The sequence below is a fragment of the Spirosoma knui genome (genome assembly GCF_054780635.1).
In genome coordinates this window covers 1-57,671 of record NZ_BAAGVY010000002.1, presented here as the reverse complement: position 1 = coordinate 57,671, position 57,671 = coordinate 1, and the positions used below count along the sequence as shown (strand labels likewise).

50 protein-coding genes and 1 pseudogene (1 of these 51 running past the window's edge) are annotated in these 57,671 nt (G+C 49.5%); 18 read left to right on the top strand and 33 right to left on the bottom strand.

Going from position 1 to position 57,671, the window contains the following annotated elements:
- The 5 genes in view from ACYVIY_RS04990 to ACYVIY_RS04970 are tightly spaced (at most 53 nt apart) and all read right to left on the bottom strand, a layout consistent with a single transcriptional unit that may run on beyond the window.
- Positions 1-137, bottom strand: partial view of a DUF3696 domain-containing protein gene (locus tag ACYVIY_RS04990; RefSeq protein ID WP_460975194.1) — the start only. It extends 1,450 nt beyond the left edge of the window; the window shows 137 of its 1,587 coding nt (coding positions 1-137); the start codon lies at positions 135-137; the stop codon falls past the left edge of the window.
- Between the two features lie 4 nt (positions 138-141).
- Positions 142-483: a DUF5615 family PIN-like protein gene (locus ACYVIY_RS04985; protein ID WP_460975193.1), complete on the bottom strand. Its 342-nt coding sequence runs from the start codon at positions 481-483 to the stop codon at positions 142-144.
- 4 nt (positions 484-487) lie between these two features.
- Complete coding sequence (locus tag ACYVIY_RS04980) at positions 488-733, bottom strand: DUF433 domain-containing protein (protein WP_460975192.1); 246 nt, start codon at positions 731-733, stop codon at positions 488-490.
- Positions 734-778: 45 nt separating this feature from the next.
- The gene (locus ACYVIY_RS04975) at positions 779-1,021 is read right to left on the bottom strand and encodes a hypothetical protein (protein WP_460975191.1); all 243 of its coding nucleotides are present in this window, start codon (positions 1,019-1,021) and stop codon (positions 779-781) included.
- 53 nt (positions 1,022-1,074) lie between these two features.
- The gene (locus ACYVIY_RS04970; protein WP_460975190.1) at positions 1,075-2,451 is read right to left on the bottom strand and encodes an ATP-dependent DNA helicase; all 1,377 of its coding nucleotides are present in this window, start codon (positions 2,449-2,451) and stop codon (positions 1,075-1,077) included.
- A 91-nt stretch (positions 2,452-2,542) separates the two neighbouring features.
- Between ACYVIY_RS04970 and ACYVIY_RS04965 the strand changes: the two genes are divergently transcribed.
- Positions 2,543-3,517 carry a helix-turn-helix transcriptional regulator gene (locus ACYVIY_RS04965; protein ID WP_460975189.1) on the top strand — a complete coding sequence of 325 codons (975 nt, stop codon included), beginning with the start codon at positions 2,543-2,545 and terminating at the stop codon, positions 3,515-3,517.
- 68 nt (positions 3,518-3,585) lie between these two features.
- Here the strand turns inward: ACYVIY_RS04965 and ACYVIY_RS04960 are convergent, their stop codons facing one another.
- From ACYVIY_RS04960 to ACYVIY_RS04920, 9 genes are all read right to left on the bottom strand, one after another.
- Positions 3,586-4,599, bottom strand: coding sequence for a GRP family sugar transporter (locus ACYVIY_RS04960; RefSeq protein ID WP_460975188.1), 1,014 nt, complete (start codon positions 4,597-4,599; stop codon positions 3,586-3,588).
- A 166-nt stretch (positions 4,600-4,765) separates the two neighbouring features.
- The gene (locus ACYVIY_RS04955) at positions 4,766-5,167 is read right to left on the bottom strand and encodes a hypothetical protein (RefSeq protein WP_460975187.1); all 402 of its coding nucleotides are present in this window, start codon (positions 5,165-5,167) and stop codon (positions 4,766-4,768) included.
- A 204-nt stretch (positions 5,168-5,371) separates the two neighbouring features.
- The gene (gene ypfJ, locus ACYVIY_RS04950) at positions 5,372-6,229 is read right to left on the bottom strand and encodes a KPN_02809 family neutral zinc metallopeptidase (protein ID WP_460975186.1); all 858 of its coding nucleotides are present in this window, start codon (positions 6,227-6,229) and stop codon (positions 5,372-5,374) included.
- Between the two features lie 147 nt (positions 6,230-6,376).
- The gene (locus ACYVIY_RS04945; protein ID WP_460975185.1) at positions 6,377-7,456 is read right to left on the bottom strand and encodes an NHL repeat-containing protein; all 1,080 of its coding nucleotides are present in this window, start codon (positions 7,454-7,456) and stop codon (positions 6,377-6,379) included.
- Between the two features lie 83 nt (positions 7,457-7,539).
- On the bottom strand, positions 7,540-8,259 hold the full coding sequence (locus ACYVIY_RS04940; protein ID WP_460975184.1) for a Bax inhibitor-1/YccA family protein: 720 nt from the start codon (positions 8,257-8,259) through the stop codon (positions 7,540-7,542).
- 165 nt (positions 8,260-8,424) lie between these two features.
- A complete protein-coding gene (locus ACYVIY_RS04935) occupies positions 8,425-9,285 on the bottom strand; it encodes an SDR family NAD(P)-dependent oxidoreductase (protein ID WP_460975183.1) in 861 nt (286 codons plus the stop codon).
- 158 nt (positions 9,286-9,443) lie between these two features.
- Entirely contained in the window at positions 9,444-10,436 is a 993-nt protein-coding gene (locus ACYVIY_RS04930; RefSeq protein WP_460975182.1) for an aldo/keto reductase, read from the bottom strand.
- Between the two features lie 105 nt (positions 10,437-10,541).
- Positions 10,542-11,612 (bottom strand): NADPH dehydrogenase NamA, encoded by a 1,071-nt coding sequence (gene namA, locus ACYVIY_RS04925; protein ID WP_460975181.1) that lies wholly within the window; start codon positions 11,610-11,612, stop codon positions 10,542-10,544.
- Between the two features lie 364 nt (positions 11,613-11,976).
- Positions 11,977-13,941, bottom strand: coding sequence for a sialate O-acetylesterase (locus tag ACYVIY_RS04920; RefSeq protein ID WP_460975180.1), 1,965 nt, complete (start codon positions 13,939-13,941; stop codon positions 11,977-11,979).
- A 1,010-nt stretch (positions 13,942-14,951) separates the two neighbouring features.
- On the opposite strand from ACYVIY_RS04920, the gene ACYVIY_RS04915 reads away from it, so the two are divergent.
- The 3 genes from ACYVIY_RS04915 (at position 14,952) to ACYVIY_RS04905 (ending at position 20,056) form a co-directional block, all read left to right on the top strand.
- Positions 14,952-18,077, top strand: a complete 3,126-nt coding sequence (locus ACYVIY_RS04915) for a SusC/RagA family TonB-linked outer membrane protein (RefSeq protein WP_460975179.1) — start codon at positions 14,952-14,954, stop codon at positions 18,075-18,077.
- 33 nt (positions 18,078-18,110) lie between these two features.
- Complete coding sequence (locus ACYVIY_RS04910; protein ID WP_460975178.1) at positions 18,111-19,649, top strand: RagB/SusD family nutrient uptake outer membrane protein; 1,539 nt, start codon at positions 18,111-18,113, stop codon at positions 19,647-19,649.
- 152 nt (positions 19,650-19,801) lie between these two features.
- A complete protein-coding gene (locus ACYVIY_RS04905; protein WP_460975177.1) occupies positions 19,802-20,056 on the top strand; it encodes a DUF6582 domain-containing protein in 255 nt (84 codons plus the stop codon).
- 90 nt (positions 20,057-20,146) lie between these two features.
- On the opposite strand, the gene ACYVIY_RS04900 is transcribed toward ACYVIY_RS04905, so the two are convergent.
- Positions 20,147-21,193 carry an SDR family NAD(P)-dependent oxidoreductase gene (locus ACYVIY_RS04900; RefSeq protein WP_460975176.1) on the bottom strand — a complete coding sequence of 349 codons (1,047 nt, stop codon included), beginning with the start codon at positions 21,191-21,193 and terminating at the stop codon, positions 20,147-20,149.
- A gap of 444 nt (positions 21,194-21,637) precedes the next feature.
- Here ACYVIY_RS04900 and ACYVIY_RS04895 point away from each other — a divergent pair, with 444 nt between their 5' ends.
- The 3 genes from ACYVIY_RS04895 to ACYVIY_RS04885 all read left to right on the top strand — a co-directional run bounded on the left by ACYVIY_RS04895 (position 21,638) and on the right by ACYVIY_RS04885 (position 24,536).
- The gene (locus ACYVIY_RS04895) at positions 21,638-22,714 is read left to right on the top strand and encodes a winged helix DNA-binding domain-containing protein (protein ID WP_460975175.1); all 1,077 of its coding nucleotides are present in this window, start codon (positions 21,638-21,640) and stop codon (positions 22,712-22,714) included.
- Between the two features lie 99 nt (positions 22,715-22,813).
- A complete protein-coding gene (locus ACYVIY_RS04890; protein ID WP_460975174.1) occupies positions 22,814-23,848 on the top strand; it encodes an aldo/keto reductase in 1,035 nt (344 codons plus the stop codon).
- A 130-nt stretch (positions 23,849-23,978) separates the two neighbouring features.
- Positions 23,979-24,536, top strand: coding sequence for a putative glycolipid-binding domain-containing protein (locus ACYVIY_RS04885; RefSeq protein ID WP_460975173.1), 558 nt, complete (start codon positions 23,979-23,981; stop codon positions 24,534-24,536).
- A 42-nt stretch (positions 24,537-24,578) separates the two neighbouring features.
- Here the strand turns inward: ACYVIY_RS04885 and ACYVIY_RS04880 are convergent, their stop codons facing one another.
- The gene (locus ACYVIY_RS04880) at positions 24,579-25,739 is read right to left on the bottom strand and encodes an FG-GAP repeat domain-containing protein (RefSeq protein ID WP_460975912.1); all 1,161 of its coding nucleotides are present in this window, start codon (positions 25,737-25,739) and stop codon (positions 24,579-24,581) included.
- Positions 25,740-25,865: 126 nt separating this feature from the next.
- On the bottom strand, positions 25,866-28,736 hold the full coding sequence (locus ACYVIY_RS04875) for a PVC-type heme-binding CxxCH protein (RefSeq protein WP_460975172.1): 2,871 nt from the start codon (positions 28,734-28,736) through the stop codon (positions 25,866-25,868).
- A gap of 505 nt (positions 28,737-29,241) precedes the next feature.
- Between ACYVIY_RS04875 and ACYVIY_RS04870 the strand changes: the two genes are divergently transcribed.
- The gene (locus ACYVIY_RS04870) at positions 29,242-29,724 is read left to right on the top strand and encodes a group II truncated hemoglobin (protein WP_460975171.1); all 483 of its coding nucleotides are present in this window, start codon (positions 29,242-29,244) and stop codon (positions 29,722-29,724) included.
- Positions 29,725-30,051: 327 nt separating this feature from the next.
- Here the strand turns inward: ACYVIY_RS04870 and ACYVIY_RS04865 are convergent, their stop codons facing one another.
- The 7 genes from ACYVIY_RS04865 to ACYVIY_RS04835 all read right to left on the bottom strand — a co-directional run bounded on the left by ACYVIY_RS04865 (position 30,052) and on the right by ACYVIY_RS04835 (position 41,613).
- Complete coding sequence (locus tag ACYVIY_RS04865; protein ID WP_460975170.1) at positions 30,052-30,939, bottom strand: NmrA family NAD(P)-binding protein; 888 nt, start codon at positions 30,937-30,939, stop codon at positions 30,052-30,054.
- A 90-nt stretch (positions 30,940-31,029) separates the two neighbouring features.
- Positions 31,030-31,914, bottom strand: a complete 885-nt coding sequence (locus tag ACYVIY_RS04860) for a helix-turn-helix transcriptional regulator (RefSeq protein WP_460975169.1) — start codon at positions 31,912-31,914, stop codon at positions 31,030-31,032.
- A gap of 619 nt (positions 31,915-32,533) precedes the next feature.
- Entirely contained in the window at positions 32,534-34,186 is a 1,653-nt protein-coding gene (locus ACYVIY_RS04855) for an autotransporter outer membrane beta-barrel domain-containing protein (protein ID WP_460975168.1), read from the bottom strand.
- A gap of 128 nt (positions 34,187-34,314) precedes the next feature.
- Complete coding sequence (locus tag ACYVIY_RS04850) at positions 34,315-35,898, bottom strand: hypothetical protein (protein ID WP_460975167.1); 1,584 nt, start codon at positions 35,896-35,898, stop codon at positions 34,315-34,317.
- A 993-nt stretch (positions 35,899-36,891) separates the two neighbouring features.
- Entirely contained in the window at positions 36,892-37,779 is an 888-nt protein-coding gene (locus tag ACYVIY_RS04845) for a hypothetical protein (RefSeq protein ID WP_460975166.1), read from the bottom strand.
- Positions 37,780-37,997: 218 nt separating this feature from the next.
- Positions 37,998-39,317, bottom strand: coding sequence for a DUF4249 domain-containing protein (locus ACYVIY_RS04840; protein ID WP_460975165.1), 1,320 nt, complete (start codon positions 39,315-39,317; stop codon positions 37,998-38,000).
- 139 nt (positions 39,318-39,456) lie between these two features.
- On the bottom strand, positions 39,457-41,613 hold the full coding sequence (locus tag ACYVIY_RS04835) for a hypothetical protein (RefSeq protein WP_460975164.1): 2,157 nt from the start codon (positions 41,611-41,613) through the stop codon (positions 39,457-39,459).
- 121 nt (positions 41,614-41,734) lie between these two features.
- Here ACYVIY_RS04835 and ACYVIY_RS04830 point away from each other — a divergent pair, with 121 nt between their 5' ends.
- A complete protein-coding gene (locus tag ACYVIY_RS04830) occupies positions 41,735-42,976 on the top strand; it encodes an acyltransferase family protein (RefSeq protein WP_460975163.1) in 1,242 nt (413 codons plus the stop codon).
- Between the two features lie 87 nt (positions 42,977-43,063).
- Here the strand turns inward: ACYVIY_RS04830 and ACYVIY_RS04825 are convergent, their stop codons facing one another.
- Positions 43,064-43,867 (bottom strand): S1 family peptidase, encoded by an 804-nt coding sequence (locus ACYVIY_RS04825; RefSeq protein WP_460975162.1) that lies wholly within the window; start codon positions 43,865-43,867, stop codon positions 43,064-43,066.
- Positions 43,868-44,133: 266 nt separating this feature from the next.
- Here ACYVIY_RS04825 and ACYVIY_RS04820 point away from each other — a divergent pair, with 266 nt between their 5' ends.
- Positions 44,134-44,871: a class I SAM-dependent methyltransferase gene (locus ACYVIY_RS04820; protein WP_460975161.1), complete on the top strand. Its 738-nt coding sequence runs from the start codon at positions 44,134-44,136 to the stop codon at positions 44,869-44,871.
- Between the two features lie 123 nt (positions 44,872-44,994).
- Here the strand turns inward: ACYVIY_RS04820 and ACYVIY_RS04815 are convergent, their stop codons facing one another.
- Complete coding sequence (locus tag ACYVIY_RS04815; protein ID WP_460975160.1) at positions 44,995-45,552, bottom strand: dihydrofolate reductase family protein; 558 nt, start codon at positions 45,550-45,552, stop codon at positions 44,995-44,997.
- Between the two features lie 261 nt (positions 45,553-45,813).
- Here ACYVIY_RS04815 and ACYVIY_RS04810 point away from each other — a divergent pair, with 261 nt between their 5' ends.
- From ACYVIY_RS04810 to ACYVIY_RS04800, 3 genes are read left to right on the top strand one after another with little or no spacing between them, the layout of a single operon-like run.
- Positions 45,814-46,362, top strand: a complete 549-nt coding sequence (locus ACYVIY_RS04810) for a cupin domain-containing protein (protein WP_460975159.1) — start codon at positions 45,814-45,816, stop codon at positions 46,360-46,362.
- Between the two features lie 57 nt (positions 46,363-46,419).
- Positions 46,420-46,641 (top strand): hypothetical protein, encoded by a 222-nt coding sequence (locus tag ACYVIY_RS04805; protein ID WP_460975158.1) that lies wholly within the window; start codon positions 46,420-46,422, stop codon positions 46,639-46,641.
- Positions 46,625-47,158, top strand: a complete 534-nt coding sequence (locus tag ACYVIY_RS04800) for a helix-turn-helix domain-containing protein (protein WP_460975157.1) — start codon at positions 46,625-46,627, stop codon at positions 47,156-47,158. The genes ACYVIY_RS04805 and ACYVIY_RS04800 overlap by 17 nt, the downstream gene beginning before the upstream one ends.
- Here ACYVIY_RS04800 and ACYVIY_RS04795 read toward each other — a convergent pair.
- Together ACYVIY_RS04795 and ACYVIY_RS04790 are read right to left on the bottom strand one after the other, a co-directional pair.
- Entirely contained in the window at positions 47,155-47,712 is a 558-nt protein-coding gene (locus ACYVIY_RS04795; RefSeq protein ID WP_460975156.1) for a cupin domain-containing protein, read from the bottom strand. The genes ACYVIY_RS04800 and ACYVIY_RS04795 overlap by 4 nt on opposite strands.
- Positions 47,713-48,427: 715 nt before the next feature.
- A complete protein-coding gene (locus ACYVIY_RS04790; RefSeq protein ID WP_460975155.1) occupies positions 48,428-48,859 on the bottom strand; it encodes a response regulator in 432 nt (143 codons plus the stop codon).
- A 581-nt stretch (positions 48,860-49,440) separates the two neighbouring features.
- On the opposite strand from ACYVIY_RS04790, the pseudogene ACYVIY_RS04785 reads away from it, so the two are divergent.
- The 5 genes and pseudogenes from ACYVIY_RS04785 to ACYVIY_RS04765 all read left to right on the top strand — a co-directional run.
- Positions 49,441-49,590: pseudogene (locus tag ACYVIY_RS04785) on the top strand (transposase); the annotation flags it as partial.
- A gap of 153 nt (positions 49,591-49,743) precedes the next feature.
- Entirely contained in the window at positions 49,744-50,169 is a 426-nt protein-coding gene (locus tag ACYVIY_RS04780; RefSeq protein ID WP_460975911.1) for a hypothetical protein, read from the top strand.
- A 4-nt stretch (positions 50,170-50,173) separates the two neighbouring features.
- Entirely contained in the window at positions 50,174-50,797 is a 624-nt protein-coding gene (locus ACYVIY_RS04775) for an NHL repeat-containing protein (RefSeq protein WP_460975910.1), read from the top strand.
- Between the two features lie 970 nt (positions 50,798-51,767).
- On the top strand, positions 51,768-52,490 hold the full coding sequence (locus ACYVIY_RS04770) for an HNH endonuclease (protein WP_460975154.1): 723 nt from the start codon (positions 51,768-51,770) through the stop codon (positions 52,488-52,490).
- 254 nt (positions 52,491-52,744) lie between these two features.
- Positions 52,745-53,530, top strand: coding sequence for a hypothetical protein (locus ACYVIY_RS04765; protein ID WP_460975153.1), 786 nt, complete (start codon positions 52,745-52,747; stop codon positions 53,528-53,530).
- A 193-nt stretch (positions 53,531-53,723) separates the two neighbouring features.
- On the opposite strand, the gene ACYVIY_RS04760 is transcribed toward ACYVIY_RS04765, so the two are convergent.
- The 5 genes from ACYVIY_RS04760 to ACYVIY_RS04740 form a co-directional block, all read right to left on the bottom strand.
- Positions 53,724-54,107 carry a hypothetical protein gene (locus ACYVIY_RS04760; RefSeq protein ID WP_460975152.1) on the bottom strand — a complete coding sequence of 128 codons (384 nt, stop codon included), beginning with the start codon at positions 54,105-54,107 and terminating at the stop codon, positions 53,724-53,726.
- A 158-nt stretch (positions 54,108-54,265) separates the two neighbouring features.
- Entirely contained in the window at positions 54,266-54,934 is a 669-nt protein-coding gene (locus ACYVIY_RS04755) for a hypothetical protein (protein ID WP_460975151.1), read from the bottom strand.
- A gap of 329 nt (positions 54,935-55,263) precedes the next feature.
- Positions 55,264-56,058, bottom strand: coding sequence for a phage/plasmid replication domain-containing protein (locus ACYVIY_RS04750; RefSeq protein ID WP_460975150.1), 795 nt, complete (start codon positions 56,056-56,058; stop codon positions 55,264-55,266).
- A gap of 3 nt (positions 56,059-56,061) precedes the next feature.
- On the bottom strand, positions 56,062-56,598 hold the full coding sequence (locus tag ACYVIY_RS04745) for a hypothetical protein (RefSeq protein ID WP_460975149.1): 537 nt from the start codon (positions 56,596-56,598) through the stop codon (positions 56,062-56,064).
- Positions 56,595-56,939 (bottom strand): helix-turn-helix domain-containing protein, encoded by a 345-nt coding sequence (locus tag ACYVIY_RS04740; RefSeq protein WP_460975148.1) that lies wholly within the window; start codon positions 56,937-56,939, stop codon positions 56,595-56,597. The genes ACYVIY_RS04745 and ACYVIY_RS04740 overlap by 4 nt, the downstream gene beginning before the upstream one ends.
- Between the last annotated feature and the right edge of the window lie 732 nt (positions 56,940-57,671).

Sequence of the window (57,671 nt, the reverse complement as noted above, 5' to 3'; positions counted from 1 at the left end):
AATAACAACGCCTTAATAAGCGAGCTTTTCCCTGAGCTATTTGGGCCAACCAATATTGTAATTGGTGCAAAGTCAAACCAGGTGTACTCTTTAAAGACACGAAAATTTTCGAGGCCGAAGCCTTTGAGGTATGCCATAAAATTAATTGACAGCTTCTATTCTGTCTTTGAAAACGGTTACTAGTTTGTTATCGTGGCTTAATGCTGTCACATCATTCCAGATGCGGCCGATTGCCATATGAAAGTCTCGCATTGATACGTTACCTATACGCAAATGAATCACTCGAGGGGGAGGTGTACTTAATAGTATTCGATCCGAGAAGTCTGCATCTTTAGTAATGATCGTCATACCACGTTCTTTAGCGTAGTCCCATATCTCGTAATCTTCCGAGTCGTTCTGTATATCAATTTGATGGATATACTCCTCTGAGTTCCAAAGAGAGAAGTAATACGGCAAGTTGACGTCGATCAGATAATTAGGCATTCCGTCAGGCAGCAGCTTTAATTTCCTGGATTATGTAACGCTTATCCATTAATTCAATAGCGAATTTTAGACAAGCATCAATGTCCTCCGGCTCTAATACCGGATACTGATGTAAAATCTCCTCGCGAGGTGTTCCAGCAAACAAAAACTCCAGCACAGTTTGTACTGTAATCCGCATACCCCGGATAATTGGCCGTCCGTTGCAGATACCAGGATTTATAGCTATCCGATCAGCAATGTAGGTTGTCATATATAATATTAGTAATTTGTAGAAAAAGTATAGCTACTGCCTTCATTACTCGTCCCAGAACGGGAGTTTACGTTCCCGTGTTTCTTTCACATGCGCAAGCATCTCTTCAACGTCAAGCGTTTGGCTCCCTCCCCGCATAATGCGTTCCCGCGCTTTAGCTCTCTCCTCTTCATCAGCCATATTGACCGATGGCCCCGTAGGTTTAAAAATAATCAACTCTAAATCCGCTAAATCCTGCAACAGCTTCGTTGCTTTCGGATGGAGTATTTCGACAGAGTACGTTTCCATAAGTAAGCTTCATTATCGACGGTACGCAATATAAACAAAATCCCGGCCTGCGTTTACAGCCACATCACGACGTTCTCTCCGCCCTGCTCCCAGCTTAGCACAGACTCCCGCGCCCGCGTGACGGCGGTGTACGCATAACGGTAATCGTTCTGCCGAAACCACGGATGCAGCACCACATGGTTCCACTCGCCACCCTGCGCTTTGTGGCAAGTCAAGGCATAACCGTAACGCAGTCGCATCGCTCCCACGTACGGATCGTTGTGCGCCCGTTCGCTTTGGCGATACGTTGGATTCTTGGCCATGCGCTCGGCTTTGAGCATTCGCAGCATGTCGCCATCAATCTGGCCCTTTTCGCTCGATATTGTATCCAGCAACACCTGCGTCTGTATGATTAAAGATTGTTCCTCACTGTCCGTAAAAGCCAGTTCCGCCTGCATGAACGTAAGTCCAGCCTTGCTTTTTGTCGATGGATTAACCGCAACCACACGACCGGTTTCACCTTTTACGAGTAACCGGTGCCCGTCGGTCCAGTTTTCGTGAACCACAACTAAATCTCCTGCTGCCAATGGCTGGCCCGCGAATCCAAACTGTTTGCGAACGGCATTATTTATGTAGTTCACATCACGGTTGCTGTACGCAATCATTATTACGTTGTCAGGACGATTTGAATTATATAACTGCTCATACCGACGTAAGGCATCGCTAAACCATTTCAGCCGTGGTACGTTGAGCCGGTTTAAAGGTAGTCCCGCATCGCTACGTAGGCGCAGATCGGTTGCCAGCGCCAGAATGGGTGAATCTCCCGACTGACGTTTGACCTCCGTTAACTCGGCCGTACGGATGTCCATGCAGTATTTCCTTCTCAGGTAGTCGACATTGAGCGCCGGAGAGAACGACTCGTTTACTGGCTCCAACTGGTAACGGTCCCCAATAAAAATCACTTTACTACGTCGGTTCCCCTTCTTTACGTGGTCGAGCAGATCAAACAGCAACGAGTTGTTGGCCACAAACTGCCCACTGGCATCGCGCTGATCGCTAATCATCGACGCTTCGTCAATGATATACACACTGTACGGCTCGTCGGCACTGGGACGACGAATCAGCATCACCCGGTCATCGGCCAACGTTTCGGGTGTATACAGAATATGGTGGATGGTATGCGCTAACGCATTTGCTTTCTGACTTATCACTTTAGCCGCCCGGCCCGTTGGCGCTGCCAGAAAATACCGGATGGCACTAGCTTCGAGATGATCGACCAGCGCTTTAACTAATGACGTTTTTCCCGTACCGGCGGCTCCCTGTAAGACAAAGATGTCGTCGGAACAGTCAGCAGCTACGAACTCCTCCAACTCGTATAAGGCATTGGCTTGTTCACGGGTTGCCGTAAACGGCAAGTGGTTGAAAATCGTAGTAGTATCAGTCGACGTCATCTGGTTGGCGTTGGTTCTGCTACAAAACAAGCCCCATCAATTACCAATTTATTGTAGTTGATGACTACTTTCACGAAAAACAGTTTGGAACATGGCAAAAACTGACGGAGCTATCAGCCAACTTCGGCTGCAACGGGTGTTACAACTACATCGGCTCTTTCGCACCGGGAAGAGTTATGACCTGGCAATGCTCACCCAGGCCTGCCAGGAGATTCACGAAGGCGTAACGGAACGAACCATTGCGACTGACATTGCTTTTCTGCGTGATGAACTCAACGCGCCCTTACCCGAACGGGCCAACCGCTGGCATGGGTTCAAGTACGAAGAAAGTTATTCGATTTTTGAGGGGCTGGACGACAGCTTTGCCGGCACGCTGGACGAAGTGCTAGCCCTTGTACGTCAGTTATCCAGGAAACCAGAATTTGCCGGATTAGAAGATTTATTACTCCGGCTTGAGCAGCGGTCGGCTCAACTCAGCACGAACCAGACTGACGTACTTCAGTTCGACGAGCCCGATTTGAAAGGGCGTCAACATCTTTTGCCGCTGTATCGAAGAATTTTATCGAATGCGATCGTCATGCTAACCTACGAACCCTTTGACCAAGAACCGTCAACCTTTGCGGTTCGGCCGGTTTTGTTACGTCAGTTCAATAGCCGGTGGTTCCTATTCGGTTGGCGCGAAGATACAGACGCCCTGCAAACCTATGCCCTCGACCGAATCAACGCCGTAACGGCTACCGCCCTGTCGGTTGCAGCACGACCGTTTAACGCCCGAACCTACTTCGAGAACCGAATCGGTGTTACTAAAGGAAGCGCCCCTGTACAGGTGCTGTTACGCTTTAGTCAGACGAGACGAAACTACGTATTAACTAAAAAGCTGCATGTATCACAACAAACAGAGGAACAACCCGACGGTTGCCTGCTCGTTCAGTTAACGGTGGAATTAAATCGAGAGTTGGAAGCCAAAATTCTTGAGTTCGGACCAGACGCAGAGGTTTTAGAGCCATCGGTATTGCGCGAACGGATCCAGGCTTGTTTAGCGCAGGCTTTGACTCAGTATAGTTAAGCCAGACAGAATAGTTTCTATGCTATGACAGCTCGCTGCCAGCTTATAGCTGCGTGGTGATGGAGTAATCATTCCGACCGGGCTAGTACGATTAGGACGAGTCCGACCGCGTAAGTGATGCCCATGAGCCAGAGATAGCGGTTTGCCTTGGGGGGCGCGTCTTTGAATTCATGCCAGACGAACAGGCCCCAAAGCACGGAAACGATGGTTGCGCCCTGGCTCAGCCCAAACGATACCGCATCGCCCGCCTGCTTCGAGCCGATCAGCAACATAATCAGTCCCAGCCCCCAGATGCACCCACCCCCTAAACCGGCCAGGTGTTCGCGACGTCCGGTTTGCTGATAATTCGGTTGACCATCCTCGTCGGGTAAGGCAAATCGACGGACGAGCCACTCAATCAACGGGTTGCTGATGGCTAACCCAATCGCGAATAAAAGTTGCCCGCTATAGGGCGTCAGTAAATCCGCTTCGGGTTTGGTTAAGTCTTTGGCGATTGCGTCGGAGATGATCCGAAAAAAGAAACCCGCGGCTAATCCACCCGCCAGCGCGATCCAGATACCCCGGTTGTTACCGCCCTGCGATTCTGACTGATTACCCTGGCTTTGTTTTTCCTTATACGCCAGGGCACTGAAGACCATCGCGACGATAATGGCCCCGCCCCCTACTGCCAGCAGTGCTACGCTGCCTTTAGGCTCCGCCAGATAGTTTACGACTAATCCAATGGCTAAGGACAGTCCCGTACCAACTGGCATGGCGACCGAAATACCCGCGATGCTCATCCCCACCGTCAGCAGCATATTCCCCAGGTTGAACACGGCCCCGGCTGCCAGTGCCATTAGGATGTTACGTAGCGCAGCCTGCTGCAGATCGGCGATTACCGGTCGCCCCTCTTCACCAAAACTACCTAACGTAAACGCAACCAGGATGGAAGTTGCCAGAATCCCGTAGACATAGTCGCGGTAGAAAACGTACAGCGGTGCTGACTTTGTTACGTATTTCTGGGCATTTGCCCACGACCCCCAAAAGAGCATGGTGAGCAGACAAAGGAAAACAGCGGCTGTGGGATTGCTGATAGTGACCATAAACCAGGAGTCATTCGCTCGTTACGCAAAGCATTGCATATTGGTAACTACTCGGCACAAGCTAAATCGTTCGCGAATTATTCACGACCGGCCCTACTCCTGATTCTATGTAACAAAACAGGTCTGGCTACGTAGCAGACCAGACCTGTTCAAGTGTCTAAAGCGGTTATTTTGCTTTTTCTTCCTTCGACTTCAACGTACCGCGGGCAATGGGCTCGGGTTTCGATTTGGGGTCGGTGAAACGGAGTAAGGTTGCGGTCGGTAACGACACTTTAGGCGACTTGACAATGACAAGCTGGTACGATCGGGTGCCAATAATGAGGTTATAATACATCATATTGTTGCCCGACTCCTGCGGCAGTCCCCAGTTGGCGACCGGCTCCTTAGCCAGTAAGGTTTTGTCTTCATCCGATAAGGCGGCATAGGCCGTATCGGGTTCAAAATCCTTCCCCGTAACACTTTCGACGATTGAAACAATGGCGGGTGGAGTCGCGGCAGCGGGTTTGGTTTGCGCAAGGGTAGCTCCTCTCATTAGTAGTATCGATAAAACGATGAGTCCTGTTTTCATATCTTTATACGCGGCATAACTGCCTGTTCTTCAAGTTGAGTAAACGTTGCGAAGCATGGCTTATAAACCGCTGCTTGCTGTAATCGTAGTCTATAAACTCAAATACCGCTGCAATTGCTTTTTTAACGGACTGGCAATTGATCCATTTTCCATAAAAAAGGCCCAATAACGCTTCGTCATTGGGCCTTCTAGGGTTGAACTATATTACTGCAAACTAGCGTCTTCGCGGCTGTTGAACGTATCGCCCTGGTTGATATCACCCGTTTTTAAGCCTTTTTTGAACCAGTAGACCCGCTGCGCCGACGAACCGTGCGTAAAGGCATCGGGCACGACGCGCCCCTGCGTCTGTTCCTGAATTTTATCGTCACCGATGGCATTAGCGGCCGTAAGTCCTTCCTCAATATCGCCGGGCTCGAACTCAAACCTTTTCCCCTGTACGTGGTTAGCCCAAACGCCAGCGAGATAATCGGCCTGCAATTCCAGCCGCACGGACACTTTGTTATAGTCGCGCTTGCTGATTCCCTGCTGACGGAACTGGTCGACTTTATCCATAATGCCCAGTTGATTCTGAACATGGTGCCCAATCTCATGCGCAATCACGTACGCCATCGCAAAATCACCGGGTGCCTGAAACCGACGAGCCAGCTCATCGTAGAACGACAGATCGATGTACACTTTCTGGTCGGCCGGGCAGTAAAAGGGGCCCATCGCTTCCTGCGCGGTACCACAACCCGAAGTTGTAGCCCCCCGGAACATAACCAGAACCGGTTTGCGGTACTGCAGGCCCTGCTGGGCGAATAACTCCGTCCAGACATCCTCTGTGCTCGTAAGCACCCGTCTTGTGAACCGGGCGGCTTCGTCATCAGCCTGCGGGCTGGTTGGTGCCTGGGTTACCTGAGAGCCAGTTTGTCGGTTGGTTATATCGGTTGGATCACCCCCGAGCAGCATATAAATCAGAGCCACGACGATGGTGCCAATACCACCACCAACGACTAATCCTCCGCCACTGCTCCCGCGACGGTCGTCAACATTATCGCTTTCGCGTCCTCCTAGCCAACGCATAGTATCGTGTAGTTAAATAGTTGATCACCCTTAACTACTGTTTCATCCGGCAAAGTGTTTTGAGTGCTCCTCTGTATGCCAGATAACTTATTCATTTACAGCATCTGGTACGCAGAATAGCTTACTAAATCGGTACCATGAAGAGCGCTATTGAACAGGCGTAATCTTACGAATTCGATTGTAATCTGCTACGTATACCGTACCCTGGTTATCAACCGCAATGCCCTCAATATGCTGAAACTGGGCCTCTTTACCCTTGCCATCTTTATACGTTTCGCCCGAGCCCCCGGCCAGAAACGTTACCATACCGTCGGGACTGATTTTGATGACCTGATCATAAACCATTTCCCTGCCAGCATTCACTACGTACAGATTATTCTGCGAATCAATCGTTAGCAAATGAATTGGGCCTAAATAGACAGAAGACAGTTTACCTTCGGTCGATCTGCTGCCCACTGGCCCTCCTTTCAGGTACGTTACGGAGCCATCCGAAGCCACTTTGGTAATTCCGCCATCCAGCAGAGCGCTTATGCCAGACGGAAAAAGCAGATTTCCCTGGGTATCCATGGCCAGAAGATTACCAGTCTGTTGACTCCCTCTGGTATCAATATTGGTTACCCAGTCGGGGGTATGAACGCCTTGTGGCGATATTTTTCGGATATGATCATACTCCAGCAGGTAGTAATTGCCCGCTTTGTCCTGCACTACGCCCCCGTTGCCATAATTCATCCTGTCGAAGGATTGTGGTGGATTTACGTAGCTATAATTTACAACACCGTTGGTCGCTGAGAACGTGCGGAATAGGACGTTTGCTTTGTCATAATAGCGCCCTCCTGATTCCGAGATGACCAAATCGCCATTCGGTGCCAGCGACAGATAATGCGGTCGATGCAAGGCAGCTTTGAGCGGGTCTTTGTTCTCCTTCCACTCATCGCCGGAGCCCCCTCCAGCCACAGTCGTTACGGTACCATCCGGGGTTATTTTTCGAATTCGATGATTGCCCTGGTCGGCTACATACACGTTACCCTGTTGGTCGCAGACAAGGCTCGCCGGGCTATAGAACTGGGCTGCCGTGCCTTTGCCATCCCGATATCCTTCTATGTCGCTTCCGGCAACTGTCGATACTATGTATTCAGGAGCCGGTTTGGCGTCCGGCGAAGGGTCTGATTTTGAATTACACGAAATGGCCAGCGCGGCCAATGCTAAATAAGTAAAGAAAATACGCATTCAATAAAACGAGAAAAAAAGAGAGGTAAAGCGCCCAAAGTACTCGGTAGTTGAGTACTTTGGGCTGATTAATTCATTGACAATTACCGGCGACGACCAAACAGACGTAACAGATAAAGGAACATATTGATGAAATCCAAATATAGCGTTAAGGCACCCATAATCGCTTCTTTCCGATCCTCGTCGGTACCGGCGTTGCCAATGATGTTCATCTGCTTGATTTTCTGCGTATCGTAGGCCGTTAACCCCACAAAAATCAGCACACCGGCATAGGTGGCGATCCAGTAGAGCGTTTCGTTCTGCCAGAACAGGTTGACGACCGTGGCAATGATGAGCCCAATCAGGGCCATCAGCAGGAAACCGCCCCACGAGGTCAGGTCACGATTCGTGAAGTAGCCATACGCACTCATGGCCCCGAACGTACCGGCTGTCACAAAAAAGGTAGAGGCAATGGAGCCGCCAGTATACAGTATAAAAATAGAGGCCAGCGTGAGGCCATTCATCACCGCATAGCCTATAAACATAGCCGTTGCAGCCTTTGCCGATACGCGCTGCACAGCCGCCGACAAATACATAACCAGCCCGACTTCGCCAATCAACAAGCCGTAGAATACCAGTCGATTGCCAAAGATCAGTTCCAGAACGGCGGGCGTACTCGCCACCCAGATGGAAATGGTAGCCGTAACCAGCAGCGCGACGGTCATCCAGCCGTATACCTGGGTCATAAAAGCGGCCTGCTCACGCCTGACCTGCTCAGCGGTTAAAAAAGGAGGTTGGTGCTGGGAATAGGATTGTGATTCCATGCGAGGATAACGAGTTGTTTGCCGAAAGAACGGTAAACCCCGGCAGACAAGCAATAGAGACGGTTTCGTATCTCCCCGAAACATCGGTATTGTGATTCGTTACTACGCAATCGGCCAGCCAGTACGTACTGGCTGGCCGATTGGCTTGGGTGACTGAAGCGTTTTTTACCGGATTGCGGTATGGCCATCTTTGGCGTGCTGCAATTCCAGTTCGCCAGTCGGTTCCTTTTTCAGATTATCGGCGGCCTTTTCGCCCATTGGTCCTTTGGCGATAGTTGTGCCGCCGTCGACGTAATAAATCGCACCCGTTACGTACGAAGCCTCATCAGACGCGACGAACAGGTATACATTGGCAACCTCTTCGGGTGTTCCGCGACGTCCCATCAACGTACCGGCCGTCGTAGATTTTTCCATTTCGGGATCCATCGGGCCGGTGCTGCTGTGCGTCCAGGCGGTATCGACCGGTCCGGGCGCAACGATATTACTCCGTACGCCAAAATGAGCCTGCTCACTGGCCAGCCCTTTCGCAAACGCGTGATTAAAGCCTTTGGTGCCTCCGTACGGAGTGGCCTGGGGTTCGCCCATGTGCCCGGCTTCCGACCCGGCCGTAACAATGTTGCCCTTCGTTTTTTGCAGTTCCGGAAGAGCCGCCTTTGTCATCTGGAAAGTCGTTTTGATATTGTTTTTGACCAAGTAATCGAACGCTTCTTCCGAGAAATCCTGCAAGTAGTTTGTTTCCGGGAAAACACCCGCATTATTGATCAGAATATGGAGTTTCCCATACATGCGCACGGCTAATTCCACACAAGCCTTCGCATTAGCTTCTACAGACAGATCCCCTTTAAAGGGAACCGCTATGCCGCCTTGTTGCTCAATCTCGGCGACGACAGCATCAACAGGGTCTTCGGGGAATCCGGCAACAACAACCCGGGCACCTTCCTGCGCAAATTTCTTACAGATGGCCTCGCCAATACCGGAGCCGCCCCCGGTTACAATGGCGACTTTTTTATCAAGTCTATTTTCCACTATTCTAGTATTTTGGTTGAGTAATGCCTTTTTCTGATAACCAGGAAATCGCGGTTCAGTTTGCTAAACACGGCCGTTACATATGCTTTCTTATAAAAAAACGTGGCGTCAGAGCAAGAATCCAACGCCACGTTACCAGCTCTTGCTCTATTCGGAACTTATACCAGTTCTAGTTGGTCGAGTTGCTGATTAATAAACTCAATTTCGTCGGCCGACAATTGGATATCAATCGCTTTGGCGTTCTGAATGGCCTGCTCAGCGTTACGAGCGCCCACCAACGCCACTGTGATACCCGGCCGCTCGAGGGTCCAACGGATGACTAACTGGCCCAAACTGGCGTTTTTGCTATCGGCCAATGGCTTGATCTTTTGCAGAAACTGGTCGGTCTGCTCAATGTTCTCAGGCTTGAAGAACCTATAACCCGCCCGGTGGTCTCCTTCGGCAAACTGATGGCCCGGTTTAATCTTACCCGTCAGCAGCCCACGCTCCATCGGGCTATAGGCCAGAATCGCCTTGTTGTTTTTCAGGCAATACGGTACCAATTCCTCTTCAATTCCTCGGTTGATCATGCTGAACGGCACCTGATTCGAGGCTAGTTTTAGCACGCTTTCGGCTTGCTTCATCTGCGCTACGTTGTAGTTGCTGACGCCGGCCTCACGTACTTTTCCCTGTTCAATCAGCCGCAAAACGGCTTCCATACTCTCTTCGATGGGCGTTGTTTTGTCGGGCCAGTGCATCTGGTACAGGTCAATATAATCCGTCCTGAGCCGCTTCAGGCTGTCTTCGCATTCTTTAATGATGCTTTCTTTGCCCGAGTATTTATAGACATCGATGGGGTTCCCGTTGTTGTCCTGACTTTTGAAGCCGAAATCGCCTTTGGCCAGATCCCAGCGCATCCCGTACTTGGTCAGGATTTGCACTTTGTCGCGCGGCAATCCTTTGATGGCTTCACCCACGATTTCCTCGCTGGCTCCCTGCCCATAAATAGCGGCCGTATCAATAGAGGTTACGCCCAGATCATACGAAGCCCGGATGGCTTCAATAGCGCCGTTACGTTCGGTTCCGCCCCACATCCACCCACCAGCAGCCCACGCGCCGAAGGTGATTACTGATATCGATAAGTCTGATTCTCCCAGTTTTCTGTATTCCATATAGCTGTTTTAAAATGGCTTTTACTACGTATCAACCCGGTTTGTGTTCATGGTGCTGTGAACGCACCTGTCTGCGGCTCAAATCGGAGAGGTCCGCTGCTTTATTCATCGGGGTTTCGCCCGTTCGTATTGCACCGGCCAGCGCACGTCTTCGCTCAGTTTGTGAGCGGCATGCAGCGGGAAATACGGATCACGCAAAAACTCACGGGCTAACAAGATCAGATCGGCCTGCCCGCTGGCCAGAATGGCTTCTGCCTGTTCAACGGACGTAATTAATCCAACAGCCGCGGTTGCCATGCCCGTTTCCCGTTTGATCCGTTCGGCAAATTCAACCTGATAACCGGGCGTAGACGGTATGTTGGCCTTCGGTACGTTACCACCCGTCGAGCAGTCGATTACGTCAACACCCCGGTCTTTGAGTACCGTCGCTAGGGCAACGGAGTCGTCAGCCGTCCAGCCGCCTTCGGTCCAGTCCGTGGCCGAAATACGAACGAACAGCGGAAACTCGGTTGGCCATACGTTGCGCACTCGCTTTACTACGTCCAGCAGCAACCGGATTCGGTTTTCGAACGAGCCACCATAGGCGTCGGTACGTTGGTTACTCAGGGGCGACAGGAACTCGTGCAGCAGGTACCCATGTGCCGCATGAATTTCGGCAATTTTGAAACCAGCCTCAATGGCCCTTTTGGCAGCTTTTTCAAAATCGGAACAGACCTTTTCGAGCCCTTCTTCGTCCAACGCCGTTGGCAATGGCTCCGTTTCAAGGAAAGGAACCGCACTTGGCGCAACGGTCTGCCAACCCCGCTCTTCGTCTGGCGCAATCGCGCTGCCTCCCTCCCATGGCCGCCGGTGGCTGGCTTTCCGACCCGCATGGGCTAGCTGAATACCCGCTACGGAACCGTTCGCGTCGATAAAACTCGTAATCCGCTTTAAACCGGCGATATGTTCGTCTTTCCAGATGCCCAGGTCGTCGGGCGTGATCCGTCCTTCCGCGGATACGGCGGTGGCTTCCGTAAAAATCAGACCGGCCCCACCCACCGCGCGGCTACCCAAGTGAACCAGGTGCCAGTCGTTGGTAAACCCATCCTCGCTGGAGTACTGGCACATAGGTGATACAACAATCCGATTTTTAAGCTGAACAGTCCGGATAGTAATTGGAGACAAAAGATTTGACATCGTATACAGGTTTACCGCTTATTGCAGCAGGAACTAATCATCCCCACTGTTATTCGTCTAACTATCTACACCCGAAATTGATTTAAGGCGGATTGGTCCGGCAGAAACTTAGAGTCCGGGCCCGGCCTGTCGTCGCACGTAGGCCACATTACGTAGACTGGTTCATGACAACTGCTGGCATTGCTGACGCAGGTGCGACTCGAGGTAACCTCAACGGTTAATTTTCAAATCAACCAAATGAAAAAGCCGCCCGGTGAAGTTTAGGTATAGCAACCTATTTCTTCAACCGGGCGGCTTTCACGTGTTATTCGATCAACTCAAATCATTTGGCAGGCATGTAGATTCTGTAGATTTAGGAATACGTTTATTTATCGGTTCTGAATGGCGAGGCTGGGAGTCCTTCTTTATTGTACAAATTCGGGTTTACCGGATTATCAGCCCAGGCGTAACGGACGTATTGCGGGTTCGTCACTTCGTCGCTCCACACGATCACTTTACCGTTTTCGATTTTAGCTTTTGCCCAGACGAATTTTTTATCACTGCCCGCAATAGCAAACTCACCGGGGTCTTCCCCATCATAGGTGATCAGCCCACCGCCCGTGTTCGCGAAGCTGATGACAATTTTATTACCGTCAACGGTCGATGACTGATAGAGCGGACCCGAATAAACCAGGTCTTCTTTGTAGGCAGTTCTCAGGGCGGCCAGCGCCAGACGTTCTCCCACGTCTTTTTTGTTGTCAGGGTGAATATCGTTCCACTCGCCCAGATCAATCGCCACGGCCATCGCCGTATTCGGGATTGACAAAGCTTTTAGCTGCGCTTCTCTCAGGATGGCCCAGTTACTCTCGGAGGGCTGGTAGTTGTAATCCATAAATCCCGGCAGTTGTACGTACAGAAACGGCAGCGTACCCTGTTTCCAGATACGTCGCCAGTCGTTGATCAAAGCTGGTAGCAACTGTTCATATTCCTCAGGCCGTCCGGCGTTGCTCTCGCCCTGGTACCAGCAAAATCCTTTAATGGCATAATTAATTTCGGGAGCAACCATGGCATTGTACAATGCCGTTGGCTGATTCTGGGCCGCAATTCCGCCCCCAAAGCCTCCACCCGCTATAGGTCGGAAGGCAGTGCCTACTTTATAAGACCAGCTTCCTTTCAGATCAACCGTATCGGCACCCGCGAACAGACAATACGGTTTATCGGGCACAAAGCCTCCCTTCCCCCCCATATTGGTGACACGTACGACAAATATGTTCTTTCCCGGTTTCAATACGTCGGCGGGCACGCTATATCGACGCTGGGGATACTGATAGGTCGTTTTACCGACTGATTTACCATTGATGTATAGTTCGTCGGCATCGACAATTCGGCCTAGAAAAACCTTAGCGGGTTTACCCACCATTGAAGCCGGCACTTCAATTTCGCGTCTGTACCACACTATGCCGTTCAAATCTTTGACGCCCTGATCTTCCCAATAGCCGGGAATATTGATCGAGCGCCAGCCTTTGGGTGTATACGCTACATCATACCATTTTGTAGTACCCGCCAGCCCTAAATCGACCGGGGGCGCAGGCCGGGGCGCGGTGGCAGCCCGTCGGGCCAGGCCGTTGATATACGTAGTGTCTTTGTTTTTTTCGATAGTGGATTTTAGCGTAGCAAAGTCGTTTAACCCTTCTTCGCTTATCCAGGCTTCGATTGGTGTGCCCCCCACGCTGGCATTGATGATCCCAACCGGTACGTTGTATTTTTCGTGAATCTTCTTGGCGAAGAAGTAAGCCACCGCCGAAAAAGGCCGAACGTCTTCGCCTACAGCGGCCTTCCACTGCGCCGTTGGCAGATCGCTTTGCGGAGTCTGGAGGTTTGTAAGCGTCGGTACCCAAAACTGCCGGATCTGCGGATCATTGGCGGCCGCAATCTCTTTTGCATACGTAACGTCGTGGATGTTCAGTTGGTGAACCATGTTGCTCTGTCCACTGCAAAACCAGACGTCACCAATCAGAATATTGGTTAGTTTAATTTGGGAACTACCGGCAATGTCCATCGTGAACGGGCCACCCGCTGGCATTGGCGGCAACTCGACCTGCCACTTCCCAGCGGCATCGGTTACGGTTTTGAAATTCTTGTTCTTAAAACGTAACGTAATCCGTTCGCCCGGCTTTGCCCAGCCCCATATTCTCAACTTGGCATCGCGTTGTAACACCATACCATTACTGATCAATTTGGGCAAACGCAGTTGAGCCTGCGCCAGATAGCCTGCCAGTGATAAAAAACAGATCAGGAGTATTTTCGGAAAAGAATAGAAACGTAGCTGTCGGTAATACAATGAAATCATACGGGTAAAATCTGAATAAATCACGGTTTGAGCGGTAGTCGTGCTAGCACGACCTTCTTGTGTTTTGCCTTTGCAATCGGTTACACACGTAATGCAAAAACGCATAAAAATCTACTGATAACCTATATCAAAGACTCGTATGATGAATATCAATTATAAACCCTGGACATTAAAATCGGCAGCTCACAATTGCCAAGGGTTCAACATGTATGATTCACTTCCTGCATGCTGAAAAGCTGACACCAGGCTCCATAACACGTCAGCAAAACCTTTATCACTTGGCTTAACAACTTCTACAGCCTAGAAAGGCTTACCTTAACCTTGATTGTATGCAACCGATTGCTCAAATTTTTAGACTGCGTTACTGACAATAAAGCTTAATACATTCTATTTTGTGCAGTGGATATAAGTCGTCATCGACCAGGGTTTCTACCGAGCCAGCTAGCTCCCAAAACGCCTTGCACTAGTATTTGACGCCTAATACAGCGCCCTTTCACTTCCCCCCTTTCGCCTAAAACTACTCACATCTCTAAGCTCTGCTGAAGAACGTAGTAGTTTTTACTGACTGAGCGTATGTATAGAATTTGAAAATTCCTTTGTATACAAAAACGATATTTTAAAAAATCTTATTATTGTGCAATCGATTGCTATAATCTTCATAGTTTCTATATTTGCACGTAGATCATACAAAATAGCACTCATCATCGTCGACAAGTTCGTATTATTTCATTATCAAGCCATTATTCGACTGTAGATTAAAGTGTCAGTTTGACACATACTAGGTTAACCAATTGGTTCCTCGCTTATAAGAATAACAGAGTTTTCTTTTTCTAAATGCTTTATAATAACCTGTAAACCTGCTCTTTTCACTCCTTAACCCTTATTCTAAACCTATGCTCAGTTGATCCTCTAACCCATCCATGCTGATCCAGCCTCAGCGGGTCGTGAATCTCCGTTAAATCTGCTTTAAGCAGACTCCGCACGTTAAAAAACCAATAACCTTTCTACTTATGTCGAATTCATTACAACTTAGCCGCTTCCTGCATCAATTTCTGCGACCTCGTCTCTACCAGGTCTTATTCCTGCTTGCGCTCACTACGGTCGTGCGGGCACACGCCCTCGATCAAACCGTTTCGGGTACGGTGCTCGACGAACAAGGCAGCCCACTCGTAGGGGTCAATATTCAGATTAAAGGAACAACGCGCGGAACGGCCAGCGATGCGCGCGGAGCTTACCGGATCGACGTTCCAAACGGAAATACCGTGCTCGTATTCAGCTACATCGGGTATAAGAAACAAGAGATTACCGTCAGTAATCAGTCGGTAATTAATGTTTCGCTGGAAAGCGACGCCGGTGCGCTCGAAGAAGTAGTCGTTGTAGGCTACGGTACGCAAAAACGCTCTTCGTTGACGGGCGCCGTTTCAACTGTAACACCCAAAGAACTCACCGCGCTTCCGGTACCGAACGTATCATCGGCCCTGCAAGGTCGGGTACCCGGCGTATCAGTTGTGAACAACGGGGGTCCTGGCAGTTCGCCGATCGTACAGATTCGCGGGATTGGTTCGATCAACTACGCATCAGGTCCACTTTACGTCATTGACGGTGTGCCAACGGGCGACCTTAACAGCTTCAACACCAACGATATTGAGTCGCTTGAAGTCCTGAAAGACGCGAGTTCAGCCGCGATTTACGGTTCGAGAGCCTCGAACGGGGTTATCCTGATTACGACCAAAAAAGGAAGCCGGGACAGCAAGGTTCGGATTTCGATCGATTCGTACGTGGGGGTTCAAAATACGACCAACAAAATCGACGTTCTTAACCGCGATCAGTACGTACAATACGCAACGGCGCTGACATCCAACGCGGGTATTGCCTTACCTGCCCGGTTGAGCAACCTGAACCAGCCTATCTACGCTGGCGCTACGCAGACGTTCGCGCAGACCGAAACCAACTGGCAGAATGAGCTGTTCCGCACAGCACCGATCATGCAGCATCAACTTTCGCTATCGGGTGGTAATTCGGCATCGCGCTTTTTCGCATCCGGCAGTTACTTCAAACAGGACGGTATTATGCGCGGTACTGATTTTGAGCGGGGCTCGTTACGGTTGAACTCCGATCACCAGGTTGCCAAGTTCCTGTCGATTGGCCAGACGCTGACCGCAGCCTACAGCAACCAGCGCGGTGAAACCACGGGCGACCGGTCTCAGTTGATGCACGCCATCCGAATGATGCCCTACTGGCCCGCTACGGACCCTACCAAAGTAGGCGGTTTCAGCGCCCCAACGGCTGCTGATGGTTCTGACCCGGAAAACCCGCTTCGTGCTCCCGCCTTAGACGTCACCCGAACGAAGTTTTTGAAGGCGTTCGCTACTTTCTACGCGGATGTGCGGCTGACAAGCTATCTGAAATATCGGTTCAACTACGGTGTCGATTTAGGTTTTGCCAACGGCAGTACGTTTAACCCAATTTATAACGACGGCTACGTACAGCGTACCTCGGCTACGGTGCAGCAGACGCGCAACACCAACATCGCACAGACGGTAACGAACCAGCTTTCGTTCGATAAAACGTTCGGCAAGCACAGCCTTAGCCTGCTGGCCGTCGCTGAAACCCAGAAAGTTCTGTCGACCGGTCTGACTGGATCGGGTACCCGCCCTAACAACGATCTTGACGTTATTCAGGGCGTAAGTAACCCCGCTATCACGAGCACCCGCGCTGAAACCGACCTGATTTCGTACGTCGGCCGCGTCAATTACGATTTCGACGGCAAATACCTGATCAGCGCGTCGATTCGCCGGGACGGTTCTTCGCTGTTCGCGCCGGGTAACAAGTGGGGTAACTTCCCATCAGCCTCGGTGGGCTGGCGTATCAACCAGGAAGGGTTCATGAAAGGTCTGCCACAACTCTCCGAACTGAAACTACGGGCCAGCTACGGTCGCACGGGCTTCAATGGCATCAACAACTACGCTTGGCAGTCGCTGGTGCAGGCCGATGCAACGGCATATCCGTTCGGTAGTGCCAACGGCTTAGGTTCGTACTTCAACGCGCTGGGTAACACCGATCTGAAGTGGGAAACGACCGACATGGTCAACGTAGGTGTCGATGTGGGCTTGTTCAACAACCGCATTACGTTCACGGGCGAAGTCTATAACCGCTTTACGGACGGGCTGATTCTGGCCGTTCCGATTCCAAACTCGATTGGGTATAGCGCAGCGCCGGTGGCAAACATTGGCAGCATGAAAAACTGGGGCTATGAGTTCCAGGCGGGCTATAACTATGCGAAAGGTGATTTCCGCTGGAATCTGTCGGCGAACATCGGCATCACCCGCAACCGGGTGCTAAGCCTAGCTACGCCAACCGCGTCGATCTATGCTGGTCAGAATGCCGACTACGGCGGGTTTGATCTTACCAAAACCGAAGTTGGCCAGCCGATTCAGTCGTTCTATGGCTGGGTGGTAGACGGTATCTTCCAGAATCAGGCTGAAATCAACGCAGCTAACGCCATCGACGGAAACGACAAATCGCTGTATCAGGACAAAGCCGCACCGGGCGACATTCGGTTCCGGGACATCAACGGCGATGGTAAAATCGATGCGAACGACCGGACGTACTTAGGCAGCTACTTACCTAAGTTTAACTACGGAGCAAACTTCACCGGTTCGTACAAAAACTTCGATTTCACGCTATACTTACAGGGCACCTACGGCAACAAGATTTACAACGGTACAAAAGTGGTGACCCAGGGTATGCTGCGCCTGTTCAACGCCGGCACTGAGGTGCTGAACGCCTGGACGCCAACCAACACCAACACGAACATCCCTCGGGCGGTGAGTGGTGATCCTAACAACAACAGCCGGACATCGGATCGCTTCGTTGAAGATGGTTCGTACATGCGCCTGAAAAATCTGACCATCGGGTATTCGATCCCAGCCAAATCGCTGTCAGGTCTGACCAATGGCGTTGTTAGCAAAGTTCGGGTATACGTATCCAGCCAGAACCTGCTGACCTTCACGAAGTACACGGGCTACGATCCGGAAATCGGCTCGCGCAACGGTACGCTGTTACGTAGTGGTATCGATTACGCAAACTATCCGCAGGCTCGTACGGTACTGGCGGGTCTTCAAATCACATTCTAATTGTTTAGACGAACTTAAAACCTGACATTTTCGATGAAAAGGCAGTATTTTTTTGTCGGCGCTTTGTTGCTCGGCCTAACGGTGAGTTGTAACGAAAAAGTGCTCGATCAACTGAACCCCAACGCAGTTACAACGGACAGCTACTTCAAAACGGATGTTCAGATCCGGAGTGCGACGAACGGCATTTATGCTGCGTTGCAGTCGACGAACTTAGTAGCCCGTGAGTGGTTTTTCACCCACGACCTGCGTTCCGACGACGTATCGTCGGGGGGTGGACAGCTCGAAACCCCGCGAAATCAGTTGCTGACCGGCGTTCATGATACGGGCAATTCAGTGTCTGGTTCGGTCTGGACGGGCGCGTACCGAGTCATTCACCGGGCCAACGTAGTCATCGACAAAGCAGCGGCCGCAACGGGGCTTACGCCAGCGGTAGCTACGCAGGCAGTAGGTGAGGCTAAGTTTCTGCGGGCCTGGTCGTATTTCGAGCTGGTGAGTCTGTGGGGAGCGGTTCCGCTTTACAAAAATTACGTCACCTCGTTGGCGGGGGCTGCGGCCCGTGCCCCAGAAGCCGAAGTGTACGCGTTCATCATCGCGGATCTGAAAGCGGCTCAGGAAGCCTTGCCTGCTACGTATGATGCAGCGAATCAGGGCCGGGCGACGAAAGGAGCCGCGACGATGCTGCTGGCTCGGGTGTATATGTTCCAGGGTGATTACGCCAATGCCAAAACGGAGCTTCAGAAAATCATCAGCTCAGGAACGTATCAACTGGTGGATGAGTATTCGGATAACTTTATCGAAGAAACCGAATTTAATAAAGAATCCATCTGGGAAATAAACTTCCTGCCCTCGGGCGGTACGTTCAACTGGAACGGGGATGCCGACGGCGCTTCGGCCGGCGAAGAAACCGTTCGGACGCAGGAGTACTCGGGCATCGGCTGGCGCAACATTATCCCATCGAACAGCCTGTTGGCCGAGTTTGAGAAAACCAGCAAAGGCGACACGAAGACCGACCCGCGTTACGCGAAATCGTTCTACACGACCGGCGACCGATACAACCGGGATCAGGACGTCCTGACCGACGCCCAGCAGAACGGATTCGGCTCGATGGTCGACGGCAAGGAGCAGAAAGTAAGCTGGCGGAAGTTCACCCTGATGTATAAAGCAGGCGTGTCGACAACGGGCGGCATCAACCAACGCATTATGCGCTACGCCGAAACGCTGCTGTCGATGGCGGAGTGCGAAAACGAACTGGGCAACTCGGCCGGTGCCGTTACGTACCTGAACATGATTCGCAACCGGCCTAGCGTAGCCATGCCTGCGTACCCAACGGCGAAGTATCCTGTATCCACAAAAGAGCAGGTTTTCGCAGCGATTGTACACGAGCGCCGGGTTGAATTAAACGGGGAAGAAATTCGGAACCGGGACATTCTGCGCTGGCGTAAACAGGGCAAGTTAACGTCGGAGCCCCTTGCGTATTTCCAGAAAGGCAAACACGAACTGCTGCCGATTCCTCAGCAGGAGATCGACAATAACCCAAACATTGGTTTAAAAGGACAAAATCCTGGCTACTAACCAATTGAGGTTTTATTTATCTACGATTACGAATGCCACCGGATTTTCTGGTGGCATTCGTGTTAATAGCCGATAGCGTCCTGCGTTTAGGGGCCGGTCACGACAAACTATTCTGAATAGTAGTGGTTGTAGCTGAAACATCTCTCAACGACATGGCTACTTCAAAGATTGACAAACGCGATGATGTTCAGGCAAGCGAAGGCGAGCACAAATACGGTGATGTCGAATTTGCGGACCCAACGAACAAAAAATACCCCATCGATACGCCCGAGCACGTTCGGGCTGCGTGGAGCTACATCAACCACAAAGACAATGCGGCTAAGTACGATGCAGACGACGTGAACACGATCAAAGATCGCATCCGCAAAGCTGCCGAGAAACACGGCGTCGACATCAATACGGATTAGCCACGAGACGCCGTTCCGTTCGTTTACGCAGTCGTGCAGAACTGGATAATGGCGAACGAGCCTGGTTGATACCGATAGTGGAGCAGTCCCTTAGCGAACGGTCTCGTTGTTTTCTTCAGCGGCCTCGTCGGTCAACTGCGTAACAAACGACCGTGAAAGCGGAGTTTCGCTATCCCGACCCATCGCCCGCTGCTCGCCAATACCACCCGGATCAGGAAGCTGCGTATTGACCAGGGCCGATACCTCACTGACCAAATTAGGCGCCAGGCCTTCAATCGCTGCGCCCAGTTTGGCCGGGAATGAAATAATCCGTTCCGCTTCGCCATAGCGACAGGCGTCGATAATCTCACGCGCACATTCGGTGGAATCGATCGTCAGCAGCGGCAGCGAATCACCGATCTTGAAGACGGTGTATTCTTTTTCGTTCTGGCCTTTGTAGATCGCATTGCGCGGGCTACCCGTCCGGATCAGGCCGGGACAAATGGTAGTTACGTAAATATCGTTCTTGAGCAACTCCGCCCGTAGTCCTTCCGAATAGCCAACCAGCGCAAACTTACTGGTCGAATACGGGAGTAGATGCGGTACGGATACCTTACCGCCGAACGACGCTACGTTCACAATTCGCCCTTTTGACTCGCTCTTGGTATTTCTGGCCAGCATGTGCGGCAAAACGGCATTGGTCATGTGAAAAGCCGCCCAGAAGTTCGTATCCATCGCATCCCGGAAGTCGGCTTCAGTGGCGTGTTCATAAGGCGTAACGACAATGATTCCGGCGTTATTGATGAGCACATCTACCGGGCCAATCGCCTGACGAACGTTCTCGATAAAGTGTTCGACCTGGAGCTTATCGGTGATATCGCAGCGCTGCGCGTAAACAGTAACACCATACTGGTTCAGTTCCGATTCGGCCCGGTCGAGTTCTTCTTCATCGCGGGCGCAGATCGCCAGGTTAGCTCCTTCTTTGGCCAGCAGACGAGCCAGTTCGAGACCGAGTCCGCGCGAACCGCCGGTGATGACTACGGTTTTTCCCCGGAAATCAGTCTTCCGTTTCTGACCCAGCAGCGCCTTGGTCGTCATCCACGCGCCAACGCCCAACAGGCTCCACAGCACGGCTTTTGTCTGAATCGATACGCTCATAATTCGCTCATTACGTTGAATAGTAAGATAACCTGCGATCCGGCCATAAGGTTAACGAATTAAAAGCGAATCCGGGGAGATTTTCGACCTCAAAGCCGACCCAAACGAGCTACGCAATGATCATGAAAACCTCAACGATCAACGTATTATCCGTTAATTACAGACAAACCCGAAAATGCTGGCTGGAGATCATGAGGCCGTTGCTATGCTGGCAAAAGAAGGTATAAATTAAGAATGGGTGCTGAACGTAACGCCCAATTAATCCTGACACCGTACATCTAGATAAATAGTAAAACGATTACCCCGGCTGCTGACATACGGCTGTCAGTGATAGCGTTTATCTTTATGACAGTAAATCGCACTTCAAAGAAACCCAATTACCTTCTTCCAGTAAAGCCGCGAATGTATTGGGAATAGTGATACAAATAATCAGGGATATCAGCTATGGATCAAAGTCGTCTAGTTCAGTTGCGCTTATCGACGCAGGGATTGATCAATTCGCCGGGAAGCACGGTGCAGGAAATCGTACATGAGCTGGGTGCCGTTCAATCGCAGGAGTTCACCGACGCGAAATGGTCCGTAGCTCAGCGGATGCCGACGGGCTTTACCTACGACGCGTTTATACAGGCGTTTAACGAAGGAGCCATCGTACGCACGCACGTATTGCGGCCTACCTGGCATTTCGTTGCTCCGACCGACATCCGCTGGATGCTTGCGCTGACTGCGCCCAGAATCAAGTCGTTTATGAAAACCAACGACCGTAAACTTGGCCTGGATGAAGCTCTTTACACCCGCACGAATGCATTGATTCAGCAGGCGCTGGAAGACGGCAAACACCTGACCCGCGCTGAACTGGCCGACATACTCCGGCAAAATGGCATTGGGGTAGTTGCAACCGCGCTGGCTCACGTAATGATTCGGGCCGAGATCGACGGTGTCGTTTGCAGCGGAGCCTTACGCGGTCGGCAGCACACCTATGCCCTGCTGGAACACCGGGCTCCCCAGGCCAGGCTGCTGCTACGTGACGAAGCGCTGGCGGAGTTGGCCAGTCGTTACTTTCGAAGTCATGGACCCGCTACGGTGCAGGATTTTAGCTGGTGGTCGGGACTTAGCCTCACCGACGCCCGGTCCGGACTGGAAATCATTAAGTCTCAACTGACGAGTGAACGAATCGACGATAAGACGTACTGGTACGTGCCGTCAACGGCAGGAAGTAATTTGTCAGATACTGTTCATTTATTGCCCAACTTCGACGAATATGTAGTGGGCTATGCGGATCGAAGCACGCTTTTCGAGTCGACCTACGAAGGGCCGCTACATATTCAGGGCCACATTCTAAACCACCGTAGCCTGGTCATTAACGGTCAGATTGCGGGTATCTGGAACGGAGTTCGGGGCAAATTCACGAGTAGCGTAAGCGTTCACCCGTTCCGTAGGTTGACCGAATCCGAGCAAGCGTTGACCGATCGGACTATTAACCAGTATACTACGTTCTGTGGGAGCCCTGTGGTAGTAGCCTGATGAACTCAAACAACGTTTAAACCCCGACGGCACTCGTATATTGACCGCAACCATTGCGTCCGGAACCAGTTACACGTATGATTGAGATAACGCGCACGCATGGAATACAGACAATTAGGAAACTCCGGGCTTCAGGTGCCCGTATTCAGTTTTGGCACAGCCACCTTCGGCGGAGGCACTGAATTTTTTAAAGCCTGGGGCAGCACACAGGTAAACGAAGCCATGCGTATGGTTGATCTGTGCCTCGATGCGGGTCTGACCTTGTTCGATACCGCCAACGTCTACTCCCGCGGTATGTCGGAAGAGATTCTGGGTCAGGCGCTCAACGGACGCCGGAACAAGGTGTTAATTTCGACCAAAGCGACATTTAGAATGGGCGATGGTCCCAATGACGTTGGCTCCTCGCGATTCCACATAGTCAAAGCCTGCGAAGACAGCCTGCGCCGGTTAAAAACCGATTACGTCGACATCTACTTTATGCACGGCTTCGACGCCCGGACACCCGTTGAAGAAACCCTAAGCGTCCTCAACGATCTGGTGAAAAGTGGCAAAGTCCGTTACATTGGCTGTTCGAATTTCTCGGGCTGGCACCTGATGAAATCTCTGTCTGTTTCAGAACGCTACGGCTGGCCGAAGTACGTAGTCCATCAGGCGTACTACTCGCTGCTAAGCCGGGAGTTCGAGTGGGAACTGCTGCCGCTGGGCGTTGATCAGGGCATTGGTACCATGGTGTGGAGTCCGTTGTCGGCGGGGCGTTTAGGCGGAAAATACCGGCGGGAGAATCCCATGCCTGCCGACAGTCGTATTGCGCAGGGTGGTGGCGAAGGCCCGCCTATTCCCGAAGAGTACTGGTACGGTATCGTGGACGTACTGGACGAGTTAGCCGCCGAAACCGGCAAAACCGTTGCCCAGGTGGCGCTGAACTGGGTGTTACAACGACCTACCGTTTGTAATGTTGTGGTTGGAGCCAGAACTGAAGAGCAGCTCCGGCAGAACCTCGGTGCCGTCGGCTGGAATTTAACCACCGATCAGGTGAAACGGCTCGACGCAGCCAGCGAACGTGCCCCAGTCTATCCTTACTGGCATCAGCGCAAATCACCGCATTTGGGTTTAGTGCCCAGTCTATACAAATAAGCAGCCGTCTCTATACACCGCTTCATCGCTCAAAATAAAGCGATTTATAAAGAATCCAGTTGAGGGCAACGTGGCCTATAGTCTCATTCTTCTGTAAGAGTATACTTCTTCGTAACTTCCTCTAATAGCGATGACTGAAGCCCATACGATTATATGGCAGGCAATTGACTGGATTGGATTAGAACAGTTTACGTTCACTCCTAAAGCCGATGTTTTTGTGGGTGCTGGTCAGCTGATTGGCCTTTACGAAAACAACCCCTATTCTATTTATCATCAGGTGCAGATCGACACTCAGTGGCGGGTGAGAGAACTCATAATCAAGATGCCAGATTGGGATGAAGCAGGCATACACCTATTTACAGATGGAGATGGGCATTGGCAAGACCCCTTGGGAATGTTGTTACCAGAATTGACAGGTTGTCTTGACGTTGATATAACCCTCACGCCCTTTACCAATACCTTACCCATTAAGCGATTGAAGCTACTGCCCGGTCAGTCCCAACGGATTGACGTAGTCTATGTTCAGTTACCCGAGGGGCGGATCAACCGGGTTGAACAAATCTACACGCGACTAAACGCAGACCGGTATCGGTTTCAGCAGCCAGCTCTTGAGTTTAGTGCTGACATACAAGTTGATCCGGCTGGTTTTGTGGTCGATTACCCCGATCTATTCAGGCGGGTGTATTAACCGTTTCTTGTATGCGCGTACAAATGCGTTAGATAGCGTTGTCTACTTCTTGATCTTGTTCTCAAACAGGTACACGCCGTTCTTATTCGCGACGACAATATCCAGCTTACGGTCGCCGTTCATGTCCTGCGCCACGATATTTAGTCCAGCACCCGAATCTGTATCAATGACGTGCTCCTTGTAGTAAGGCTCCTTGCCGGGCGTAAACTCAAACCACATCAGAATTGGCGCGTCGCTATCGCCAGGATCGCGGCCGTGGTGAGCCAGAAAGCGCTTACCCGTAATGTAGTCGGCCCGTCCATCCCCGTTTAGATCAGCCATGATCGATGCGTGCGTCTGCGCCGTGGTGTTACTCATCAGGTGCGTTTTGAAACTGATCTTACCTTGTTCGTCTGTCACCTGTTCGTGCCACCACACGCCCAGCGCATGAGCCGAAGCACTTACTACGTCGTTTTTTCCGTCGCCATTTACGTCCAGGATCTGCATGTGCGAACAGGGTTCACTGATGTTGGTTGGATGAAATACCCAGTTTCCGGCTTTTTTATCGGCGGTTCCTTCAAACCAGCCCTCCCGAACGACCACATCGTTTAGCCCATCCTTGTTGACATCGCCATAGCCAATACCGTGCGAAAAAATTTCGGTTCCCGGTACGTTCTCCTGACTTAAAGCGAACCGCTTCCATTCGGTTTCGCCAGGCTTCGACGGTGCTTTCAGCCAGACAATCTGTTTTTTGGCTTTATCGCCACACAGAATATCGAGCCGTCCATCTCCGTCGATATCAATAAATCCCGGCGACTCGTTTGCGATTCCGACCGAGTCTGCCAGAATATGCTTTTTCCACGGCCCTGCTGCGCTCGACGAATTCTTCGGATTTTCGAGCCAGAGCGCAGGCTTGCCGGGGAAATCGATAATGACTACGTCATCCCAGCCATCCTGGTTGACATCCATACCCAGGTTTAAGAACGACTCACTGTATTCCTTGCGTGGGTCGAACGTACGCGACGGAGCCAGTTCATGCCGCGTCCAGTTGGGCGCTTCGAACCAATAGTAACCCGCCACAATATCCAGCTTTCCATCTTTGTTCAAGTCCGCCACCGCAACGCCTTCGGAAATGAAATCACCAGTGATTTTTGTTTTTTTGAAGTCGTTGGAAGCAACGGCCGTCTGGCCAGTCGCCCGGGCTGTCGATGCTCCATCGGCCATCTGCTGCTTCATCCTAACCACCTCTTTCGACTGCCCGAATACATTGGCGAGACAGCCACAAAGCAGAAGTCCGCTTACTACGTATCGGTTAGTTCTAGCTGATCCTCTTTTCATGAATATATCCGTTTATTCGTCCAGCGCTTTGGCAATCAGCGTCTGGATCTCGTGATTTTGGTGAGAGTGTTCTAGTTTGCCCACCCGATCATTTAACTCTTTCAATAGCTTTTTGGCATCGTCGGTACCGATGGCGGCCACCCGCTGGATGGTGTACGGCAAATGCTTGGCCATCTTTGACTTCTGCGCCAGAGCCAGCGCCCGTTTCATATCAATGGCTGCCAGGGGTTCGGCGGCATACCAGAGCATGAGCGGCAGGTTGTGATCGTCTTTATCTTCTACTTTCTGCACGAGTGCATCCAGTACGTCCCAACGCTGAGCAGGGTCTAACCGCAGCATCGCCGATGTCAGGTAAAGCCGCACCAGGGCCGAATTATCGCTTTGGGCTAAGGCCGCCATCCGTTTCAACGTCTCCGGCGAAACCGTTTTGCCTTCTGCCAACAGTTGGATAGCCCAGCTCCGGACATACTCATTATCATTAGCGAGCAGGTCGACTAATTCCTTTTCGGTAATTCCTTTCGTAGCGTGCAGAGCCCAAAGTGCCCGGAGTTTACGGCCTGCATCCGGGTTTTTAGCCAGAATCTCCTTCAACGCCTTATGCACTTTTTTGTTGGGGCCGCGCTCCTGCAGCAGCAGCCGGGCCTGCCTAACGTACCATTCGTTCGGGTTCAGCTGGTAATTTACCAGTTCCATATCCGACGCTTTCGCCAGATCGACCTGTACCCATTTATCGTTTTCGTGGGTAATCTTAAAGATGCGCCCCATCGTTTTGTTATGCACATCGGGATTTGGGCTGTGACACTGATTTTTATCGTACCAGTCAATGGCCCAGACGGAACCGCTCGCGTCGTATTTCATATTCAGCCACTGCGACCAGGAGTCGTTCATCGCCATAAAATCGGGTCGGTGCGTCACCAGGTAGCCTGAACCCGCGCGGGTCGGGCGATCCTGATTTAGTTTGGCGCCGTTGATGTTGTTCATGAATATGTCATTACGGTATTCCTGCGGCCAGCTGTTACCGAGGTAAATCATAGCCCCGCAGTGCGCATGGCCCCCACCCGCCGAGGCCGACCGGAAATTACCGGCGTGAGGACCGCGTTCGCCCACCCAGTGCACATGGTCCGCGTGAGTTTTGATATCGTCGTAGGTGTATGGATTGAAATGCTGTCCGGCCTGCCGCTGGTAACGTCCCCCCTGAATCATGTGGTACATATGTGGAATCACGCAGGCCGTAATGAACGCGTGGCCATAATCGTTAAAATCCAGCCCCCACGGATTGCTGGTTCCTTCAGAGAACAGCTCAAACTGTTTGGTTGTCGGGTGGTACCGCCACACCCCGGCGTTGAGCTTCGTACGTTCAGCATCCGGAGCCCCCGGCTTACCTACGTTCGACTGGGTAAATACGCCGTGGGTGCCATACAGCCAGCCATCCGGTCCCCAACGCAGGCTGTTGAGGGTTTCGTGCGTATCCTGAGTACCCCATCCATCGAGCAACTTTTGAGGAGGCCCTAAGGGTTTGTCGTTCTTGAAATCGGCTGGAATAAACAGTAGATAAGGCGCGGCACCGAGCCACACGCCCCCCATCCCAACTTCGATACCACTGACCAGGTTTAGCCCTTCGGTAAAGACTTTGCGCTTATCCAGTGTCCCATCGCCATTGGTATCTTCAAAAATCAGAATGTGGTCGCGGCCCTGGCCTTCGGCGGCCGGAATGGGGTACGTATGACCTTCCACGACCCAAAGTCGGCCCCGGGCATCGGTAGTGAAGCAAATCGGCCGGACCACATCCGGCTCGGCCGCGGCTAGCGTAATCTTGAATCCTTTAGGCGGAGTCATGGCCTTAGCTGCTTCAACACCCGAAAGCCCAGCATGAAGCACCGGGTCCAGCGGGGGCAGAATAATGATGTCTTTCTGATTCAGCTCGTTTGGGAACGTCGGCCGGGTTGGGTAGAACAGAAAATCATCGAAGTTAATGTGCGCCCATTTGTCATTCGGAATGTACGGAATCTGCGAAATGCCCGTCTCATTGTCAATAATCCGAATAAAAATGTCTTGATTCAGATAGGGCTGTAAATCGACGACCACCGGCTGGAGTGTCGCCCGGCCCTGCCCCGTACTATGAAAAATAACCTTATCCGTTCCAGCCTGCACGAGTTCAACGCGGGTATCCTGCAAGGCACCGCCCGATACGTTGAAGGCAGCAAAGGGCTGGGTTACTTTGAACGGAGCCGAGGTCAGAGTGCCGGTAAGTTTGTAGTTCGTTGTTCCGCCACTACTCAGAAAATGCTTGCCCGTAAAGCCAATGTGCATATCTTTCTCGTGCACGGGCGACGGGTCGTCCTGCGCGAAGATTGGGTTTGCGAAAGCTTCACCCGTAGCCGTCCAGTCTTTTAACGTACCCGTCTCGAAATTCAGGTTCAGCGGCTGGCCGTTTCGCATCGGTACCTGTCCGGCAACAGTGGCCGTCGAGATTGCTCCCTCTACAACTTCAAAGCTACCCACCATACCGGCCGCGCGGTGACCCGGCACGGAACAGTAATACGTATCACTTTTGTCGGCGGTAAACGTAATGCTGGCCTGGGTGCCTTTTTCCTGAATCGTTTTACTTTTCAACCCGAGCTTTTCCAGCGCAATGTCGTGCGTCATCAACTCGCCATTCGTAATCGTAATGCGCACCCGGTCGCCTTTATTCGCTTTTAAGGTCGGGTTGCGGGCACCATCTTTAGCAAAAAAACCTAACATGGTCGCTTCCAGGGCATAGTCGCGGTCAACTTTTTCGGCGTTGGGTGCTGATTTAGCTCTCGAAGCCTGCGCCGAGCAGTCGGGGCTGGGAGCCAACAGGAGTCCAGACAGGAAGGAGATTATTAAACAGAGCTTGTTCATGAGATTAAGCCGTATACTGTGGATTTCGGATAAAGATTTTACCTGGTCAGTCTCACTCTTCAGATCGGTTCGTTGCAGCAAACCTGAGCAGTGATGGCTTTGGGTTAGGGTATATATAGTTGATTACGTGTGCAATGGAAGGTCCGGTTCATATACCGTACAAAGTGCAAACGTCCCCCTCTACTACTCATGTATGCGAACGACGTAGCGGCCTCTCCTGCCCACTTGTTTCTATCACTTCATGCTCTGTAGTGCTGTAAACAGCCCAGGCCAATCGGACCTATCTCAGCCAGCAAAAGCTCCTGTCACTCAGCGTATGGCGGTATTTAAAGCAGTTCATTACGTACGTTATGGATGCAAAAGGGGTTATATCCGTCAAATTTGGCAATTTATACCAGGTGAATGACACGTAACGCCCCGTGCACTACCTTCACTTTTGGTTAGTAGTCAACTCGTAGTTAGCCCTTTATACAATAAAATAGCTGCCAAAACCGACCCCCATAGTATGGAGCAGAAATCAATCCCAACTTTATATGACTGGGCGGGTGGTAACGACCGGCTGGAGAAATTAACGGAGCTGTTTTACAGTAAAGTACGGCAGGATGCGCTATTGGAACCGGTTTTTCGGCACATGTCGCCGGATCACGCCCAGCATGTCGCCCATTTCATCGGAGAAGTGTTCGGCGGGCCACCTCGTTACACACAGACGGACGAAGGCAGTCACGCCCATATGGTGGCACACCATGTCGGTAAACACCTCACCGAGCGGATGCGGCAGCGCTGGATGACGTTGCTGCTCGAAAGCGCCGACGAGCTTGGGTTACCCGATGACCCCGAGTTTCGCTCGGCTTTGGTCGGGTATCTGGAATGGGGTAGCCGCATTGCGGTGTTAAACTCAGTCACAACCGAAAACCCCGTTCAGCCCGGCGAGCCAATGCCGCATTGGGGATGGGGTGTTCCGGGTGGCCCTTATCAGCCGAATGAATAATCTGTAGAGGAAGCGGCTCTATTTTATGTTGCGTAAATTAAAATTGTTGCGACTTGGCAAATAGATAATTAGAAGTTGCTGACGCCTAGCCCCGCTATGGCGTTAGCTTTTACCAATGATTATAAAACTAACGTGAGTTATGGATTATTCTATGACCTTAAATGACGGCTTTCTGTCATCCCGACGCCAAGAGGGATCTTCGGAAGCTGGAAGGAATATCAGCCTCACCCGAAGATCCCTCTTGGCGTCGGGATGATAAAAATTGCTATTATACACAATTGAATAGCAGATAGTTATTTTGTTTACCACCCGTAATTAACGCTAAAACTACCGCGCTGTCAGCAGCTCCTGCGCGCTGGTCCACGATACGTCCGGGTAGCGGTCATTGTCGAGCGGAGCATTTTGCACGCTGAACATACTCTGCATGTATTGACTTTGCTGCCAGCGGGGATACACCTCCTGCTCGCCTTCAGGATGTGCCGCCCGTTCCCGTTGGTTGTAGGCATGAAATTCTGCCATGCTCCCCAGGCGAATCACCTTAAACGGTTGCTTCATGACTGAACCGGCCACAGCAGCGAGCTCGTTCGGCGAAATCTGAAAACTGGCAATACGTAGTATCCGGGGTGTAGAGGAATCCAGGGCTGCGGCTGCTGTATACGCTGCCGTATTATCCATCGTGGTAAAGTCGATTCGCCAATCGGGGGTTTCCCAGTACGTGACCTGCTGCTTTTTCATGTCCAGTAGCGGTATGCCGTACAGCAGCATATCGGCGAAAGCACCATTCAGAATCGACGTAGCTGCAATGGGTTTTGTGTCGATATGGCGCATAAACTCACGCCGTAGATCAAAATTGCGGTTCTCGCCATCGGGTATTTTGGTGAAGTCGCTGGCAAAATCGGAAGGAATGAATCGAGGTACGCCAGCCGCCACAGCCGCGTCGAGTAAGCGAGACTGCGCGTCGATCAACACGTCGCGCAGGCCCTGAAGTGAGGAGATGACGCAGGAAACGCCTTCGCAGGCTTTCGTTAATTGCGCTACATCCGACATATCGGTCTGAATAATCTGTACGCCCTGCTGTTCAAGCTTTTTCACTTTTTCGTCGTCAGAGCTGGAACGTACCAGCGCCCGTACGTTGGCACCCCGCGTCAGCAGTTCACGAATAATTCGTCCGCCAAGATTGCCGGTTCCCCCTGCTATTAGAATTGTTGCTGCCATGATCTTCGTTATCGTTTGCTCAGATTGTGTTTATTTTCCGCAAAGGTCAGCATCGGTAGCTGCCTGCTCTATTCAATTCTTGCTTTGTCTTTACTGAATCTTGCTGTTTAATGGCCCCGGTTTAGCGCGCTGAAATTCGCGTGGATTCATACCCAGTGTTCGTTTAAACGCGGCTGAAAAATGAGCGGGCGACGCAATGCCCAACGTATCGCTAATCGACGTAATCGAATCCTGATCGGTACGTAACAGTTCGCAGGCTCGCTGAATTTTCCATCGAATAACGTACTGGTAGGGCGACACGCCCGTGGTTCGCTTGAAGAGCCTGGCGAAATGAAACACGCTCAGGTTAGCCAGGCCCGCCAGAGTTTCCAGCCTGATCGATTGGTCGGCCCGCCCTTCTAGGTACGTATCAATGCGGGCCAGAACCGTGTTGGATAGTCGATGCCCATCCTGAATCCGTTGTTCGTACTGAGCATAATGCTCAATAAGATGATAACACAACGCACTGGTCAATGACTCTACATACAGCAGACCCAGCGCGTGGTACGTACCCACCGCATTCAGCAGCTGACGCCCTAACTGGCTCAGAAATGGATCGTTGAACTGAAACCGGTAACAGAGATTGAAGCGGGTCAGGTCCATGTGCTGCCGGGCCAGATGTTCCAGATACTGGTCATCAACGAACAGATGAATGGTGTCAGTGGGACCGTTCCAGACGACTTTGCCATAGTCTCCGCCTGGATACAGGCCGACAGACCCAGCCTGAAAAAGACCTTGCTGGAGCTGACTTCCCTGCTGCTGGCGCACGAATACGGGGTTATCCGCCTGGTAAAGCAAGAGCAGGTGTTGTTCGTGGTAATGCGCCGGAAGCTCCATGGCGGCTGACTGGTGATGCTCCACCCGGACACCTCGCCAGGCCAGAGCCTCACTGGTGACCAGCGCTGGTCGGGGGTACATTTCGGAAACGTATTTCATCCGGTAAACTCGTGACGCGTATGTCGTCTGGCTCCTCAACTCGATGTTGAGCCTATTGGTTAACCACACAACGTGTCTCAGAGAGACGTTGGACTGACGCCATTGACCGACTACTCATCTCTTTGGTAGCTTGTCGAGTTTTTTTAGATTTTGTACTATTTGCTCGCGCGCCTGTTCAGTCACTGATTGATCGGCACTCTTGAGGACAATGGCCTGCCTGGCCACTACGCTGGCGCTGCTAACCGGGGTGATTTTCTACCAGCGGGTACGTACGCTCTATTACGTATGGAGACTTTTAACAACCAACTATTGACATCAATGATTGCCTGTACGGCAATGGTTCGGCGCTGTAAAGCCAAAAATCCCAACTCGCTTAGAACGATTGGGATTTCGGGGTATAGTCGACGGTGGATAGAAGAAGAAAGCGTCTGCGCATTAAATTTCGCTACATAAGTCTAATTAACCAAGCCAAGAAGTTACAACAACAAGAAAAAGCCCAACCTCCTAAGGTTGGGCCTGTCTTTATGTCTATCCCGAATTCTTTAATAAAGCAAATTGTAAACGAGTCAACCTTACAAAGACGAGCAAAACATACTCCATATAAACGCTCTTTTACCGCTTACTTTTTATTCAGCAATTGCTTGACCACCCGTTTTAGGTCATCAATCTCGGCTTGCTGCTTTTCTAAACTTTCCTGATGTCGGTGATCAATTTTCTCGAGCTGTATACTGTACAAGGTCAGCTCTTCAATCTTCTCCAACAACTTAGCGTCGGTCTGGTGCAGGTCATTGCCCTGCTCGACCATCTCTTTGGCCGAAAGCACACCCGGTAAGTGCTGGTGCTGGTTGATGTAGCGCTCAACTTCTGCCAATGGACGTAGCGCGTAGCCCGGTTTGAACACGTAGTCGCTCCATTCGCTGGTGTTCTTGACAGCCACCTTCACCCGCTCAGTTAAAATGCCCTGCTCCACGTACAGCTTGTAACCCGAGGGCGTTTGGCTCACTCCTGAACCGATCACCACCGACTCGCCCTGTGTGCTCTGCAAAGTGGCTCCGTTCCGTTCCCAGAGTGACTCATTTGCCCCAGCCCGCGTGGAGCCATTCAGGCTACCCAGCACGACGTCTCCACTAGCGTTGACGGTTAGGAACTTAGTGCGGTTCAGCTCGGTAGCTGGGGAGTTGCTAGTCAGGTTAGTGAGCCGTAAGCCTGATTGATTCGCTGTTCCTTGAGTGACTTCCAGCTTGGCCTGAGGAGCCGAGGTGCCAATGCCCACGTTAGCATTATTGCCCAGAACGACTGAATTGGAAGCACTCACTAATGCATTAGCCCCAATGGCCACCGCATTAGTTAGGCTGGCCGCGTCAGCGCCCCCGGCGTTAGCCTGGTATCCAATAAAGACGTTACTGTTGCCACTAACTATCGTGGGTGCTACGTCGGGGCCAATGAAGATGTTGTTGCTGCCTGACTCGTTGTTAAAACCCGCCTGACTACCAATATAAACGTTGCGATTTGACTTATTGTGGTAACCTGCTCCGTTGCCCAGGGCCATATTGAAAGAGCCGCTGATATTGCTGTTCCCGGTGGAGTTACCCATGAACATATTGTAAGAGCCGGTAGCGTTGTTTGACCCCGCCTGGGCCCCAATGAAGGTGTTGATCGATCCAGTGGAATTCGTATAACCCGCTAGTTCTCCGATGAAGATGTTGGAGGTTCCAGAGGTATTCTTGTAACCGGACCGATACCCCGTGAAAACATTGGCCGTTCCGTCCTGATTATTGAACCCAGCCTCGAATCCGACAATCGCATTGCGGACGCCCGTAGTATTGGAGAAGCCAGCACGATACCCCACAAAGGTGTTCTCCGAAGCAGTGGTGTTCCTGGCCCCAGCCTCTACTCCTAGGAATACATTACGGACACCGATGTTATTATCATAACCCGATTGAGCTCCCAAAAACACGTTATTTTCACCAATGCTATTCGAGTAGCCCGATGAACTGCCGATGAACGTATTGTTATTAGCCGTAGTATTGGTGTAACCAGCTCGATACCCTACGAATGTGCTATTACTACCAGTTGTGTTAGGGCCTGTTTGAAAACCAACCATCACATCCCCCCCGCCAGTCCCATTAGATCCCGCGCCTACGCCAATTAGTGTACGTTGTCCACTGGTGGTCGTGTTAGTAGTGTTGGCAATATAGTCAGTTTGCGCGTAAGCGTTCAGGGAAATAAGGCCAAGCATAACCCAGCCAGTACATCGATAAAAAATAGTCATACTAATTTTGTGGATTTAATGAACAGTCAAGTGTTAGTAATTACCCAGGCCAGTAGAGCCAGTAACCGTAGCCGGCCTATAAACCAATCTTGTAGCATAAGGTGTATTCATCGCTACCCAGGAAAGAATTAATTTTTCTCCACAAGTTGCTTAACCAGGCCTTTCAACTCGTCAAGCTCAGCTCGCTGCTCTTGTAAGCGTTCCTGATGCTGCTGGTTGGTTTTCTCTAGCTGTATATTATAGAGAGTCAGCTCCTCAATCTTGGCCAGCAGTTTGGCATCAGTCCGGTGCAGGTCATTGCCCTGCTCGACCATCTCTTTGGCTGAAGGCACATTCGGTAAGTGCTGATGCTGGCGAACGTAGCGCTCCACTTGCTTTAAGGAACGGAACGAATAATCTGGCGTAAATACATAGTCGCTCCATTCGCTGGTGTTCTTGACAGCCACCTTCACCCGCTCAGTCAGAATGCCCTGCTCCACGTACAGCTTGTAACCCGAGGGCGTTTGGCTCACTCCTGAACCGATCACCACCGACTCGCCCTGTGTGCTCTGCAAAGTGGTTCCTTTTCGTTCCCAGAGTGACTCATTTGCCCCAGCCCGCGTGGAGCCGTTGAGACTGCCCAGCACGACGTCTCCACTAGCGTTGACGGTTAGGAACTTAGTGCGGTTCAGCTCGGTAGCTGGGGAGTTGCTAGTCAGGTTAGTGAGCCGTAAGCCTGATTGGTTGGCATCACTCAATCTAATTTCGAGCTTGGCCTGAGGAGCCGAGCTACCAATACCTACGTTGGCGTTGGCCCCCAAAACGACCGAGTTCGATGCGCTCACCACCGCATTAGCCCCAATGGCCACTACGTTGCTTAGGCTAGCTGCGTTATCTCCACTAGTGTTAGCTCGGTAGCCAATGAAGACGTTATTGCTGCCGCTGACTAATGTAGGAGCAACGTCGGTACCGATAAAGATGTTGTTGCTGCCTGACTCGTTGTTAAAACCCGCCTGACTACCGATATAAACGTTGCGATCGGCTTTGTTGTGGTACCCCGCTCCATTGCCCAGAGCCATGTTGTAGGAACCGCTCACATTACTGTTTCCGGTGGAGTTACCCATGAACATGTTGTAGGAACCGGTAGCGTTGTTTGACCCCGCCTGTGCCCCAATGAAGGTGTTGACCGAGCCAGTGGTAGTGTTATATCCAGCCAACTCTCCGATGAAGATGTTAGACGTGCCGGAGGTGTTTTTGTAGCCAGACTGATAACCCGTGAAAACGTTAGAAGAACCCTGATCTGTATAGTAGCCAGTCCAGGCACCGGTAAACGTATTGTGGAGGCCAGAGAAGTTGGCGGTAGCGTTATTGCCCAAGCCAGCATTATATCCGACAAAGGTGTTCTCCCATGAAGTCGTATTATTTGCGGCCGCCCCTACACCAATGTATACATTGCGCATCATCACATTTTTTGATCCCGCCTGAGCCCCCAGAAACACATTGTCATCCCCTGTATTCGCCCTCCCAGACTCCCTACCGATAAAGGTGTTATTCGAACCCGTTGTGCTGGAACTGCCCGCATTAGCTCCGATGAAGGTGCTGTGGCTACCTGAGCGCTTCTGTTCACCCGCAGCAAAACCAATAAGCACGCTCCTGGTTCCTCCTCCGTCAAAGCCAGCTCGTACCCCCACAAGCGTCGTTTCGTTGCTGGTAGTCGTGTTCGCTGTATTCACAACGTAGTCAGTTGGACCTAATGGAACAGTGGTTACATAGGTTTCAAAAACTAAATCGGTAAGGGGAATTATGGAAACAGGGCCATTGGGCCGGGAATAAAATTCACTTCCCTGAGGGTATGGATTCCGGCTATACGTGGCATATAATGGTTGGGCATCGGACTGAGTACTTACGGTAAAGGCATACTTAGTGTTTTTAATGATAGGAACCTGAGACTCGAAAATAATATCAGTCAATTTAATGTCACCAAATAAAGAGAAAGGAGGCCCCGAGACTGTGCCCTTGGCGCTAGCTAACAGCGTTGTAAGTATGGGAAACCCGCTAGTATCAGTAGGATATAGGTTAACCGTAGCGGTATACGTAACACCTTCCCTACTACTTAGCCCTACTCTAATTCGGTTCAACGGAGCGCTTATCCCGGCTACAAAGGTCTGTCCAGTTACTTCGCGATCTTTAGGAGCTAAACTTGACGCTCCATTAAAGCCTAATTGTCTTTGATCAAGAGTCTGAGCTCTTGCATTAAAGCAGACAGCCAAAAAAAATAAAAGTTTTTTCATGTTCAAGATAGACCAATGCATGTTGTAGATAGGGTATGAATATAAAATTTGCCTCTGAAGATCACCAGACGTTAAACTAACTGTAGCCGCTACTTTTATTTAGCGTAAAGCCCTTTTGATCTAAAGTATACTAACATTATTGGTTGGTTAATTCATCACGGGCATAAACCTTGAGTAGAAAAGCAAAAAGTTACCATACTGGATATGGGTTTAGTGGAGTAGACAACCCTATGCAAGAATCATACAAGTCTTCAATCAGATTGTTGGAATCGTTGGCTAATCAGCAATTTTTAGACTTCGTTGTACCGCTTAGCAGTAAGAAGCCCGGCTACCGATAGATAGCCGGGCTTTCCAATTCTACTCAGGTTAGCTTCACCAGAAATAACAACCTATTATGTGGAGCCGCCCAGAACGTGAATGTGCGGAATGACATGATCAATAAAAATTGTAATCAAAGGTATAGGTGTATACATATCCAGGGGGGAAATAGGTACCGCTTTCCGTCCAGGTAGCTTTCGTCGGCAAACCATCCATGTATTCATAAACGGCTGACTCAGTTTGCGTTAAGACAAGATCGTCTAGATCGTTGCTTAAGGGTTTAGATTCGTATACGCTTATTTTTAGTGGATTATGCTTCATAAAGGGGGCAAGCTCATAGGAATTCGCCACTAGGTAAGGCGCATAAAATGCGTACTCACGTAGAGACGGGAAATCTATTCCGCTAAGAACATTAGGCTTATCGTCATACTCATACACCGCCCGGCTGCGGATAACCCGATTCGGTATAGATGTTAACGTCGATACGGAGTTGACGACGACTGGATTGTCCTGACTGTCATACTCAATCGTAATCACGGCCGATCCTTCCTTAAAGTTGCTTCCTCGCACGGGTTGCATATACCGATCGCGCTCAACCCGTGCAACTCTGCCTTGCGTATCGTATTGAATTCGGTCATCGTAAACGATATACTCCTGATACGCATAAATGGGGGGCGGGAATATGTTGTATAATGTCACCCGGCTTATCTTGCCTTCACTGTTATATTCGAATACTTTCCGTCCACCAAGGTCCTGACCCCCGCCACTTAGCACAACCGCTTTGTGCAGAACGGGTAATCCCTGATCATTATACGTATTGATTTGATTGATCGAAAATCCACTGCCTCGGGCTACACTGGTTTGTATACCGATCAGTTGATTTGCACTGTTGTAGCTAAAGGTTCGACTGTCCGTTGCGCTACCCGTAGTAGTCATCGTCTTCAACTGAAACCGTCTTCCGTCGGGGGTAATGTTGGACCGGTGATCCTGAAGACAGGAATTCATCGCCACCACCAGTAACGGGCCGATTAGAAATGAGCATCGTAAAAATCGCATCATTATTTATGTTTTATTTCAAGGGTAAAACTAGTGTGGTTTTCAACAAATTCTATGCCCTTCAACCTTCCCTTCGTTCCTATTTCAATCGAACTGAGCGAGCTCACGTACTACCGGGAAATGATGTGCGACGTTTTGCTTACCTATAGATTTCTCAGGCCGAAAAGTTAATCCCGCCAGCCCACGGGTTTGAAGGGAGTTTTGCTATCACTGGGTGCACACAAAGCCGTGGGCGGCCGGGGTGGGCTATTGATCAGGTAAAGCTCAGCCTGATAGGGCGGAGACGGTTCGGGCTGGGGCTGACGCAGGTTAAGCGCGTAAAACAACTCCCCGCCCGCTAAACCCGAGTAACCAGTTGGGCCGGAGCCGCCCAGTGAAGGCCCGGAGGCATCTTTCCGGTCGAGCCAGTAACGCTCAGCGGCTACAGCCGATGCTGTGAAATAGCCGACAACCGCTTCCTCGGCATTCGCTGCGTTACGTATGTTCCCCACCAACGCCGACGGGGGCGTATCGGCCAATCCACCCGTGTTTTGCGTCTGATTCTGAACCAGTTTAAAATACCGGTACGCGTCCGCCGTCAACGAACTCTGACGAATCTCAACCAGGCCGGGGTTATGATCATAGAACGGAATCTGAGCAACCTTACGCCGACGTATCGCTCCCCCGTTGGTGGACTGATCATCGAACAGATTGAGCGTATAACTATAAATGATTTCCCAGCACTGGCTTCGACAGCTATAGTCATACCGATACTCAGGTACGGGGTTTCTAAAGGAAGGAGGTACGGGTGTCAACTCTTCGTAACAGTCCTCAAGCAAGGTTGTATTATCAGACCGATACATATAATAGTTGCCCGGCGGAAAGGGCCCCGAAAGTAATTCGGCCATGACTTTATACTGCGAATAAATGCCCCGGTAGCACGTGCGGCACCACTCCTGCTTCTCGTACAGCTTCCAGTCCCAGCGGTAGTAGTTACGCCCTTGCGCCGGATCGTTCAAATCCACAAATAAATCGTGACCGGCCGTATAGAACCCGTGCAGGGGTGGAAAGAGACTATTGGGATTAAACTGCGAAATAACTTTGTCAATAGTTGGTACGGGCTGCATGACCTGCTGGTCGGATACGTACTGCGTGCCATCGTCGAGCGTAAAGCGCAACTGATAGGCATGCCCTGGTTGCCCTCTAAAATCAACCGGCAATTGATACGTACCGTCGGCTGTTTCCGCACAACGAATGACCTGTGTCGAATCTACTACTACATCAACAATGGCGTCGGTAATGGGCCGGGTACCGAAGCGTCCGGTGAAGGGATCGGCTTTTGAGCGGTTCAACCGGATGCTCTGGGTTTCGACCAGGTTAGTAATCGTTCCGTCGACGACTACGATGTTCACCGTTCCCCGTAAGGTAAGATCTTCCGGATATACGCAAGCCAGCGGGAGATTAACACAACTCAGATACAGTAGTAAGCGACGTAGTGGGCGTTGCATGGACCAGTCAAATTCTCCTGTCTAAACGACAGAACCAGCCCCTTTTACCGATGTGCCTCACAAAAAATTACTCAACTCCCCAGGACCGTTCTCGTACTGTCGGTCTTGGGGAGTTGAACAGAAAACACTACCTGGTGATTTAAGGCTTAATTACCTTTAGACTCTGCCGTTGTATGGGCAACCCATCACCAGCTTCGCTAATCACCAGCAACACATATACTCCGCTGGCCTGACTTTGCAGGTCCCAGTCGACGAGCTGTTCAGTTTCCGCTTGTTCCCAGCGCTGCTGACGAATCGGTTTGCCGACGAGGTCGACCAACGCCATACTCAGTGGACGTCCAGTAGCACCCCGCACCAGCGCCCGAAGCCGTTCCTGACGGATGGGGTTAGGAGCTAACTCGACCTGTACCGGTATCTCGGGTTGAGCCTCGGCCAGCCCCCGAGCCCGGCAACTCGCGTCTACCGTCAAGCGGTAGGGTCCGTAGATGGTGACGGTACCGGACTGGTCAAGTACCTTCAGATAAAAGTTGCCCTGAGTGTTACTCTGGGCGTTGATCAGCGTCAGGCTCGACGTAGCGGTACCGCGGAAGAGCTGGGGCGTTTCCATGAGCTTAGGCGTAGTGAGGCTGGTCTTGTACCACTCGTATTTCATCGGATTACCGCCCACGACCACATTAACAGTAGCCGAAGCGCTGCGACAAACGGTGGGACTGTTGCCACCCAGAACGGTGGTAGAGGCACTAGCCGAGCAGCCATTATCGGAGCGGGTCACGGTTACGGAGTAGACACCCGCGGTAGTCACGCTGGCAGTATTCCCACTGCCTTGCGGAGTAGCACCCGCACTGAAAACATAGCTATCGCCCGGCTGAGCACTCGCCAGGATCGTAACGCTCGCGTTGGTAAAAGAGACCGGCCCCGTATTGCTAAGATTGACCGATGGAGCAGCCGTATTACTGCTGACCGTTGTTGTCGTGAACGATGTACAACCGTTGGTCTTGTTCGTTACGGTTACCGTATAGGTGCCTCCTTCGGTAACGTTGGCCATAGAACTGGTCCCGCTGTTGTCGAGTGGAATGGCTCCGTTGCTAAACGTATACGTATCCTCGGGGCCTCCTCCACCCGCGGTCAGTAGTACGCTGGTTGTAGCGCACGTTATCGTTCCATTGTTACTGAGTGTAGCAATGGGCGAGAGACAGCTCCCAAATCGCTGTACCCGATGATTGGCATGATCAACGACGTAGATCCGTTTGTTCCCGTCCAGAAATACGCCCTGGGGTGTGTCAAGATGGTCGGCATCCGTGCCTACCGCGTTTAATCCAGCAACGGTAGTCCCCTGCGTATCGCCCGGCCCCCACTTCTGGATACGGTGATTGTAAGCATCGGCAATATAAATATACCCGTTGCTGTCCCGGTATAACCCGAACGCTGTATTTAGCTGGCTGGCACCGGCCCCCGCCGTCGTGCTTCCGGCCACCGTTATGCCCTCGTTGGCATTAGGTAACCATTTCTGAACACGGTGATTATACGTGTCAGCCACATAGACAGTTCCTGTAGTTTCATCCACCACAACCCCTTCCGGGTGCCGGAGCTGATTGGCATTTCCTCCTTCGCTGTGCCCACCCGCCACTGTCTGCCCGGGTGTAGCGGAGGTAGAATTGGGTGGAAACTGCTGCACCCGGTCATTAAGAAAGTCGGCAACGTATAACGTACCATCAGCCGATACGTAGATACCCGTTGGAGCATTGAGCTGCGTACTGGTTTTACCTGCCCCATTTCCTCCGGCCACTGTTACGCCAGTTGTGGCATTTGGAGCCCATTTCTGGACGCGGTGATTGCCAGCATCGCAAACGTAAATTGCCCCATCAGTGCCGACAAAGACACCAAACGGTTTATTTAACTGATGAGCCCCAGACCCGGCTGGCCCGCCCCCGGCCACCGTAACGCCAGCCGTAGCGCCTACCGCCCACTTCTGAATGCGGTTGTTGTTATAATCTGCCACATAGACGACACTGTTGGACGTTACGTAAAGACTGGTAGGATTATTTAGTTGGTTAGGATTCGCTCCCGGCCCCTGTCCACCCGCCACGGTGGTTCCGGTTTGGCCCAGGCTGATCAGCGTCTGGCCGAGGAAGAGTAAGCAGAATAACCAGCCTGCCCATATACGAATAGACCCTTTTTGCCGGAATTCTGGAAGCAGACCCACTATAAGCAGGGAGTTGCCGGTTATGAGGCCGTTCGTAAACAGCGGCTGATTGCTCTGTAAATCAGACAGGGAAGTAAGGAAACGTGGATGCATTTGCGAGGGAGTTTTAGTCCTCAATACTACGCCAACCCACAGCGGGGCACCGGGACGACTCTACGCAAGGCTGGTTTGACTTTACGCATGGTATGATTTGATACAAAACCGGAACGGGTTCATGCAACCTTCGCGCTTTATCTATATCATTGACTGGATTGACTCAAACTTTGATGTGACTATGAAAACTGGCAACGACCGGATGGTCTGGCTGGATTACCTGCGTTCGTTTGTTACCCTGTTGGTCGTCGCTCATCATGCGGCTTTGGCCTATCCGACCTTCGCTTATTTTGATCCTACGCACTATATCACATCAACCGCCCCTATTGTCGATACGCACCGCTGGTTGGTTATGGATACGTTCATTGGTTTCAACGACGTGTTTTTCATGCCGCTTATGTTTTTTATCAGCGGCTTGTTTGTGGATCGGGGAATAAAGAGAAAAGGGCCGAAGGCTTATCTGGCAGATCGTTTCGTCCGATTGGGAGTTCCATTTCTGATAACTGAGTTGCTGCTCATTCCGGCAGCGTACTTCCCTTCTTTCTATCAGGCAACACATTCGACAGACGTTGTTGCCTTCGTAACAGATTATCTCACTGCGCAACAATGGCCGGTAGGCCCACCCTGGTTTATCTGGTTGTTACTCGCCTTCGATGGCGTAGCCGTTTTAATTGTTACACTTCAACCGACGACTTTTGTCACCGCTGGTCAGTGGTTGATTCGTCTACGTAAACAGCCTGTCTGGTTTGGGTTGGTGCTATACGGCTTGGTGGCGCTGAGCCTGATTCCGCTTAGTTTATGGATAGGGCACTATACCTGGATAGGGCGATGGGGGCCTTTCGACGTTCAGCTTAACCGGCTCCTGTTCTACGGGCTCTTTTTTCTGTTGGGCAATAGCTTAGGGGCTGTGAATTGGCAACGCTTTCTGTTCAGTCAAGGAAAACTGCTAAATAGAGACTGGCTGCTCTGGCTGAGTCTAAGTATTACGTGTTACGCGCTGGTGATCTGGCAATCGGATTTTGGTGCCGAACAGGTCAGGCAAGGGCTTTTGACGCCTGCTCAGGGCTACTTCCTGTATGATCTCGTTTTTGTGGCGAGTTGTCTAGCCAGTATAAGCGCCTGCCTCAGTTATTTCAGCCAACGGATGAATCGCCCGTCTAAAGTTTGGACGAGCGTATCCGCTAATGCGTATGGCATATATTGCCTCCATTACGGGTTTGTCACCTGGCTTCAGTTTATCCTTTTAGGAACCAACTGGCCGGTCTATAGTAAATTTTTCCTTGTTTGCTACGGGGCTATATTTCTAAGCTGGCTTTGTAGCCATCTGCTCCGGCGAAACGCCCGTATCGCACAGATCCTGTAATACTATTGACTACGGAACTATCGTTTGATCGGCAGTGATCATAAAAAAGCCCAGCTATAGGAACAGCTGGGCTTTAATAATTCATCGTTAGGGCAACTTATCTAAGAACTGCTTTAAGTAGCCAGCTTTCCAGACGGTTCCTAATCCGTTGATGCCAATATTACTGTACATACCTACAAAAAAAGAGTCATTTCCGGTTGGAAGCGTTTTTAAGTTCCCCTTTCGGTCAAAGTAACTAGCCCCTTTGCGATAGACCGGTGATCCCGACATGGCTGGGTAGCCTATATCATCAATCCAGAAAATGGGCTTTCCTTCCTGGGGCAGGTCCGGATCCGAGGCAACTAAACCTGATTTCCAGATCGGAAACGCATTGACACTGGCGTAACCCAACGGAAAACCGATGACAAATAACCGATCGGCTGGAGCCATGAATGCCGAGTCAGGCTGGGCTTTGTAATTTACCGGAAACAAGCCGACGCTCTGGGCCGTATCGGTCAATGGGATAGCCACCATATCAACCATCTCTTTACCAAACGGAAACTGTTGGTAGAGTTTAGCGCCTTTGGCATCCACCAATTTTTCAATCTTCGCGTTATGATCGCCCAGATTTTTGCCGTTGTACACGATCGCAATCCGATTGGCTTCGATCTGCGCTTTAGGATCGAGCCAGGCCTGCGAAACCGGATTTTTGTTGGTGATAACGTGCCAGTTCGTGATTAGGTAATTACGGCGGGACTTCGATTTTACTATAAACCCGGTGGCAGCCCGCAGTTGCGTGGAATCTTTAAAGGTGACAACGAGCAGACTTTGGGCGGTCTCCCGCTGAATCTGTTGCGCTACTGCGAATTGGGTCTGTAGGCCAATCAACAGCGCTAAAAACAATACCTTCATGAAAAACGTGTTTGGGATTACTGTAATGATTTGTTTCAGGTTCAAGCGGACCTTTTTAGCGGTCAGGTCCGGGCCACAGTTCAGATGTAATGAAACAAACTTCATGTCTCTTACTGGTAAATCGGCACCAAAGCTATTAAAGTTGAGGGGGTTTCCCAAGTCATCGGGTCGCTATCTGCCGACTCCGGTACGTATAGTAAATACTTTTTGAATCGGCAGTAAAAATAATCTCTTTTAACATCTAAACCTTCCTTGCCTTTACTGCTATGCCGACCGACTACAATGCTATCGCGAAAGAATACCAGGCCTCGAAAATGCTGCCGTGGCGGAAACACGTTGAATCACATACCTTTTTTGATATACTGGGTGATGTAACTAACCTAACGGTACTCGACCTCGCCTGCGGAGAAGGGTTTTATACGCGCCAGATCAAGTTAAGAGGAGCCGCTAACGTAGTTGGTGTCGACATTTCAGAGGAAATGATTCGCCTTGCCGACGAATCAGAAGCCAATAATCCGCTGGGGTTGACCTACCATTGCCAGAACGCGCTGGAATTGAATCTTGGGCAGAAGTTTGATCTGATTACGGCCACCTATCTGCTCAACTACGCCCGCAATGCCGGCGAACTGCTGCAAATGGGTACCGTCATCGCTAATCATTTAAAACCGGGGGGCCGGTTCGTTACCATCAATAGCAATCCTGATTATCAGGCCACCGTCGAACTGATGTTCCCCTACGGCTTCACTCGCCAGAACGAGAGCTACCTGGAGGGTGCCGAGATTATTTATCGTTTTTACCAATCAAACGCTTCGCACATCAGCGTAGTAAACTACCACCTGGCTAAGTCTACACACGAAACAGTGTTAAACCAGGCGGGTCTTTCGAAAATTCAGTGGCATGCCTTAAAAGTTTCTCCCGGTGGCCTGAGTGAGTCTGGCCGAGATTATTGGGACGACATATTGAACAGCCAGCCGGTAATTGGCCTGTCCTGCTGTATGCCTTAAGAACCAGTTTAGGTTGTCGATCGTATCCACTTTAAACACGTATCAGCGTACTTTTTGCACGGCTCGGCTTGCGCACTCGTGCATGTTACGTAGTGTTTATGGGTACAAGCCTACTTTAGTGGTTCATTCGCTACGCTTTGGCTCGTAGTGAAGGACCACGATGCCGCAGGCAAAGGATTTCGATTGTAATAAGGTCAGCGGGCGGTTGCGGTCGAGTTGATCGAAGATCGGCCTGCCGCTGCCAATAGAAGCGGGATTGACAAACAAATGGTACTCGTCGATCAGGTTGTGTTTGATCAAAGCCGATACAAACGTAGCCCCCCCGTAGGCAATGATATCGCCCCCGGTCTGTTGTTTTAGGCTCATAATCTCCTCAGTCAAATCGCCTTTGGCCAGAACGGTATTAGGCCACTCGGTATCTTCGAGCGTTTTGGTAAACACAACTTTCGGGGTGCTGTTCATCGTTTCGGCTCCCTCCTCTTCCAAGTGTGAAGCCCAGTGGGGAATAAAACCCTGAGCCAGATTTCGGCCAAGAACGATGCAGTCAACTGGTTCGGTCAGAGCGGTTACGTAGCGTTTGAGTTCATCATCCCAGTCGAACGCAATCCAGTCCATTTCGTTATTTGGCCCGGCGATGAATCCGTCGACGGTCATTTGTACCTGCAACTTTAGTTTTCTCATCTGTCTGTTCGTTGGTTGTTCATTCATCTGTTTACTGGTCGACGTGTGAAAGGCAACACACGATAGAACAAAGGTATATCTGCCCGACGTAATGAAGTGTGGGTGTATGCGACAATCTGAGGGCTGTTTGCGACAGTGTATAATTCGTTTGTGCTCATGATCTGCCTCCTCTCGGATAAAGACTAAAAATGGCCATTTTTTACCACCAGCTACGCTCAGCATTCGCTCAACTTTGCCTATCAATTCTAAAAAGAACCGCGTATGCAACGTAGAGAGTTTATTACATCGGCCCTGGCCGCTTCGACCTTTACGGATCACATTGAACAAAATGGCGATCTCACGCCAACCAAACCATTTACGGTTAAGGCGGGTGAAGCTCGTTTTGGAATCTACACGCCTTACCGGCAGGTGAATACGAACGACGTGAAAGTATCGGGCAAAGACACAAATGAACAATTGGCTGTTTTTGAGTACATTGGTAGAGTAAAGGCGGGCCCAACCCTGCACGTACATCACGAGCAGGACGAGATATTTTCGATCATTGAAGGCGAGTATTTCTTTCAAATTGGTACCGAGCAGTTCACTGCCAAGGCGGGCGATACCGTATTTGCACCCCGTGGGATACCACACACCTGGATTCAGTTGTCGGAACAAGGTAAGCAGGTATACATGGTACAGCCTGCCGGGCAGTTAGAAGCGTTTTTCTACAAAATGAATGAACTGAAAGAGCCGCCTACCGAAGCACTCGCCCAAAAGATGCATCAAGCGCACGGCATGACGGTGCTTAGGCCCCCGCTAACCCTGAAATAACCAAAATTCAATGGCTGTATGGACGGCATCTACGACTGTTGACTTCCCAGCCCCATCTTGCGCGACTACGTAAGGCAGCTACAGATTGTGGGCTGCTCGTTTCCGGACTCGATGGCGGTTCTGCCCGTAAAGCCTTACTGGCCGCGTGCCGAAAATACCCTGACGTTTTATCCCAAAGACCACGAGGAAATTGAGTACGGTATTTGGTCGGGAAATCCGACTCGTCAACGAGCGTTTGAACTATACGAAGCACTATACAGAAATGATCCCGATCGTTGAACGTTTTCTGCTTTACTTGATCAACCGGGCCAAACGCAGGCATCCACGACCCATCGATCGCGTGAGCCGGTTTCTGCTTGATCGCTCTACAGGCGCTTCTTTGGATTGGTCCAGCCTGGATTGGCCCGGCCTGGATTGGCCCGGACTAGACTGGCCCGGACTAGACTGGCTGTCCGACCAGGCGTGTTTATCGCAGCGTCAATTTTATCGGCAGTTTATAGAACGCGAAGGCATCAGCCCCAAACTATACGCCCGTATTGCCCACTTCGAAAACGCAATTCAGCGCAAGAACGCCCAACCCAATCTCGACTGGCTGAGTGTTGCTTTGCAATTGAGCTATTACGATTATCAGCACTTAGCGCGTGATTCTCGAGAGTTCACGCATTTATCGCCCACCGCATTCATGCTGAAAGAAGCCGGAGCCCCCGAACGGGTATCGGGGCAGCCGAAACCGGTCTACATCCATAACCGGCTACATAACAAACTGGCCGTCACCGACTGGGCTCATTCCTCTTAATTTGCCTTCACGGCTTGGGGTGCATCCTTGAAATGCTCGTACTTGTTCAGCAATTTGCCCACCCGGTAGATGACAGGCATAATCCCTTTCCTGACGAACTTAGGGATTTCCATCATATCATATTCGCTTTTATAGCGGGTCAGCAAATAGGCGGTGTCGAACAGCTCTGGCCGGGTTGTGTTCGATTTGGTCTGAGCCGCGAAGATCGACGAGAGAAAAAATACGATGGTATTGGCCGGCTTAATCCAGGCTTTGCACTGCAACGTATCAGTACCGGCGTTCCAGAAACGGTGACCAACTCCGCGTTTAAACAGAATGGTATCTCCCTCGCCCGCAAACTGCTCCGGCTGCCCCTGAATCTGATAGCCGATTTTGCCTTTAATCACGGTAAAGCCTTCATCCTGCAACCAGTGTACGTGCATGGGAGGACCGCCACCGGGCGATACAAAATTCTCGCCGTACACCTTGTCGCCGTCCGGTTCTCGGATGACGCCCTGAAAGATTAGTTTTTCGCCGTGGCCGTTCTCAATCGTGTGCGGGTACGTAATGTTCATGAGACTTGTTGTGTTTCTTGTTAAGAGTTCGCTACAAATTTGGCTTATAAGCAAATGCGTTGAAACAACAAGGCCCATGAACCGGAACAAGTTACCCGTGAAGCGGCTTTTTCGTCAATTACGCCCACTGTTCTTTTTACGTACACAGTGTATGTGTCGATTCAAAAAAAGAACCCTAACCACAAGGGTGATTAGGGTCTAATGGAATTTGTACTATTGTTGACTTAACAAGACAGCCAAACCATATTTATACTAAATCGGGCAGCGTATCATAAAGCTTAGCAGTCCAACATAAATAGCCAGTTACGAGAGATTAGAAATATTTTCAACAAAAAGGTGACCAAAAGGTTACGCTTTCGTCTTACTATTGACGCCAATGTATTGCTAAGTATACCTTGTAATGCAATAAGCCCATCCACTTAGGTTGGGCTTTTTTTGTGTAGGCGCCAATAGAAACCTTTGCCGTACCACCACTAAATCCTCGGCACGTAACGGCGTAAGATGAAGGAATGTGACAGTAGATGGTTGTTACGTCGACTAAGGCCGTACTGTTGTGACGAAGAAGTCAATCCAACTAACCCGACAGGTGATGCCTACAAGCACCGCTCTTTTCGTTTTACTGCTACGTTTACTGTAAGGCGGTTCCAGTTTGACAGTAAACGGTTTATTCGTATCTCGTTTCCTGAATCCCAAACAGGCTTTCATCCTAATGCTGTTACTCTCCAAACCATTTGGGATGTTGACATTCCTTCCAATAGGCAATGATGGCACCCAACTGCCTTTTCCAATCATCAAAAACCGTCTTTTTCTCAAACAATCCCTGTATTGTTAACTCATAGGCTTCTTCAACCAGGTAATCGATAACGGGATTAGTCATAAAAACAAACGGCGTTGCCTTACGTCGTAAGTTGCTGTCACGCTCAATCTGTCGGCGTAACTCCAGCCCGTTCATACCTGGCATGCTGATCTCGCAGATAATCAGAAAAGGCTGGTCTTCAGTCGTAACCAAGTAATCCAAAGCGAGTTCCGCCTGCGAAAACACAAGTATGGGGTTGGGTAACGATAACTCAGCCAGTGCCTGTTTGAAGGTCAAATGGTCATCTTCGTCGGCATCAATGAAAACAATTGGTAGTTCATCTATGTGCATACAGGTTCGTTAGGATTGACAAACCAAAAGCCCGGCAACAATCGGGCTTTTGGTTTGTCTGTTAAAAGCGTCACGTTTATCAACGTGGTACTTGATCTATGGTAGAGCAGCTAATTTAAGCCGCGAACAACTGAAGCTAAGACCTTCCGTTCACTTTGTTACCTAAACTGTGCCAACGATTCGACCAGAGTTAAACAATTAGCAATCAATGCAATAGCCACTAAATATTGATCTAAGTCAAAACTGACAATGACGTATCTTACCCAATACTGTAGCTAGAATCCCACAATGATTGTACGTTGTTATACTACCGGATTGTAAACGGCGAAACTGAAGAACGGATAAGTTTTTCGGTTTGGGGGTGTGTAGACTTTCCCCTGATCTTAGGGTTTGCCGATGTAGGCAGAACAAACGAACGCGGTAAGATGGAAGATACACCCGATCTAGTGGCAATCGTTCGCACACTGGACAATTGCAGGAATACACTGGAACTAGGAATATATCCTGGTTTCTATCCCCAGCGGGAAGAGTGAGATGGTCCAGGTTTGACGGACAGTTGAGTTGCTTAGCTTAGCTGTATCATGAGTAAGCCACAAATGTCAAAGGCCCCGCGTCGAAAGTACGACGAAGAATTTAAAAACGAGGCTGTCCGGTTGGTAACTACTGGGAATCAGAGCGTACCCGAAGTTGCCCGCTCGCTGGGTATTTCTGAGAACCTACTGTATCGTTGGAAAAGGTATAGTAAACCAAGTGGGCTGCTCAATGAGGTATTTAGAGTGCATCATATAATTTGCAAGCTATTTTTGTACGAAAAATCATCAATATGTAGTTGCTTATCCGGTTACTTATTTCTTCATTTAAAACGTTGCCCGATTGCTTACTGTATGAACACAAACTTCTACCACACCTGGTCCTCTTTAACACTTGGTGGCTCGAAAGCCTTAGCCGCCCTTAGTAGGCCCCGATATGTTTACGCGGCTCAGAGGAGCCAATTTATTCGCTGGGTCAGTAGTTTAGAGGGGGCAGCCAGCCAGTGGGCCGGTGGCCTGCTGGTGCTGCTCTGGCTAGGCTTAAGCCACGCCACAAACGCCCAAACTCCAAATGGCGTTACCGTAGCGGGGGGGCTTCCTTTAGCTGCCAATCAATTAAACCTTCCCAGTGGAGTTGCTATCGATAAAGATGGTAACATCTATGTCGCTGATGGAAATAACAATCGTATCCAGAAATGGACACCGGGTGCCACTCAGGGCACGACCGTAGCGGGGGGGAAATGGCACTGGCCGCGCTCCCAACCAGTTATCTTATCCTAGTGGAATTGCCATTGATAAGGACGGCAACATCTATGTCACTGATGCAGGTAACAATCGTATCCAGAAGTGGACACCGGGTGCCACTCAGGGCACGACCGTAGCGGGGGGGAATGGCACTGGCTACGAGGCTAACCAGATAGCTTATCCTAGTGGAATTGCTATCGATAAGGACGGCAACATCTACGTCGCTGATAGAAGTAACAATCGTATCCAGAAGTGGACACCGGGTGCCACTCAGGGCGCTACTGTAGCTGGAGGAAATGGCTACGGCAGCGCTCCTAACCAGTTGGCCAGTCCGACTGGTGTGTATGTAGATGAGGCAGGCAACGTGTATGTCGCTGATCGAAATAACTACCGCATCCAGAAGGTGAGTGTTCCTCTCCTTGCGTGTACTACCCTGAAAGTAGGGAATTGGAATGATCCAAGCGTGTGGTCCTGCGGCTACGTACCTACAAGCCAAAGTGACGTAGTAATCCAGCCAGCCCATACTGTATTGCTAGACTCAACAATGCCAGCCGCTTTCTGCCATAGTTTAGAACTACTTGGTACGTTTTTGATGCAAGGTAGTTCGATTACAATAGATAGGGAACAGATAGTCATAGATCAAGAGTCTGTAATCAACAGATAGCCTATCCATACCTTGGGTGAACTCTAAAGGGATTCCGAGGTGGCACGTTCAGTACAACCGGTCGGTTTCTAGCAGGCTTCAAAATTATAATAAGTCACAGGGGAATAGAATACAGGTCAGCGGACTACAACAGGAAAAGCAAAATAGCTAAAAAGATAATCGGTAGGCTGTATCAGCAACTAACCTTTGCTAATGAGGAGCATCAGGCAGGGGTGAGCAAAAAGTATATGACTTGCTCGACCCACGACCGGTAGCTTGAGCTTATGCGTGTGATGTCAAAATTAATAAGGGGGTTAATTAATTGGCTATCATCAGAGAGAGCATCCGTCCTAAAGCTATGATTTATCAATGTCCTTAGAGATTGGAATCGCAGGAAAAAGCTCAGAAACCAGCTTAGGGTCATCCGGTTCAAATACGAAGTTCCCTGTTTGACTCTTAAACTGCTTAAAGTGGCCTTTACACCCTAGGATAATAGTACGCGGAATACCGGCTGGAAACGCTGCACATTCCATCTCATCGCCTTGTGGGTGCTTGTTGATATGCTTACAAAAAAAACACAGCCCGTTTCCCATGTTTTTGTGGGCTAACTCCCAACATTGTAGAGAAATATCAATATTGTTTCGGTAAGGTTTCGGCAAAAAAGCAAAAACCCCTACAAAGCGCTGATTAACAGCTATTTGCAGGGGCTTATTGTACCGGGAGCCGGTATAAAACTAAACGCTTAAGTTGTTCATATTCAACCATTTGCTCTATCACGAGTAACAAATAGGAACCAAATACTGCAATTCTAAAAAATCTTCAACCTCAGCCTTTATTTCTAATCTTTGCAATCAAAGAAATTAACGCTAAAGTGTGATTCCCTAATGTTTGCAACGCTCCCTTGTGGCTTAATTCTCAATTTAGATTTCAGCAACGGGAATATTAAGTACTTGCTTGCATTCTTCCTACCATAACTTACCGCCATTACCTCATGAAAAATCCTGCTTGGCAAAGGGACGAGCTAATACTTGCCTTAGACGTTTACTTTCGAGAAAACTACAACAAACTAGGCCCAAACAGCCAGGTAGTGAAAGAACTCAGTCAAACGCTGAACTCATTACCTATTTTTTCAAACGAGGTAAGAGCGTTGACTTTTCGCAATGTAGATGGGGTTTACATGAAACTTGGCAATTTTTTGGCGATAGACCCAGATGATGAGCGTGAGGGTTTGCCTAGATATGGAAAATTAGACGAGATAGTATTCTATGAGTTCTACCAGGACAGGGATAAGCTTCACCAATTAGCCTTAACTATCCGTGAAAGTGTCAAAGATGAAGAAACTCGTACAAACATCTCTCAGGTTGAAGGTTCTGAAGATGAGTCTTATTCTGCTAGAGAGGGAGCTATAATACTCAAATTGCACAAGTACAGAGAGAGAGACAGAAGCTTAGTTAAAAAGAAGAAAGATTCTGTTTTAAAGAAAGTCGGTTATCTAGCTTGTGAGGTCTGTAGTTTTAGGTACGATCAAGTTTATGGGCCTTTAGGCGTTGGATATATTGAATGCCATCATACAAAGCCCGTTTACTTAATGAAGCCAAATGAAAGTACATACCTTACTGATCTAGCTCTCGTATGTGCTAATTGTCATAGAATGTTACATCGTGATTTAGCATTGAGCTTGGCCGACCTTAGAAGAATGCTTATTCAAAAGTAGGTAAGAGTTTGGACCACTTTGATACCCCCCTCTTAGTTTTGACAACACACGCATAACGTTAAGCTAGCGGTCGTGATCCATCGACTTGTCAAAGATTTGCTTACCCCTTCCCACTCTAATGTTGGTACCGTATGTTTGTACTACAATCAATTTTGTAGCAAGTACCTTTCAGGTATTGAGTCAGGTTCATGTTCACTTGATTACTTTAATGGGTTATAATCTCTTTGTTTAACAAAATTTAAAAAACGCTTAATATGGTACAGCTGTATAATGTTGGTGAAAAGGAAATGAATGAAACTATTTGGAGATATATGGACTTTACCAAATTCATTCACTTTTTAGAGAATTCATCTATATTCTTCCCAAAAATTGATTTGTTTGAAGATAAATATGAAGGATTACATAACGCTTTAAGCGAGAATGATTCTTACGATATTAATGATGAAGGTGAATTTATTAGAATCGATACTATCGGGGATACAAGACAATCTGAGAATAATGAAATTATCAAAGGCATTTTACAAAGTGGCATAGAGGAAGTAAAAAGTAGTGTTGGTGTTAGTTGTTGGCGCATGTCGCAATATGAATCTCATGCTATGTGGAAAATATTCCTGAATTCAAATGATGGCATTGCTATAAAAACCTCCCTTGGTGGTATTTTAGAAGCTTTGCAAATAGATGAGAATAGAAATTTGCATCTTGGTAAGGTGCAATATATTGATTACAACAACGAGAAAATTCCAATTAATAATTTACTAAATCCTTTATTCTATAAAAACATATATTTTGCTCATGAAAGCGAGTTTAGAATTTTAGCGTATGATGTGAAAGATTCCTACATAGATCATTTTAATGCAAACAATTTAGTTCCTCTAGCAGGTACAGGAATCAATGTCAAATTAAATTACAAAAATCTAATTAAAGAGATTGTAGTTGGGCCTTATGCATCTTCTTGGTTTTTGAATCTTCTTAAAAAAGTTTCATATGAAAAGTATCAATTAGAGGTTCCTATCAATAAATCAATAATTGAATTAAGGTAATAATTAATATCCGTGAGTGTTTGATTATCAAATCAAACACTCACAACACCCATAGTAACTCCTCAGTTGAATTAAACAATAGCCTCTCATAATTGGGGCTATATAAGCAGTATTACACTCCATTTGACTTTTTGGTAGCTACCTCGATCTAAGGCGGATTTATTTAAAAGTAGCATATTCTTTTAACCTCTCCTTAAGCTGTTACTTTGCTAGTAAGTATTTGCTTAATCCATTCCATGACCTCACTATCTGGTTTTAAAACGTGTGGGTTGGCTTGGGTTGGTTCGTAAGAACAATTACATAGCATTGTGTAGGCTGTTGCCTTATCCACTAAGTGCCATGTATGGTCCTGCCCATCTCTTTTCAAAACCGCTTTCCCTCCATCGCTAAAGCGTTTAGGTACATTACGGCCTGGCCCCTTCAATTCAACTTTATAGTACCTGTAAGCATCGCTGAAAAAGTAAATCTTGTAGTAGTCGTTCGGTGGTCCAACAACTACAATTTTTTCAGATTTGACAATGGCATTTAAGACGCGGCTTTTCACAAAGCCTCTTTGATAATGATCAATCTTATTCATGGTTTGTGAGTGTTTTTGATAGCTGTTTAGGTTCTTCAAACCCCTAATACACAGCAATGCTTTGCTTTGAAAAATAACCTAAATCCTTAGGAATAACCTCCGTTTTATCTTGCAGAAGTAAAGTCGATGAGATCCCCGAATGTGAGTTTAGGGTGTAATTACCTTCTGAGGTCCTCATAGCCTGGTAAAGCTCCAAAGACTGCCCTTCTCAATCCTAAGGTCATTGCTTCTGGTAGCCAACGTTGATGATTTGCCTCCCACTGTTCTATTTCCATTCGACCAATACGCTCAGCTCGTTTGGTAGGCTTGCCCCTGTAAGTTCCAGCCTTGCGTTTACCTTGTAGCTTTTTGATATGGTCCTCTAATTGCCAAAACCGATTGTTAGCCTTCTCGCGTTTAGAAGATTGCTGAGCGCGGTAATAAATACGATGCTGATAAGATTGTCTACTTTTCCAGATTGGACAACCATAGGCTTTGTAAAGGATTCTGCAACGCTGGCCACTGCTTGGACAGATAAAGTAAAGCACATCCCCTTTGCCCAAATTGCTCGGTCTTGCCTCCAAATAAACTGTATCATTTCTGTCCTCCTTTTCTCCAGTCGTGCGGTCGGTCACTGTGTAAACCAATTGAATACTTGGCCTTTTAGCTGGTTCGATCGGCCAGATACAAAAAATACTGATACTGCCAGTAGGCTGCCCGTTCCAATTCCAACTCAGAGTACCAGACGTTAGCTTACCACGTATTAGATACCCCGCTTTGAGCAAGTAGCTGAGTTCGATTCTTAAACAGTCGCCCGTTGTGTAGGCCCCTGTGCTATTACGTCCCATAAGTTAGGTGTTGTGTTTATGTTGTGAAGGCAGAAGAAACACGTTACATTTTGTGTAACACCCTGCATTTATTCAACCGCTATTTGACTATTCTCTTTTTAAGCCATGACATTAGGTGAGCGTTACAAAAACTGTCACTTAAAACACCTTACTATAAGCAAATACCAAATTCATCTGTAAAACTGCTGAGCTCGTTTTACTTTTTCGCTTAGTTCTGCCATGAGATCAGAGGAAACCTCATCTACATTAGACCCGCCCACTGGTTGTTGGCAGACCTCCCGTATACGGTCCTTTAGCCGCTTAATGTCTGTACGGTTCTTGTATTCCCCTTACAGCCGGTTTTGTTCGATTAGCTCTAAAGCAGCCGTTTCTCCGCCTAAGCACTGAACTAGTAACCGCTCAGCGATGTGGCTAAAATCTTTTATGCTTCTCATGGATTGCTTTAAATTGACATCAACCTGGTTAACTTTCTGAATGGCTCCAAACTCCTTTACCCATCGATCAATAACACCCATGTAAAACCGTTCTTCGTGCAGATTAGCGGCCAGTACCTCAGCTTGATTAAATTGTTGTGGTAGACGGCTCATAAACCGGGCTTCATAACGTAAGGCATTTCTATTGATCCAGATTGCAGGGAGAACAGCTCCATGCTGTTTGCCTTCTGCTTTCTTGTCATAGAAAGTTAGGACCCGCTTACCGTTCTGGTATCGGATGCTTTTAGGCTGGCTCAAACGAGCGTAGTATTGGCACAATCCTAATTCAGCGAAGTAAGCCGCGGGTGGGTGCTTTACTAACATCGTTTTACCTACATCGATCCGCCCAACGTTGGCCCGGCTCATGGGTAGGCATAGAGCGTCTGAAAGCTGTTCAATAGTTCTGTATGTGTCCTGCCTAGTTAAGCTACCAAAATTGTTCTGGTAGTAATAGGTACACAGACTGCCCTTCACCCATAGACCAGCCCCGCCCGCGCTAACTCTAAGGTTGCTGAGGTGGCCACTAACAGACGCAGAGCCGTTGTCGTGGTAATGCTCAGAAACGCGGTCTAACAACTTAGGAACATAAGCAGGGAGATCAATTCCCCCTGCTTGTTCTGTTGGCAAAAACAAATGAGCCGTATCATACATAGCTCATACCATCTTGTAGGGATAGTAGGACCTCGCTAATTTCCTTAGCCGCTCTAATTCTCCCGCAAACTCTCCATCTATGAGGAGGTTATACAAATTATCAATTAGCGGTTTACCACGCTCTACAATCAACAACTCAATAACTTGGTGTTTCCAATCACAGAGAAACAATAAAGCATCGTGCTTATAAGGAGCAGCCGGGTTAGACTTGCCATCACTTAGTCGGTCTTTCCCATTTGGGTAGCCATAACAGAAACCGCTAAACTCAGACCGCTCAAAGTACAGGCTACTCAGGTTTTGTTTCCCATCCCCTAAGGCGTAGATTGCTCGTCGTTTGCTATCTGCCTTTACCATCTCCTTTGCAGGAATAAGGTAGAAAAACAGCATTCCATTTTTGCGCTGAAAGTTATCTAGTAAGCCATGACCATGGGGGTTGTACATTGCAGTACAATCCAGGCGATTGGGGCTTTTAAAGCCATTGAGCGTTCTTATTTCTTCTGCCAGAACCTCAAAGCGATAATAGGCGGTTAGAATGCTCATTTGGCCACTCCTCCTTTCCCCGCTGGCTTAGTAGCTACATAGGTAGCTGCCTGTTGTTCAATCTCATCAGTAGTTGTGACACGGTTGCGCTTTAGATAAGCGTCTAACTCAGCTCGATCAAAGTAAATCACTTTACCAGCCGGTTTGTAGTGCGGTACCCTTCCTGTTGAGGTTAGTTTGTAGAAATGGGAGACACTCAGACCCGCGTAAGTTGCAGCCTCCTCTAAAGTCAGTGTTTCCTTTTGTCCAGCTAATAGCTTTTCAATACGAGCCAACTTCTGGCCCTGTTCTTGTAATTGCTGACTGAATCCCTCAGCCTCGCCTAGTGTGGTTATGCCCATTTTTCTAGGTTTTAATTTTTAGAAAAAATGGGTTTGCGCAAACCCGGTTGACTATCGTCTAACCATCAGCAAAGAAATTAAAGAAAAAGGGACAAAAAACAACTCTGGGTACCCATAATAAACAAAAATGATTTAAAATACTAAAAATCAGCAAGTTAGCTAAAATTCTAGGAACACGTGTGTGCAACTATCTTGAAAAAACGAGCCATTTCACAGGTTAAACAACTATTAATCAGCTGCTTACCAATGATTTGCACCTTGTTTGTGTAGCGGAAAAACGCTATTGTTTATATTATGACTTGATCATTTCAAATCTGGCTAAGAGTTTATCTATTGCCTCGCTTTCTTTTGATTTAAAGCTCTTTTGCTTCATTCTATAAGCTGAGGAGTTGATATTTGTATGAGTTATTAAATTACCTTGTTTGCTAACAAACATCATTCGCCTTGTTAATATCATAGCCCAATTAGGCGATCGTAAATATCCAATTTCTTTGAGTGAAGTAAAAAAATATACTAGTGATTCAGTATCCTTTAACCATACGATATTCCCTTCCCAGCTACGAACAAGAATATTTAGGATTGTATCTATTTCAGTTGTGGCGAGAAAAAATTTCCTAAAAAGATATAGCAATTGTTTATAGGCCTGTGAATTAACTTGTAATGAAGCCTATCTCTTTTTTGTGGAAGAAGGCTTGCACCAATTTTGGATTTTTCTCCAAACGTTTTATTTCT

Excerpts from the sequence above, each read along its gene's own strand:
- ACYVIY_RS04985 (WP_460975193.1), bottom strand. The coding sequence starts at position 483 with ATGCCTAATTATCTGATCGACGTCAACTTGCCGTATTACTTCTCTCTT.
- ACYVIY_RS04980 (WP_460975192.1), bottom strand. The coding sequence starts at position 733 with ATGACAACCTACATTGCTGATCGGATAGCTATAAATCCTGGTATCTGC.
- ACYVIY_RS04975 (WP_460975191.1), bottom strand. The coding sequence starts at position 1,021 with ATGGAAACGTACTCTGTCGAAATACTCCATCCGAAAGCAACGAAGCTG.
- ACYVIY_RS04970 (WP_460975190.1), bottom strand. The coding sequence starts at position 2,451 with ATGACGTCGACTGATACTACTACGATTTTCAACCACTTGCCGTTTACG.
- ACYVIY_RS04965 (WP_460975189.1), top strand. The coding sequence starts at position 2,543 with ATGGCAAAAACTGACGGAGCTATCAGCCAACTTCGGCTGCAACGGGTG.
- ACYVIY_RS04960 (WP_460975188.1), bottom strand. The coding sequence starts at position 4,599 with ATGGTCACTATCAGCAATCCCACAGCCGCTGTTTTCCTTTGTCTGCTC.
- ACYVIY_RS04955 (WP_460975187.1), bottom strand. The coding sequence starts at position 5,167 with ATGAAAACAGGACTCATCGTTTTATCGATACTACTAATGAGAGGAGCT.
- ypfJ (WP_460975186.1), bottom strand. The coding sequence starts at position 6,229 with ATGCGTTGGCTAGGAGGACGCGAAAGCGATAATGTTGACGACCGTCGC.
- ACYVIY_RS04945 (WP_460975185.1), bottom strand. The coding sequence starts at position 7,456 with ATGCGTATTTTCTTTACTTATTTAGCATTGGCCGCGCTGGCCATTTCG.
- ACYVIY_RS04940 (WP_460975184.1), bottom strand. The coding sequence starts at position 8,259 with ATGGAATCACAATCCTATTCCCAGCACCAACCTCCTTTTTTAACCGCT.
- ACYVIY_RS04930 (WP_460975182.1), bottom strand. The coding sequence starts at position 10,436 with ATGGAATACAGAAAACTGGGAGAATCAGACTTATCGATATCAGTAATC.
- namA (WP_460975181.1), bottom strand. The coding sequence starts at position 11,612 with ATGTCAAATCTTTTGTCTCCAATTACTATCCGGACTGTTCAGCTTAAA.
- ACYVIY_RS04920 (WP_460975180.1), bottom strand. The coding sequence starts at position 13,941 with ATGATTTCATTGTATTACCGACAGCTACGTTTCTATTCTTTTCCGAAA.
- ACYVIY_RS04915 (WP_460975179.1), top strand. The coding sequence starts at position 14,952 with ATGTCGAATTCATTACAACTTAGCCGCTTCCTGCATCAATTTCTGCGA.
- ACYVIY_RS04910 (WP_460975178.1), top strand. The coding sequence starts at position 18,111 with ATGAAAAGGCAGTATTTTTTTGTCGGCGCTTTGTTGCTCGGCCTAACG.
- ACYVIY_RS04905 (WP_460975177.1), top strand. The coding sequence starts at position 19,802 with ATGGCTACTTCAAAGATTGACAAACGCGATGATGTTCAGGCAAGCGAA.
- ACYVIY_RS04900 (WP_460975176.1), bottom strand. The coding sequence starts at position 21,193 with ATGAGCGTATCGATTCAGACAAAAGCCGTGCTGTGGAGCCTGTTGGGC.
- ACYVIY_RS04895 (WP_460975175.1), top strand. The coding sequence starts at position 21,638 with ATGGATCAAAGTCGTCTAGTTCAGTTGCGCTTATCGACGCAGGGATTG.
- ACYVIY_RS04890 (WP_460975174.1), top strand. The coding sequence starts at position 22,814 with ATGGAATACAGACAATTAGGAAACTCCGGGCTTCAGGTGCCCGTATTC.
- ACYVIY_RS04885 (WP_460975173.1), top strand. The coding sequence starts at position 23,979 with ATGACTGAAGCCCATACGATTATATGGCAGGCAATTGACTGGATTGGA.
- ACYVIY_RS04880 (WP_460975912.1), bottom strand. The coding sequence starts at position 25,739 with ATGGCCGATGGAGCATCGACAGCCCGGGCGACTGGCCAGACGGCCGTT.
- ACYVIY_RS04875 (WP_460975172.1), bottom strand. The coding sequence starts at position 28,736 with ATGAACAAGCTCTGTTTAATAATCTCCTTCCTGTCTGGACTCCTGTTG.
- ACYVIY_RS04870 (WP_460975171.1), top strand. The coding sequence starts at position 29,242 with ATGGAGCAGAAATCAATCCCAACTTTATATGACTGGGCGGGTGGTAAC.
- ACYVIY_RS04865 (WP_460975170.1), bottom strand. The coding sequence starts at position 30,939 with ATGGCAGCAACAATTCTAATAGCAGGGGGAACCGGCAATCTTGGCGGA.
- ACYVIY_RS04860 (WP_460975169.1), bottom strand. The coding sequence starts at position 31,914 with ATGAAATACGTTTCCGAAATGTACCCCCGACCAGCGCTGGTCACCAGT.
- ACYVIY_RS04855 (WP_460975168.1), bottom strand. The coding sequence starts at position 34,186 with ATGACTATTTTTTATCGATGTACTGGCTGGGTTATGCTTGGCCTTATT.
- ACYVIY_RS04845 (WP_460975166.1), bottom strand. The coding sequence starts at position 37,779 with ATGAATTCCTGTCTTCAGGATCACCGGTCCAACATTACCCCCGACGGA.
- ACYVIY_RS04840 (WP_460975165.1), bottom strand. The coding sequence starts at position 39,317 with ATGCAACGCCCACTACGTCGCTTACTACTGTATCTGAGTTGTGTTAAT.
- ACYVIY_RS04835 (WP_460975164.1), bottom strand. The coding sequence starts at position 41,613 with ATGCATCCACGTTTCCTTACTTCCCTGTCTGATTTACAGAGCAATCAG.
- ACYVIY_RS04830 (WP_460975163.1), top strand. The coding sequence starts at position 41,735 with ATGCAACCTTCGCGCTTTATCTATATCATTGACTGGATTGACTCAAAC.
- ACYVIY_RS04825 (WP_460975162.1), bottom strand. The coding sequence starts at position 43,867 with ATGAAGGTATTGTTTTTAGCGCTGTTGATTGGCCTACAGACCCAATTC.
- ACYVIY_RS04820 (WP_460975161.1), top strand. The coding sequence starts at position 44,134 with ATGCCGACCGACTACAATGCTATCGCGAAAGAATACCAGGCCTCGAAA.
- ACYVIY_RS04815 (WP_460975160.1), bottom strand. The coding sequence starts at position 45,552 with ATGAGAAAACTAAAGTTGCAGGTACAAATGACCGTCGACGGATTCATC.
- ACYVIY_RS04810 (WP_460975159.1), top strand. The coding sequence starts at position 45,814 with ATGCAACGTAGAGAGTTTATTACATCGGCCCTGGCCGCTTCGACCTTT.
- ACYVIY_RS04800 (WP_460975157.1), top strand. The coding sequence starts at position 46,625 with ATGATCCCGATCGTTGAACGTTTTCTGCTTTACTTGATCAACCGGGCC.
- ACYVIY_RS04795 (WP_460975156.1), bottom strand. The coding sequence starts at position 47,712 with ATGAACATTACGTACCCGCACACGATTGAGAACGGCCACGGCGAAAAA.
- ACYVIY_RS04790 (WP_460975155.1), bottom strand. The coding sequence starts at position 48,859 with ATGCACATAGATGAACTACCAATTGTTTTCATTGATGCCGACGAAGAT.
- ACYVIY_RS04780 (WP_460975911.1), top strand. The coding sequence starts at position 49,744 with ATGAACACAAACTTCTACCACACCTGGTCCTCTTTAACACTTGGTGGC.
- ACYVIY_RS04770 (WP_460975154.1), top strand. The coding sequence starts at position 51,768 with ATGAAAAATCCTGCTTGGCAAAGGGACGAGCTAATACTTGCCTTAGAC.
- ACYVIY_RS04765 (WP_460975153.1), top strand. The coding sequence starts at position 52,745 with ATGGTACAGCTGTATAATGTTGGTGAAAAGGAAATGAATGAAACTATT.
- ACYVIY_RS04760 (WP_460975152.1), bottom strand. The coding sequence starts at position 54,107 with ATGAATAAGATTGATCATTATCAAAGAGGCTTTGTGAAAAGCCGCGTC.
- ACYVIY_RS04755 (WP_460975151.1), bottom strand. The coding sequence starts at position 54,934 with ATGGGACGTAATAGCACAGGGGCCTACACAACGGGCGACTGTTTAAGA.
- ACYVIY_RS04750 (WP_460975150.1), bottom strand. The coding sequence starts at position 56,058 with ATGTATGATACGGCTCATTTGTTTTTGCCAACAGAACAAGCAGGGGGA.
- ACYVIY_RS04745 (WP_460975149.1), bottom strand. The coding sequence starts at position 56,598 with ATGAGCATTCTAACCGCCTATTATCGCTTTGAGGTTCTGGCAGAAGAA.
- ACYVIY_RS04740 (WP_460975148.1), bottom strand. The coding sequence starts at position 56,939 with ATGGGCATAACCACACTAGGCGAGGCTGAGGGATTCAGTCAGCAATTA.